54 protein-coding genes and 1 tRNA gene (1 of these 55 only partly in view) are annotated in these 56,445 nt (G+C 64.6%); 22 read left to right on the forward strand and 33 right to left on the reverse strand.

Translation table 11 applies throughout. The annotated features are described in order from the left end of the window. Nucleotides 1–293: 293 nt before the first annotated feature. The 3 genes from SO139_RS22895 to SO139_RS22905 form a co-directional block, all read right to left on the reverse strand. Nucleotides 294–1,292 carry an AraC family transcriptional regulator gene (locus tag SO139_RS22895; RefSeq protein WP_449381508.1) on the reverse strand — a complete coding sequence of 333 codons (999 nt, stop codon included), beginning with the start codon at nt 1,290–1,292 and terminating at the stop codon, nt 294–296. A gap of 225 nt (nt 1,293–1,517) precedes the next feature. Then, nucleotides 1,518–1,790 carry a BQ00720 family protein gene (locus tag SO139_RS22900; RefSeq protein ID WP_027528273.1) on the reverse strand — a complete coding sequence of 91 codons (273 nt, stop codon included), beginning with the start codon at nt 1,788–1,790 and terminating at the stop codon, nt 1,518–1,520. A 51-nt stretch (nt 1,791–1,841) separates the two neighbouring features. Next, nucleotides 1,842–2,267 (reverse strand): Hsp20 family protein, encoded by a 426-nt coding sequence (locus SO139_RS22905; protein ID WP_011083554.1) that lies wholly within the window; start codon nt 2,265–2,267, stop codon nt 1,842–1,844. A gap of 314 nt (nt 2,268–2,581) precedes the next feature. Between SO139_RS22905 and SO139_RS22910 the strand changes: the two genes are divergently transcribed. Beyond that, complete coding sequence (locus SO139_RS22910; protein ID WP_449381509.1) at nt 2,582–2,791, forward strand: hypothetical protein; 210 nt, start codon at nt 2,582–2,584, stop codon at nt 2,789–2,791. Nucleotide 2,792: 1 nt separating this feature from the next. Here the strand turns inward: SO139_RS22910 and SO139_RS22915 are convergent, their stop codons facing one another. The 6 genes from SO139_RS22915 to SO139_RS22940 form a co-directional block, all read right to left on the reverse strand. Then, entirely contained in the window at nt 2,793–3,884 is a 1,092-nt protein-coding gene (locus SO139_RS22915; RefSeq protein ID WP_449381510.1) for a sn-glycerol-3-phosphate import ATP-binding protein UgpC, read from the reverse strand. A 6-nt stretch (nt 3,885–3,890) separates the two neighbouring features. After that, nucleotides 3,891–4,739: a sn-glycerol-3-phosphate ABC transporter permease UgpE gene (gene ugpE, locus SO139_RS22920; RefSeq protein WP_449381511.1), complete on the reverse strand. Its 849-nt coding sequence runs from the start codon at nt 4,737–4,739 to the stop codon at nt 3,891–3,893. Beyond that, on the reverse strand, nt 4,739–5,620 hold the full coding sequence (gene ugpA / locus SO139_RS22925; protein ID WP_449381512.1) for a sn-glycerol-3-phosphate ABC transporter permease UgpA: 882 nt from the start codon (nt 5,618–5,620) through the stop codon (nt 4,739–4,741). Before ugpA ends, ugpE begins: the two co-directional genes overlap by 1 nt. 49 nt (nt 5,621–5,669) lie before the next feature. Continuing rightward, complete coding sequence (gene ugpB, locus SO139_RS22930; protein ID WP_449381513.1) at nt 5,670–6,989, reverse strand: sn-glycerol-3-phosphate ABC transporter substrate-binding protein UgpB; 1,320 nt, start codon at nt 6,987–6,989, stop codon at nt 5,670–5,672. Nucleotides 6,990–7,418: 429 nt separating this feature from the next. Then, on the reverse strand, nt 7,419–8,624 hold the full coding sequence (locus SO139_RS22935; RefSeq protein WP_449381514.1) for a CaiB/BaiF CoA transferase family protein: 1,206 nt from the start codon (nt 8,622–8,624) through the stop codon (nt 7,419–7,421). Between the two features lie 188 nt (nt 8,625–8,812). Continuing rightward, nucleotides 8,813–9,238: an organic hydroperoxide resistance protein gene (locus tag SO139_RS22940; RefSeq protein ID WP_449381515.1), complete on the reverse strand. Its 426-nt coding sequence runs from the start codon at nt 9,236–9,238 to the stop codon at nt 8,813–8,815. A 154-nt stretch (nt 9,239–9,392) separates the two neighbouring features. Here SO139_RS22940 and SO139_RS22945 point away from each other — a divergent pair, with 154 nt between their 5' ends. Continuing rightward, nucleotides 9,393–9,854: a MarR family winged helix-turn-helix transcriptional regulator gene (locus tag SO139_RS22945; protein WP_449381516.1), complete on the forward strand. Its 462-nt coding sequence runs from the start codon at nt 9,393–9,395 to the stop codon at nt 9,852–9,854. A gap of 11 nt (nt 9,855–9,865) precedes the next feature. Here SO139_RS22945 and SO139_RS22950 read toward each other — a convergent pair whose 3' ends face one another. From SO139_RS22950 to SO139_RS22960, 3 genes are all read right to left on the reverse strand, one after another. Then, a complete protein-coding gene (locus tag SO139_RS22950) occupies nt 9,866–10,108 on the reverse strand; it encodes a GIY-YIG nuclease family protein (RefSeq protein ID WP_449381517.1) in 243 nt (80 codons plus the stop codon). 117 nt (nt 10,109–10,225) lie between these two features. Then, nucleotides 10,226–10,301, reverse strand: a tRNA-Ala gene (locus SO139_RS22955). 66 nt (nt 10,302–10,367) lie between these two features. After that, nucleotides 10,368–10,775 carry a TIGR02300 family protein gene (locus SO139_RS22960; protein ID WP_449381518.1) on the reverse strand — a complete coding sequence of 136 codons (408 nt, stop codon included), beginning with the start codon at nt 10,773–10,775 and terminating at the stop codon, nt 10,368–10,370. A gap of 181 nt (nt 10,776–10,956) precedes the next feature. Between SO139_RS22960 and aroA the strand changes: the two genes are divergently transcribed. The 12 genes from aroA to SO139_RS23020 all read left to right on the forward strand — a co-directional run bounded on the left by aroA (nt 10,957) and on the right by SO139_RS23020 (nt 23,238). Next, nucleotides 10,957–12,294, forward strand: a complete 1,338-nt coding sequence (gene aroA / locus SO139_RS22965) for a 3-phosphoshikimate 1-carboxyvinyltransferase (protein WP_449381519.1) — start codon at nt 10,957–10,959, stop codon at nt 12,292–12,294. Beyond that, on the forward strand, nt 12,291–12,929 hold the full coding sequence (gene cmk, locus SO139_RS22970; RefSeq protein WP_449381520.1) for a (d)CMP kinase: 639 nt from the start codon (nt 12,291–12,293) through the stop codon (nt 12,927–12,929). The genes aroA and cmk overlap by 4 nt, the downstream gene beginning before the upstream one ends. A 267-nt stretch (nt 12,930–13,196) precedes the next feature. Continuing rightward, on the forward strand, nt 13,197–14,906 hold the full coding sequence (rpsA, locus tag SO139_RS22975; protein WP_449381521.1) for a 30S ribosomal protein S1: 1,710 nt from the start codon (nt 13,197–13,199) through the stop codon (nt 14,904–14,906). Between the two features lie 258 nt (nt 14,907–15,164). Further along, the gene (gene sppA / locus SO139_RS22980; protein WP_498540614.1) at nt 15,165–16,145 is read left to right on the forward strand and encodes a signal peptide peptidase SppA; all 981 of its coding nucleotides are present in this window, start codon (nt 15,165–15,167) and stop codon (nt 16,143–16,145) included. 173 nt (nt 16,146–16,318) lie between these two features. Next, on the forward strand, nt 16,319–16,624 hold the full coding sequence (locus tag SO139_RS22985; RefSeq protein WP_007598410.1) for an integration host factor subunit beta: 306 nt from the start codon (nt 16,319–16,321) through the stop codon (nt 16,622–16,624). A 71-nt stretch (nt 16,625–16,695) separates the two neighbouring features. Beyond that, nucleotides 16,696–17,091 (forward strand): lipopolysaccharide assembly protein LapA domain-containing protein, encoded by a 396-nt coding sequence (locus tag SO139_RS22990; protein WP_449381523.1) that lies wholly within the window; start codon nt 16,696–16,698, stop codon nt 17,089–17,091. Between the two features lie 66 nt (nt 17,092–17,157). Next, entirely contained in the window at nt 17,158–17,817 is a 660-nt protein-coding gene (locus SO139_RS22995) for a phosphoribosylanthranilate isomerase (RefSeq protein WP_449381524.1), read from the forward strand. Next, the gene (gene trpB / locus SO139_RS23000; protein WP_498540615.1) at nt 17,814–19,031 is read left to right on the forward strand and encodes a tryptophan synthase subunit beta; all 1,218 of its coding nucleotides are present in this window, start codon (nt 17,814–17,816) and stop codon (nt 19,029–19,031) included. Before SO139_RS22995 ends, trpB begins: the two co-directional genes overlap by 4 nt. Further along, complete coding sequence (gene trpA / locus SO139_RS23005; protein WP_449381526.1) at nt 19,028–19,864, forward strand: tryptophan synthase subunit alpha; 837 nt, start codon at nt 19,028–19,030, stop codon at nt 19,862–19,864. The genes trpB and trpA overlap by 4 nt, the downstream gene beginning before the upstream one ends. Nucleotides 19,865–20,076: 212 nt before the next feature. After that, nucleotides 20,077–21,018, forward strand: coding sequence for an acetyl-CoA carboxylase, carboxyltransferase subunit beta (gene accD, locus SO139_RS23010; protein ID WP_449381527.1), 942 nt, complete (start codon nt 20,077–20,079; stop codon nt 21,016–21,018). Further along, on the forward strand, nt 21,015–22,358 hold the full coding sequence (locus SO139_RS23015) for a bifunctional folylpolyglutamate synthase/dihydrofolate synthase (RefSeq protein ID WP_449381528.1): 1,344 nt from the start codon (nt 21,015–21,017) through the stop codon (nt 22,356–22,358). The genes accD and SO139_RS23015 overlap by 4 nt, the downstream gene beginning before the upstream one ends. 139 nt (nt 22,359–22,497) lie before the next feature. Further along, nucleotides 22,498–23,238, forward strand: coding sequence for a metallophosphoesterase family protein (locus SO139_RS23020; RefSeq protein WP_449381529.1), 741 nt, complete (start codon nt 22,498–22,500; stop codon nt 23,236–23,238). On the opposite strand, the gene SO139_RS23025 is transcribed toward SO139_RS23020, so the two are convergent. From SO139_RS23025 to ubiE, 12 genes are all read right to left on the reverse strand, one after another. After that, the gene (locus SO139_RS23025; RefSeq protein ID WP_449381560.1) at nt 23,231–24,274 is read right to left on the reverse strand and encodes an ATP-dependent DNA ligase; all 1,044 of its coding nucleotides are present in this window, start codon (nt 24,272–24,274) and stop codon (nt 23,231–23,233) included. The genes SO139_RS23020 and SO139_RS23025 overlap by 8 nt on opposite strands. A gap of 143 nt (nt 24,275–24,417) precedes the next feature. Further along, nucleotides 24,418–24,738 (reverse strand): thioredoxin, encoded by a 321-nt coding sequence (gene trxA / locus SO139_RS23030; RefSeq protein WP_027528295.1) that lies wholly within the window; start codon nt 24,736–24,738, stop codon nt 24,418–24,420. Nucleotides 24,739–24,802: 64 nt separating this feature from the next. Beyond that, nucleotides 24,803–28,312: a double-strand break repair helicase AddA gene (gene addA / locus SO139_RS23035; RefSeq protein ID WP_474802519.1), complete on the reverse strand. Its 3,510-nt coding sequence runs from the start codon at nt 28,310–28,312 to the stop codon at nt 24,803–24,805. Then, nucleotides 28,306–31,452, reverse strand: a complete 3,147-nt coding sequence (gene addB, locus SO139_RS23040; protein ID WP_449381531.1) for a double-strand break repair protein AddB — start codon at nt 31,450–31,452, stop codon at nt 28,306–28,308. The genes addA and addB overlap by 7 nt, the downstream gene beginning before the upstream one ends. 167 nt (nt 31,453–31,619) lie before the next feature. Then, on the reverse strand, nt 31,620–32,342 hold the full coding sequence (locus tag SO139_RS23045) for a nucleotidyltransferase family protein (RefSeq protein ID WP_449381532.1): 723 nt from the start codon (nt 32,340–32,342) through the stop codon (nt 31,620–31,622). Between the two features lie 113 nt (nt 32,343–32,455). Beyond that, nucleotides 32,456–32,773 carry a PilZ domain-containing protein gene (locus tag SO139_RS23050; RefSeq protein WP_473122645.1) on the reverse strand — a complete coding sequence of 106 codons (318 nt, stop codon included), beginning with the start codon at nt 32,771–32,773 and terminating at the stop codon, nt 32,456–32,458. Between the two features lie 77 nt (nt 32,774–32,850). Then, complete coding sequence (tsaE, locus tag SO139_RS23055; RefSeq protein ID WP_449381534.1) at nt 32,851–34,374, reverse strand: tRNA (adenosine(37)-N6)-threonylcarbamoyltransferase complex ATPase subunit type 1 TsaE; 1,524 nt, start codon at nt 34,372–34,374, stop codon at nt 32,851–32,853. Next, the gene (locus tag SO139_RS23060; RefSeq protein WP_498540616.1) at nt 34,371–36,875 is read right to left on the reverse strand and encodes a PAS domain-containing sensor histidine kinase; all 2,505 of its coding nucleotides are present in this window, start codon (nt 36,873–36,875) and stop codon (nt 34,371–34,373) included. The genes tsaE and SO139_RS23060 overlap by 4 nt, the downstream gene beginning before the upstream one ends. Nucleotides 36,876–37,245: 370 nt before the next feature. Beyond that, a complete protein-coding gene (gene dut / locus SO139_RS23065; protein ID WP_449381536.1) occupies nt 37,246–37,704 on the reverse strand; it encodes a dUTP diphosphatase in 459 nt (152 codons plus the stop codon). After that, the gene (gene coaBC / locus SO139_RS23070) at nt 37,701–39,155 is read right to left on the reverse strand and encodes a bifunctional phosphopantothenoylcysteine decarboxylase/phosphopantothenate--cysteine ligase CoaBC (protein WP_449381537.1); all 1,455 of its coding nucleotides are present in this window, start codon (nt 39,153–39,155) and stop codon (nt 37,701–37,703) included. The genes dut and coaBC overlap by 4 nt, the downstream gene beginning before the upstream one ends. Nucleotides 39,156–39,211: 56 nt before the next feature. Further along, the gene (ubiB, locus tag SO139_RS23075; protein WP_449381538.1) at nt 39,212–40,786 is read right to left on the reverse strand and encodes a 2-polyprenylphenol 6-hydroxylase; all 1,575 of its coding nucleotides are present in this window, start codon (nt 40,784–40,786) and stop codon (nt 39,212–39,214) included. Next, entirely contained in the window at nt 40,783–41,544 is a 762-nt protein-coding gene (gene ubiE / locus SO139_RS23080) for a bifunctional demethylmenaquinone methyltransferase/2-methoxy-6-polyprenyl-1,4-benzoquinol methylase UbiE (RefSeq protein WP_449381539.1), read from the reverse strand. Before ubiE ends, ubiB begins: the two co-directional genes overlap by 4 nt. A gap of 81 nt (nt 41,545–41,625) precedes the next feature. On the opposite strand from ubiE, the gene mutM reads away from it, so the two are divergent. Next, entirely contained in the window at nt 41,626–42,507 is an 882-nt protein-coding gene (gene mutM, locus SO139_RS23085; RefSeq protein WP_498540617.1) for a bifunctional DNA-formamidopyrimidine glycosylase/DNA-(apurinic or apyrimidinic site) lyase, read from the forward strand. 141 nt (nt 42,508–42,648) lie between these two features. On the opposite strand, the gene SO139_RS23090 is transcribed toward mutM, so the two are convergent. Then, nucleotides 42,649–43,392, reverse strand: coding sequence for a nucleotide-binding protein (locus SO139_RS23090; protein WP_449381541.1), 744 nt, complete (start codon nt 43,390–43,392; stop codon nt 42,649–42,651). A gap of 383 nt (nt 43,393–43,775) precedes the next feature. Further along, entirely contained in the window at nt 43,776–45,131 is a 1,356-nt protein-coding gene (locus SO139_RS23095) for a serine protease (protein ID WP_449381542.1), read from the reverse strand. 90 nt (nt 45,132–45,221) lie between these two features. On the opposite strand from SO139_RS23095, the gene SO139_RS23100 reads away from it, so the two are divergent. Continuing rightward, nucleotides 45,222–46,025, forward strand: coding sequence for a HesA/MoeB/ThiF family protein (locus SO139_RS23100; RefSeq protein WP_449381543.1), 804 nt, complete (start codon nt 45,222–45,224; stop codon nt 46,023–46,025). A 12-nt stretch (nt 46,026–46,037) separates the two neighbouring features. Here the strand turns inward: SO139_RS23100 and SO139_RS23105 are convergent, their stop codons facing one another. Further along, complete coding sequence (locus SO139_RS23105) at nt 46,038–47,042, reverse strand: aldo/keto reductase (RefSeq protein ID WP_498540618.1); 1,005 nt, start codon at nt 47,040–47,042, stop codon at nt 46,038–46,040. Between the two features lie 122 nt (nt 47,043–47,164). On the opposite strand from SO139_RS23105, the gene SO139_RS23110 reads away from it, so the two are divergent. After that, nucleotides 47,165–48,076: a LysR family transcriptional regulator gene (locus SO139_RS23110; RefSeq protein ID WP_449381545.1), complete on the forward strand. Its 912-nt coding sequence runs from the start codon at nt 47,165–47,167 to the stop codon at nt 48,074–48,076. A gap of 87 nt (nt 48,077–48,163) precedes the next feature. On the opposite strand, the gene SO139_RS23115 is transcribed toward SO139_RS23110, so the two are convergent. Then, complete coding sequence (locus SO139_RS23115; protein ID WP_449381546.1) at nt 48,164–49,165, reverse strand: 2-hydroxyacid dehydrogenase; 1,002 nt, start codon at nt 49,163–49,165, stop codon at nt 48,164–48,166. Between the two features lie 329 nt (nt 49,166–49,494). Here SO139_RS23115 and SO139_RS23120 point away from each other — a divergent pair, with 329 nt between their 5' ends. Further along, on the forward strand, nt 49,495–50,022 hold the full coding sequence (locus SO139_RS23120; protein ID WP_449381561.1) for an SH3 domain-containing protein: 528 nt from the start codon (nt 49,495–49,497) through the stop codon (nt 50,020–50,022). A 137-nt stretch (nt 50,023–50,159) separates the two neighbouring features. Here the strand turns inward: SO139_RS23120 and irrA are convergent, their stop codons facing one another. Continuing rightward, the gene (gene irrA / locus SO139_RS23125) at nt 50,160–50,651 is read right to left on the reverse strand and encodes an iron response transcriptional regulator IrrA (RefSeq protein ID WP_449381547.1); all 492 of its coding nucleotides are present in this window, start codon (nt 50,649–50,651) and stop codon (nt 50,160–50,162) included. Between the two features lie 352 nt (nt 50,652–51,003). Here irrA and fabA point away from each other — a divergent pair, with 352 nt between their 5' ends. The 3 genes from fabA to fabI all read left to right on the forward strand — a co-directional run bounded on the left by fabA (nt 51,004) and on the right by fabI (nt 53,790). Further along, nucleotides 51,004–51,525 (forward strand): bifunctional 3-hydroxydecanoyl-ACP dehydratase/trans-2-decenoyl-ACP isomerase, encoded by a 522-nt coding sequence (gene fabA, locus SO139_RS23130; RefSeq protein WP_449381548.1) that lies wholly within the window; start codon nt 51,004–51,006, stop codon nt 51,523–51,525. A 102-nt stretch (nt 51,526–51,627) separates the two neighbouring features. After that, entirely contained in the window at nt 51,628–52,854 is a 1,227-nt protein-coding gene (fabB, locus tag SO139_RS23135) for a beta-ketoacyl-ACP synthase I (protein ID WP_449381549.1), read from the forward strand. A gap of 135 nt (nt 52,855–52,989) precedes the next feature. Continuing rightward, nucleotides 52,990–53,790, forward strand: coding sequence for an enoyl-ACP reductase FabI (gene fabI, locus SO139_RS23140; RefSeq protein WP_449381550.1), 801 nt, complete (start codon nt 52,990–52,992; stop codon nt 53,788–53,790). Between the two features lie 115 nt (nt 53,791–53,905). On the opposite strand, the gene SO139_RS23145 is transcribed toward fabI, so the two are convergent. Continuing rightward, complete coding sequence (locus tag SO139_RS23145) at nt 53,906–54,502, reverse strand: glutathione S-transferase family protein (protein WP_449381551.1); 597 nt, start codon at nt 54,500–54,502, stop codon at nt 53,906–53,908. A gap of 182 nt (nt 54,503–54,684) precedes the next feature. Here SO139_RS23145 and SO139_RS23150 point away from each other — a divergent pair, with 182 nt between their 5' ends. Then, complete coding sequence (locus SO139_RS23150; RefSeq protein ID WP_449381552.1) at nt 54,685–54,807, forward strand: hypothetical protein; 123 nt, start codon at nt 54,685–54,687, stop codon at nt 54,805–54,807. Here the strand turns inward: SO139_RS23150 and SO139_RS23155 are convergent. The 3 genes in view from SO139_RS23155 to SO139_RS23165 are tightly spaced (at most 51 nt apart) and all read right to left on the reverse strand, a layout consistent with a single transcriptional unit that may run on beyond the window. Beyond that, a complete protein-coding gene (locus SO139_RS23155; protein WP_449381553.1) occupies nt 54,797–55,216 on the reverse strand; it encodes a Rid family hydrolase in 420 nt (139 codons plus the stop codon). The genes SO139_RS23150 and SO139_RS23155 overlap by 11 nt on opposite strands. A gap of 51 nt (nt 55,217–55,267) precedes the next feature. Beyond that, nucleotides 55,268–55,756: a GNAT family N-acetyltransferase gene (locus tag SO139_RS23160; protein ID WP_449381554.1), complete on the reverse strand. Its 489-nt coding sequence runs from the start codon at nt 55,754–55,756 to the stop codon at nt 55,268–55,270. A 21-nt stretch (nt 55,757–55,777) separates the two neighbouring features. Further along, nucleotides 55,778–56,445 carry the 3' portion of a hydrogen peroxide-inducible genes activator gene (locus SO139_RS23165; RefSeq protein ID WP_449381555.1) on the reverse strand. It continues 271 nt past the right edge of the window, so the window shows 668 of its 939 coding nt (coding positions 272–939); the start codon falls outside the window, past its right edge — the gene reads right to left on this strand; the stop codon is at nt 55,778–55,780.

The following is a 56,445-nucleotide window of genomic DNA, read 5'->3' on the forward strand; positions in this document are numbered from 1 at the left end:
CGATGCCTTCACCCCCGAGGAATGCGCCAACTACCTCAAAAATTCAGGCTATCGAACTTAATGCCATCACGCTTTAGACGATTTGCAGAGCACAGTGATCGAGCCAGGTGATCGCCAGAGGATCGAGGCGCAATTGACGTCTGCGAGGTCGCAGCTTTCGTCCAGTCTCGCAGGGGTGGCCGACCTCTCTCGTCGGCTGGGCGATGCTGCATCCAGGATTGACGGGGCGCTTGCCAGGCGCGCCGCGACCACGCCGGATCCGGCGTCAGCGTCAACGCTCCGGCAGCAACGCCCTAATCGTCCGGAAATGCGCGCTTGACGGTTTCCGATGGGTAGGCACCGAACACCGCACGGTATTGCGCGGCGAAACGGCCCATATGTGTAAAGCCCCATTTCAAGGCGACCTCGTACACGGGCAGCTCGTTTTCGGGGCTCGATAATTCCGCATGGACGGCTTCCAGCCGGATTCGTCGCAAGAAAGCCGCAGGCGTTGTATCGTGAAACCTGCGGAATCCGAGCTGCAGGGAGCGCTCGCTCACGCCAACGGCGACCGCTACGTCGACCATCGTCAGCGGTAGATGAAGATTGGCGCGCATGTGCTCGATGGCCTGCCGGACGTGCCGTGGCGTCACGTCGGGTGTCCGACGATCCAGCCGACCGCTCAGGCTGTGGGGCACATTCTCGAAGACGAGCCGCAGGGTGGCTTCCGTCAACAGAGCCATCGCTTTCGACGAGTGCTTCAGGATCTGCGGATCATGCATGCCCAGGACGATCGTGCGGGCAAGCTGATGCAGGGTCTGTCCCGTGCCCGTCGAGAGAGCGACGGTCGGAGCGAGATCCAGGTTCGTCAGCGCGGCGTTGCCGAACATTGCGCTGAGCATTTTCGCGACGATGCCAGCATCGAACTTCAGTATGACGTTCGAATGGTTTCCGTCGGCAGATGTCCTGATCTTGTGATGCTGCAGCATCGGAAGCGCGACGAGAGTGACGGTTGACGTCGTCCGTTGCACGGGTCTGGTACCCACGACCATGTCGGAGGCGCCGGCGCCGAGAAAGCCTATCGCAAGGTCTGCCTGAACGGCCTCACAGGAATAGGACCAGTCGCCGGAAACCCGAGTCCTCAAGACGCTGATTCCTGGTCCCATGACGACGTCCGAACGCCAGTGGAATGCGGTATCTATCTTGGGCGGTAAAGGTTTGATCGTGGGCGCAAATGAGGCAAACGAGGCGAGCAATGCGTCAAAGCCGGAGCCCGACAGGGCCGGAGCTACGTAGAAAGTGTCGTCGGGCAACGGGGGCTATCTCATAATCGGCTCGATGTTATAATTATATAGAATAATCATCGGGCATCGGCCCCGGGGTGGCGGAGCATTTCCATCCATTTCGCGCAAAGACTATCCAGTTTGCGCCGGAACCGCCGCCGGCAGCCTATTCCGGTTGCTCCCCTCAAAAAGAAAGCGGGCATGCCCTCGCATGAAGGCATGCCCGCTTGGAATTCATCTGCGAAACGCGTGCGCTCAGTGCACGCTCACCGCCTGCAATTCGTTGCTCCAGGCATTGGCGATCGCGGCTTCGCGGCTGTCGGTCAGCATGATCGGCGTGCCGTCGGCGGCGTGGAGCGCGAAGAGTTTCAGGCCCGGCGCAATCTTGGGCGCCTCGGGAAACAGGTCGGGCACGTCCTCCGAGCGGATCTGCTTCACATAGGCGATGTGGCCCTCGCCGAGGGTTGCCAGCGTCTCCGGTGAGACGTTGTTGGCTTCGTATTCGAACGCAACGTGACCGTTACTCATGGTCTCGACTCCTCTCTCGAAACTAAGCGGTCGAGTCCGCTACTCGTTCCATTATTCGTGCTCATTGATAGCGATTGTCTTAACGATCCTTTCCGGTTCCGGCCGGGCGAGATCGATCGACAACAGCCCGTTCTTCAGATCCGCACCCAGCACCAGCATCCCCTCCGCCAGCACGAACGTGCGCTGGAAGTGGCGCGCGGCGATGCCGCGATGGATGTATTGCCGGGTCTTGTCGTCCTGCTGACGCCCGCGGATCACGAGCTGGTTTTCCTCAATGGTTACATCGAGTTGGTCGCGGGTGAAGCCGGCGACCGCCAGCGTGATGCGTAACCGCTCGGGCTGGCCGTCCGACCGGTCACACCTCTCGATATTGTAGGGAGGGTAGCCGTCGGCGCCTTTGACGACCCGATCGAGCACGCGCTCGATCTCGTCGAAGCCCAGCAGGAACGGACTGGATAACGTGGGAACACGAGACATAGTTTACAAAGTCCTCGCGGAAAGCGACTTTGACGTTTCAGGGCCCTGAATGGCACCCCTTATGACCCAATATGGGCATATCCCCGAGCGGGTTCAAGCACCTAGCCGGGGGCTGTGGATGGGCCGTGACGCCCAGCGCGGTCATTTTGCCATCGCAGATGCTTACAGATCGTAAGGGCCGGACCTCGCCGTCGCCCTGAGACGCAAGTCTGAGCACGATGACGTTTCGGGACGAATTATGCCAATGAAAACAAGTCCCCTTCTACTGTGCATGGGGTTGTTTTAAGATATCGCACCAGTAATCGAGAATTCCCATGCCCGATTCATATGGTGTGCCGCAGCCGGGCAACGCCGAGGACTATCAGCAGTTCATGCTTGCCCTCTATGACTTGATAGAGGATGCACGCAACCTAGGCGCCTGCGGTGACGGCATCGAAACGCTCAAGACAGCTCGTTTGCTGCTTCTCGATGATTTTGAGGCGAAACACCCCGGCTACGGCAGCGGGCGGGCCGTCTGGCGCTGACTCAGGCCTCGATCCGCGTCCGCCCGTCGCCGCTGAACAGATGCAGCTTTTGGCGGACTGCCGCGACCCGGATTTTCGCGCCGATCGGCGGGGCCTCGGCTCCGGGGATCCGGACGATGACCTCGCCGGGCGGCAGCTCGCCGGGCGTCGCTGCGACCTGCTGCTCGTCCTGCCGGCGCGAGCCATAGACGAAGGTCTCGGCGCCGACCCGCTCGATCGCTTCCACGGTGAGGGCGAGCGCGACGCCGCCGGCGGGCGTCTGGTCGGTGATGACGAAGTCCTCCGGGCGGATGCCGAGGATGCCGGCTTCCGCCACGCGGCCATTGCTGCCGAGCTGCGTCTTGATCTCGTCCGGCCGCGTCGACATCAGATTCATCGGCGGGGCGCCGATGAAGGACGCGACGAACGTCGTGGCCGGCTTCTCGTAGATCGCGAGCGGATTGCCGATCTGCTCGACCTGGCCGCCATTCATCACGACGAGGATGTCGGCCAGCGTCATCGCCTCGAGCTGGTCGTGGGTGACGTAGATCGACGTGGTGTTCAGCCGGCGCTGCAATTTGCGGATCTCGACGCGCATCGCGATGCGCAGCTTGGCATCGAGATTGGACAGCGGCTCGTCGAACAGGAACACTTTTGGCTGCCGCACGATGGCGCGGCCCATGGCGACGCGCTGTCGCTGACCGCCTGAGAGCTGGCGCGGCTTGCGCTCGAGCATCGGTGCGAGCTCGAGCACGCGCGCGGCTTCCTCGACACGGGTCTTGATCTCGGCCTCCGCCATGCCGCGATTGCGCAGGCCATAGGCCATGTTGTTGTAGACGCTCATATGCGGATAGAGCGCGTAGTTCTGGAACACCATCGCGATGTCGCGGTCGGCGGGCTCGACCTGGTTGACGACGCGGCCGCCGATGTCGATCTCGCCGCCGGTGATGGTCTCGAGCCCCGCGACCATGCGGAGCAGCGTCGACTTGCCGCAGCCGGAGGGGCCGACCAGCACGCAGAACTGGCCGTCGCCCACATCGACGTCGACGCCCTTGATGGCCTCGAAGCCGCCGGGATAGGTCTTGCGGACGTTGCGCAGAGTGACGTTAGCCATGAAAACTCACTTTTCCGTCTCGACCAGGCCGCGCACGAACAATTTCTGCATCGCGACGACGACGAACACCGGCGGCAGCATCGCGAGCACGGCCGTCGCCATCACGATCGGCCATTCGGTAAGCGCATCGTTGGTGGTCATCATCTTGCGGATGCCGACCTGGATGGTCTGCATGTCGTCGCGGGTCGTGATCAACAGCGGCCAGAGATACTGATTCCAGCCGAGGATGAAGAGGATCACGAACAGTGCCGCCATGTTGGTGCGCGAGAGCGGCAGCAGCGTATCCCAGAAGAACCGCAGGGGCCCGGCGCCGTCGATACGCGAGGCTTCCAGGAGCTCGTCCGGCACCGTCATGAAGAACTGGCGGAACAGCAACGTCGCGGTGGCCGATGCGATCAGCGGCAGCGACAGGCCGGCAAAGCTGTCGAGCATGTGCAGGTCGGCGACGATCTTGTAGGTCGGATAGATGCGCACCTCGACCGGCAGCATCAACGTGATGAAGATGATCCAGAAGATCGCCATCCGGAATGGAAAGCGGAAATAGACGATCGCATAGGCCGAGATGATCGAGATCGCGATCTTGCCGACCGCGATCAGCAGCGCCATGACAAGCGAGTTGAACATCATGTTGCCAACCGGCTCGCGAGTCGAGCCGCTCGTGCCGACGAAAATCGTCTGGTAGTAGACCTCGAAGAAATGTCCGCCCGGCAAGAGCGACATCTGACCGTTGGCGATCAGCGCGTTGTCCTGGGTGGAGGCGACGATCGCGATGTAGACGGGGAAGGCGACGATCGCGATCCCGATCCACAGGATGATATGGGCGACGTAGCGGCGGATGCCCTCTTCCTCGACCATCAGTAGGTCACCTTGCGTTCGACGAAGCGGAACTGGATTGCCGTCAGCACGATGACGAGCATCATCAGGATCACCGACTGTGCCGCGGAGCTGCCGAGATTTCCGCCCAGGAGCCCCTCGGTATAGACCTTGTAGACCAGTGTTACCGTCGATGTTCCAGGACCGCCACGTGTCATCGTATCGATGATGCCGAAGGTGTCGAAGAAGGCGTAGACGATGTTGATGACCAGGAGGAAGAAGATGGTCGGTGACAGCAGCGGGAAGGTCACGGTCCAGAACCGCCGCATTGGGCGGGCGCCGTCGATCGCCGCCGCCTCCATCACGCTCTTCGGGATGGCCTGAAGCCCGGCAAGGAAGAACAGGAAATTGTAGGAGATCTGCTTCCAGGCGGCGGCGAGGATGACCAGCGTTGCTGCCTGATTGCCATTGAGCAGCGGATTCCAGTCGATTCCCATGTCGCGCAGATAGCGCGAGAGGACACCGAGCGAGGGATGCAGCATGAAGATCCAGAGCACGCCGACGACCGGCGGGGCGACCGCATAGGGCCAGATCAGCAGCGTGCGATACAGCATGCCGCCGCGCATCGGCCTGTCCGCCATCACGGCCAGCAGCAGCGCCAGGGACAGCGACGAGAGCGCGATCGCAAACGAGAAGAAGAAGGTCCGGACGATCGCCTCGAAATAGGCGGGCTCCTTGAACAGTTCGACGTAGTTGTCGAACCAGACGAAGCTCGTCGAAAGACCGAAGGCGTCCTGCAGCAGGAAGGATTGGATGACGGCCTGCAGTGCAGGCCAGTAGAAAAAGATCAGGACGATCGCGAGCTGCGGTGCAACCAGCGCGAACGGCAATAGCCTTGATTGGAAAATGGCTTGCTTTTGCATGATGTGAGGTGGGGCGGCAGGTCGCGCGATCGGCCTGCCGCCCATCGCCTTATTTCACGGCGGTCTTTTCGAACTGCCGGAGCATCGTGTTGCCGCGTTCGACGGCGGCGTCGAGCGCCTGCTTGGCGGTCTTCTTGCCGGCGAGCGCCTGCTCGATCTCTTCCGACCAGACGTCGCGGAGCTGCACCATGTTGCCGAGCCGCAGGCCGCGCGAATTCTCGGTCGGCTCCTTGTTGGTCAGCTCGATCAGCGGCGTTTCGAGATAGGGCTGATCCTTGTAGAAGCCCTCGGCCTTCGCCTTCTCGTAGGCCGCCTTGGTGATCGGCAGATAACCGGACGCCTTGTGGATGTAGACCTGACGATCGGTGTCCGACAGGAAGGTCAGGAATTTGGCGACGCCCTTGTACTCGTCGGCCGATTTGCCACCCATGATCCACAGCGAGGCGCCGCCGATGATCGAGTTCTGCGGGGCGCCCTTGACGTCCGGATAGTAGGGCATCGGCACCGCGGTGAAGTTGAACTTGGCCTGTGCCTTGACGTTGCCGAAGAAGGCCGAGGAGGTCAGGTAGATCGGGCATTCGCCGGAGGTGAAGCGACCCTCGCCGGTGTTGGTGCGGCCGGCATAGTCGTAGGTCTTGTCCTTCTGCAACTCGACGAGGTTCTCGAGATGCTTGACCTGCAGCGGACCGTTGAACTCAAGAACGGTGTCGAAGCCGTCGAGACCATTGGCCTTGGTCGAGAGCGGCACGTTGTGCCAGGCGGAGAGCTGCTCGAGGTTGACCCAGGTCACCCAGGAGCCGGAGAAGCCGCAGGTGGAATAGCCGGCGGCCTTCAGCTTCTTCGCATCGTCGAACACTTCCGGCCAGGTCTTCGGAATGTCGGCGATGTTGGCCTTCTTGAGCGCGTCGAGATTGATCCACATCACCGTGGATGACGAGTTGAAGGGGAAGGACAGCATTTCGCCCTTCGAGGTCGAATAGTAGCCGGTGATCGCGGGCAGGTAGGCCTTGGGGTCGAACTTCTCGCCGGTCTCGGCCATCAGCTTGTAGACCGGTTTGACGGCGCCGGTCGCGGCCATCATGGTCGCGGTGCCGACCTCGAAGACCTGCATGATGTGCGGCGCATTGCCAGCGCGGAAGGCCGCGATGCCGGCGTTCATCGTGTCGGCGTAGTTGCCCTTGTAGGTCGGAATCACCTTGTAGTCGCTCTGCGACGCATTGAAGTCGTTGGCGAGCTTGACGATGACGTCGTTGTTCGCGCCCGTCATCGCGTGCCACCACTGAATTTCGGTCGCGGCCAGCGCAGGCGAGGCGGCAAAGCCGAACGTGGCGGCAATGGTGGCAGCCGCAGCAAATTGTCGAAGAGCCATCAAGTAAACCTCCCTTGGGCCGTCATCAAAGTGCGCTTGCGCTAGCAGCGCCATGTGACGTTCACGTGACTGTGTAAGCGGCCGAAACGAAAGCGGCAAGCGCCGCAAAAGGGAAGCCGTCAAATAGGCGAAGAGGCCTTCGCAAGGCAGGCCGTCCGCGGCGCACTATCGTGCGTCGCGCCGCAGTGCGGCATCGTTGGGCGAAAAGCGAGTACCGTCGGCGGCGAATGGCGTACGTAGAATCGGTGCAGCTCCGGGCTCCCCTTAACCTCTCCTGCTTGCGGGAGAGGTCGGCGCGCAGCGCCGGGTGAGGGCTCCATCCTCTGGTGGATTGTCCCGTTGGGGAGACACCCTCTCCCCAACCCTCCCCCGCGAGAAGGGGGAGGGAGCGCAGCGTCGGTGCCGTGCGCTCTTTTCCCGTCACAACCCTCAGCGCTTGCGCTCGGGACCGCAGACCACGCCGTTCTCGACCAACGTCTCGATCTCGGCCCCGGAATATCCGAACTCGCCGAGCACCTCTGCGGCGTGCTGGCTGAATTTCGGCGGCACGCGGCGCAGGCTCGGCTTGCTGCGATCGAGCCGGATCGGCGAGGCGACGCCCTTGTACCAGTCCTTCTCGATGACGTCGCCGCGGTAGATCGTATGCGGATTGTTCAATGCCTGGTCGATCTTCTGCACGGGGCCCGCGGGCAGTCCGGCCGCGAGCAGGCGGTCGCACAGCGGCTCGGCCTCGTGCTGGCTGAACACCGCGGCAAGCTCGGCGCGCAGCGCCTCGCGATTGGCGATGCGGTCCTTGTTGCGCGCAAAGCGCGGGTCCGTGCCGAGCTCGGGCTTGCCGATCTCCTTGGCCAGCTTGCGGAACGTGCCGTCATTGCCGACGCCGATGAAGATGTCGTCGGTTTTGGTCGGGAAGATCGCATAGGGCACGAGATTGGGATGTTCGTTGCCGGTCAGGCCGGGGGGCTTGCCGTGCATGAAGTAGTTCGCGGTGTGCGGATGCATGATGGCGAGGCCGGTCTCGTAGAGCGTGGTCTCGAGGAATTGCCCAAGCCCTGAGCGCTGCCGCTCCGACAGCGCCATCAAAATGCCGATCGCGGCATAGAGTCCGGTGGTGATGTCGACCAGCGGCACGCCGATCCGCATCGGTCCGCTTTCCCTGGAGCCAGTCGCCGCGATCATGCCGGTCATGGCCTGGATGATGGCATCGTAGCCGGGATTGCCGCCGCGCGGGCCGTCGGCGCCGAAACCGCAGATCCGGCAATGCACGAGGCGCGGAAATCTTTCGCGCAGCACCTCGTTGCCGATGCCCCATTTCTCCAGCGTGCCGGGCTTGAAATTCTCGATCAGGACGTCGGCCGTCTCCAGCATCTTGAGCAGCACGGCGCGGCCGCCTTCGGAGGCGAGGTCGAGGCCGATCGAGCGCTTGTTGCGGTTGATGCCGACGAAGTAGGCCGCGTCCTCCTCATGGAAGGGAGGTCCCCACTCGCGCACCTCATCGCCCGCGGGCGGCTCGACCTTGATTACGTCGGCGCCGTGGTCGGCGAGAATCTGCGTGCAATAGGGGCCGCCGAGCACGCGCGTGAGATCGATGACGCGCAGTCCACTCATCGCACCGATTGCTACTTCGGAAGTCATGACGGCAACCTTCGTTTCGGCTCGTTGATCTCTGTTCGATCACAGGCCTAGCGAGGTTCGCAAGAGCCAGCAATGGCTCCCGGCGTAGAGCCGCATGCGCCGCCGCGGCCATCCCGCGACGTGGCGTAGCAAGGCGGCGAGTGGCTGGCTCGAGGGGGATCTCGGGCCAGCCAGGGTCGCCTTTGGCCTCACGCAACCTTCAGGCGGACGTCGACGTTGCCACGGGTCGCGTTGGAATACGGGCAAACCTGATGGGCCTTCTCGACCAGTGCCTCGGCCTCCGCGCGGGGAACGCCGGGCAGCGAAACCACGAGCTCGACGTCGAGGCCAAACCCGCCCGCCGAGCGCGGACCGATGCCGACCGTCGAGGTCACCGAGGTGTCGGCGGGAACCTTCGGCCCACCCTGGGAGGCCACGAACTTCATCGCGCCGATGAAGCAGGCGGCGTAGCCGGCCGCAAACAGCTGCTCGGGATTGTTGCCCGCGCCGCCTCCGCCGCCGAGCTCCTTCGGGGTGGTGAGCTTCACGTCCAGCGCGCCGTCGAGGGTCGCAGCATGGCCGTCGCGGCCTCCGGTGGCCTTGGCGCTGGTCTTGTAGAGGACATTCACGGACATCGTCGTCTCCCTGGTTTCCGGTTGGGGTGCGCCCATATTGCAGACAATTAGATTGCGCGCAATCTAAAATGGGGCAGCCTCACATTTAATTGTTCGCAATTGAATTGGCCGTCGCGGCGTCTCACAATGCGAAGCGAATCTCGAAAGGTTCTCCATGGCTCGGAAACAACTGGCCGCCGACCAGCCGCTGCGGCTCGACAACCAGATCTGCTTTGCGGTCTATTCGGCCGCGCATGCCTTCAACCGCGTCTACAAGCCGCTGCTGGACCGGCTCGGCCTGACCTATCCGCAATATCTGGTGATGCTGGTGCTGTGGGAACGCGACGGCGTGCCGCTGAAGGATATCGGCGAGCGGTTGTTTCTGGATTCCGGCACGCTCACGCCGCTCCTCAAGCGCCTCGAGGCCGCGCAACTCGTCAAGCGCACGCGCTCGACCGAGGACGAGCGCAAGGTGCTGATCGCGCTGACGCCGCAGGGACAGGCATTGAAAGACAAGGCGCGCAGCGTGCCGCAGTCGATCCTGGCCGCATCCGACTGCACGGTGCCCGAACTGGTCGCGATGAAAAACGAGATCGTCGCGTTGCGCGATCGGCTGAATGCGGTGATTGGGGAGTAGGGCGGGCGGCTCTAGCAGAGCCGTTTTTTCGAGAAGGCGCGGCCTGAGTGCGACTTGAGATATTTCTCGAACGCCAAGGCTTTCAGTTTGTCAGGGAAAGCGCAGTACCAGACCAGCTTCCACGGCTTGAACTTCGCGGTGTGAGCGGATCTGCCGGCGTTGTGCTCCGGGACCCGTCGCTTCAGATCTTCCGTGGCACCGATGTATTCCTGATCAGGAAACTCGATGCTGCGGATGATGTAGACGTACCACATTGATGGCTCACGTCGGGGCAGTCGTCTGAGGGGAAGCGGGGATAGAACGTGTGGCAGTCCGTCTTCGCCCTTCGGGCACCGCGCGGCTGCGCCACGCGTAGCCCGAAGGGCGGAGCGTGGTGGAGCCAGGCGGGATCGAACCGCCGACCTCTTGCATGCCATGCAAGCGCTCTCCCAGCTGAGCTATGGCCCCTTAACCATCCGGCACGCCTTGGGCAGCGCGTCGGGAAAGACCCAGAACCACAGTTCTGGAATTATCTCAAGTCTCTTCATCACCTCCGACATCACCAATGATGTCGGTTACGTCCTCATCACCCTCTTCGTCGTCGGCGATGAAGGTCGAATCATCGTCATCGTCGTCCTCGAGGGTCTCATCGACCTCGATGTCGTCCTCTGATTCGGGCACGGCGGCCTTGACCTTGCCGGTGTTCTCCTCGGCATCGGCCTCCTCGAGGGAGACCATCTCTTCGGTCTCGGCCGGTTCCGGCGCGGTGTCCTGGGCCACGCTGCGCGCTTCGGCGCCGCGGGTCGGGCGCGCCGGCGCCACCGGCGCAATCGGCACCACCTCGCCAGTATATGGCGAGATCACCGGATTCTTGTTGAGGTCATAGAACTTCTTGCCCGTGGTCGGGCAAATGCGTTTGGTTCCGAGTTCGGACTTGGCCACGGCAGGAATCCTGGGAATGTCTGAAAAGCGGTGCTTCACTTGGCTAGTTGGCGGCCCGCTGTCAATAGCGCATTGCGGAGGAAAGACATGCCCGTGACGGCGGACTGACCATGTGATACCTGCGCCCGCGAGCCCCCGGGGACCATTCGAGGTCCACCTGCGGGCATTCAAGGACACAATCTTGGCTCATTCCGACCAACCGAGACCACTTCAGTCCCGCGCCAGCGGCGCTCTGACCGGGAACGTACGGGTCCCCGGGGACAAGTCGATTTCGCACCGCTCGCTCATTCTGGGCGCGCTGTCGGTCGGCGAAACTCGGATCAATGGCCTCCTGGAGGGCGAGGACGTCCTCAACACCGCCAAGTCCATGCAGGCGCTCGGCGCCACGGTCGAGCGCACCGGGGATTTTGCCTGGCGCGTGCGCGGGGTCGGCGTGGCCGGCTTTGCGCAGCCCAACGCGCCCCTGGATTTCGGGAACTCGGGGACCGGCTGCCGGCTGGTGATGGGGGCCGTCGCAGGCTGCCCGATCTCGGCGGTATTCGACGGCGACGCCTCGCTGCGCAGCCGTCCCATGGGCCGGGTGCTCGATCCGCTGGAGAAAATGGGAGCCAAGGTCGTCGCCGTTGGCGAGGGCGGTCGTCTTCCGCTGACGCTCCAGGGCGCGCGCGATCCCCTGCCGATCACCTACAAGACGCCCGTGGCCTCGGCCCAGATCAAGTCGGCCGTGCTGCTGGCGGGCCTGGCCGCGCCGGGGACGACGACCGTCATCGAGAGCGAGGCGAGCCGCGACCACACCGAGCTGATGCTCAAGCATTTTGGCGCCGATATCACGTCGGTAGCGGAAGGCCGGCATGGTCGCCACATCACACTCGTCGGCCAGCCTGAGCTGCACGGCGCCGCTGTCGTGGTGCCCGCCGATCCTTCCTCGGCAGCCTTTCCGGTCGTTGCCGCGCTGATTGCCGAAGGCTCCGATGTCGTGCTGTCCGACATCATGACCAATCCGCTGCGCACCGGGCTCTTCACGACGCTCCGCGAAATGGGCGGCTCGATCGAGGAGAGCGAGGTTCGCGGCGATGCCGGCGAGCCGATGGCGAGCTTGCGCGTGCGCGCCTCGAAACTGCGCGGCGTCGAGGTGCCGCCGGAGCGCGCGCCGTCGATGATCGACGAGTATCTGGTGCTCGCGGTGGCGGCGTCCTTCGCCGAAGGCACGACCATCATGCGCGGCCTGCACGAGCTGCGAGTCAAGGAATCCGATCGGCTGGCGGCGACCGCCGACATGTTGCGCGTCAACGGCGTGAAGGTCGAGATCTCCGGCGATGATCTGATCGTCGAGGGCAGGGGCCACGTGCCCGGCGGCGGTCTCGTCGCCACCCATATGGATCACCGGATCGCAATGTCGGCGCTGGTGATGGGCTGCGCGTCCGACAGGGGCATAAAGGTCGACGACACCGCCTTCATCGCCACCAGCTTTCCCGACTTCATTCCGATGATGCGTTCGCTGGGGGCCGATTTTTCATGATCATCGCCATCGACGGCCCCGCGGCCTCCGGCAAGGGCACGCTCGGCAAGCGCCTCGCACATCATTACGGCTATCGTCACCTCGATACCGGCGTGATCTACCGCGCTGTCGCCCATGCGCTGATCCAGGCGGGCGCCGACCTGCGTGACGAGGCGGCCGCCGTTGCGGTGGCTTTGGAACTTGATCCGGAAAAATTCGGCAATCCCGTCCTCAAGACCCAGCAGATCGGCGAGGCCGCCTCCATGGTCTCCGCAATTCCCAGGGTTCGCGAGGTCCTGGTCAATTTTCAGCGGCAATTCGCCCTCGACCCGCCCGGCGCTGTCCTCGACGGCCGCGATATTGGAACCGTGATCTGCCCCGATGCGGACGTGAAGATCTTCGTCGTCGCCGACCCCAAGGTCCGTGCCCATCGCCGCACCATGGAGGCCAGGGCACGGGGCGAGGAGGCGGACGAAGCGGCCGTGCTGGCCGACATCATTGCGCGCGACGAACGCGACCAGAATCGGCCGATTGCGCCCCTGAAACCTGCCCCCGATGCTTACTTGCTAGATAACTCCCAACTGGATATAGAAGGCGGCGTCCGGGCCGCCATCGACATCATCGAGGCCGTTCGAGCGGGCCGTCCGCGGGTTTAAGCCGCGGTCGTCATTGGAGGAAGAGCCCGCTCCCGTTCTTGAAGGTCGATATTCCGATCCCCGTTTTGGGACCGGCGACGATTTGAGGCTCCGGCAACAATTCAACGTATCGAACGCGCGGGCTCTCGCCGGCCCGCTCTTGCTGCTTTCAGGGGAAGACCCGGGGCAGCGAGCGGTCGCTCGAAGGTTTTGCGGACCTTCCGACACTGCGCGCGCGATACGCCCATCAACCCAACGGCCGGCAAAACGTCCGCAACTGGAGAACAAATGGCTTCGACTTCCGCTAATACCTACAGCCCCTCGCGTGACGATTTCGCCGCGATGCTCGATGAGTCCTTTGCAGGTGGTAATCTGCAGGAGAGCTCCGTCGTCAAGGGCAAGGTTGTTGCAATCGAAAAGGACATGGCCGTCATCGACGTCGGCCTGAAGACCGAGGGCCGCGTCGCGCTGCGCGAATTTTCCGGCCCCGGCCGTGAGAGCGACCTCAAGGTCGGCGATGAGGTGGAAGTATTCCTCGATCGCATCGAAAACGCCCTCGGCGAGGCCGTGCTGTCGCGCGACAAGGCGCGCCGCGAAGAGAGCTGGGGCAAGCTCGAGAAGGCGTTCCAGAACAACGAAAAGGTCAACGGCGTCATCTTCAACCAGGTCAAGGGCGGCTTCACCGTCGACCTCGACGGCGCCGTGGCGTTCCTGCCGCGCTCGCAGGTCGACATCCGCCCGATCCGCGACGTTGCGCCGCTGATGAACAACTCGCAGCCGTTCCAGATCCTCAAGATGGATCGCCGCCGCGGCAACATCGTCGTCTCCCGCCGCACGGTGCTGGAAGAGACCCGCGCCGAGCAGCGTCAGGAGCTGGTGCAGAACCTCGAAGAGGGTCAGGTCATCGACGGCGTGGTCAAGAACATCACCGACTACGGTGCGTTCGTTGATCTCGGCGGTATCGACGGCCTCCTGCACGTCACCGATATCGCGTGGCGCCGCGTCAACCACCCGACCGAGGTGCTCTCGATCGGCCAGACCGTGAAGGTCAAGATCATCAAGATCAACCACGAGACGCACCGCATCTCGCTGGGCATGAAGCAGCTGCTGGACGATCCGTGGCAGGGCATCGAAGCCAAGTACCCGCTGGGTGCGCGCTTCACCGGCCGTGTCACCAACATCACCGACTACGGCGCGTTCGTCGAGCTCGAGCCGGGCATCGAGGGCCTGATCCACGTCTCCGAGATGTCGTGGACCAAGAAGAACATGCACCCCGGCAAGATCGTCTCGACCTCGCAGGAAGTCGAAGTGCAGGTGCTGGAAGTCGATTCCGTCAAGCGCCGTATCTCGCTCGGCCTCAAGCAGACCATGCGCAACCCGTGGGAGGTCTTCGTCGAGAAACATCCGACCGGTTCGGTGGTCGAGGGCGAAGTCAAGAACAAGACCGAGTTCGGTCTGTTCCTGGGTCTCGAGGGCGACGTCGACGGCATGGTTCACCTCTCCGACCTCGACTGGAAGCTTCCGGGCGAGCAGGTGATCGACAACTACAAGAAGGGCGACGTGGTGAAGGCCGTGGTGCTCGATGTGGACGTCGAGAAGGAGCGTATCTCGCTCGGCATCAAGCAGCTCGAAGGCGACCCATTCGCCGAGCCGGGCGATGTCAAGAAGGGCGCGGTCGTGACCTGCGAGGTGCTCGAAGTGAAGGAAGCCGGGATCGAGGTGAAGATCACCGGTACCGACTTCACCACCTTCATCAAGCGCTCCGAGCTCGCCCGTGACCGCAACGACCAGCGCGCCGAACGCTTCGCCGTCGGCGAGAAGGTCGATGCCCGCGTCATCCAGTTCGACAAGAAGGCCCGCAAGGTCCAGGTGTCGATCAAGGCGCTCGAAGTTGCCGAGGAGAAGGAAGCCATCGCGCAGTACGGCTCCTCTGATTCGGGGGCGACGCTCGGTGACATCCTCGGCACCGCGCTCAAGAACCGCGGCGAGAACAAGTAAGCGTTACGCTTGTTTCGCAAACATCAAAGCCCCGGCATTTTGCTGGGGCTTTTTTGCGCCCGTAGCCCGGATGGAGCGCAGCGAAATCCGGGTATCTTTGCGCGGCGAGCCGATCCCGGATTATGCTGCGCTCCATGCGGGCTACGCGGTTACCAGCCTTGCTTTCTTCAAATTGCGTCGCAATTGATGTATCCAGATAAGCCGATGGTCACGCTGCGACTGCAAAAGGCGTGAGCCCACATATTTGGAGATTTTTCGATGTCGCTCGATTCGGACATCATCGTCGATCGCCGCCGGATCCGCCGCAAGCTGACATTCTGGCGCGTCGCTGCCGCGCTGGTCGCGATCGCGGCGATTGCGGGCTTTGCGCTCGTCGCGACGCCGGGCGTGCGCGGTACATTCGCGTCCGCCGGCTCGATCGCGCGCGTCCAGATCGATGGTCTGATCCGCAGCGATTCCGAGCGCACCCAGGCGCTGGAGCGGCTGGAGAATTCCCGCGCGGCCGCTGTCATCGTTCACATCAATTCGCCGGGCGGCACCACCGCCGGCTCCGAGCAGCTCTATGATTCGCTGACGCGGCTGAAGGCGAAGAAGCCGCTCGTCGTGGTGGTCGAGGGGCTTGCCGCTTCCGGTGGCTACATCACCGCGATCGCAGCTGACCACATCATCGCCCAGCAAAGCTCGCTGGTCGGCTCGATCGGCGTGCTGTTCCAATATCCGAACGTCGCCGATCTCCTGAAGATCATCGGCGTGAAGGTCGAGGAGGTGAAATCCTCGCCGTTGAAGGCTGCGCCGAACGGCTTCGAACCCACCAGCCCCGAAGCGCGGGCCGCGCTCGATGCACTGGTGAAGGACTCCTACGCCTGGGTCAAGGGACTGGTGAAGGAGCGCCGCGGCATGGATGACGCGCAGCTCGAGAAAGTCGCCGATGGCCGCGTTTTCACCGGTCGGCAGGCGATCGAGCTGAAGCTGATCGACCAGCTCGGCGACGAGAAAACTGCGGTGACATGGCTCGTCGAGCAGAAGGGCGTCAAGAAGGACCTGCCGGTTCGCGACTACAAGCTCGAGCCCCGCTTCGGCGATCTGCCATTCCTCAAGTCGGCGGCCACCGTCACGCTCGAAGCCATCGGTTTGAGCTCGCTGGCGCATCAGATCGAGCGCAGCGGCGTCACGCAGGCGGTCGATCGGATCGGTTTGGACGGAATGCTCGCGCTGTGGCAGCCCGCCGCGTCAAATTGACCGGGAACCGGGCGAGGCCGAGAGGGTTTTCCCGTTCGGCTTGTGCTGTGACAGACCCCCTTTCAGACCTTTGTCACGCACTTTAGCGCTGTCCAAGCTTGATTTAGCGTCTTGACAGATCAAGGCATTTTCACGGAAATGGTCATCCGCACGCTTCCGGGTCCTATCTCTCGATGATCAAATCCGAACTTGTTCAGCGTATCGCCGAGCACAACCCGCACCTTTACCAGCGGGATGTCGAGAACATTGTGAATGCGATCCTCGAGGAGATCGTCGCAGCGCTCGCGCGCGGCGATCGGGTCGAGCTGCGCGGCTTCGGTGCTTTTTCGGTGAAGCATCGCCCCGCGCGCGCAGGGCGCAATCCGCGCACCGGCGCCCATGTGCCCGTCGACCAGAAGAGCGTCCCGTTCTTCAAAACGGGCAAGGAAATGCGCGAGCGGCTGAACCGCGACCATCCGGACCCTGGCGCGCCAGACTAGGGCCGACGCCCAGGTTTACCGGCGTGGCCGCTTGATGCGGCCACAAGCATGATTCAAGGCGAGCGATCGAGATGCGAAAATTCCTGACCGCGTTGATCGTGATTCCGTTCTTCCTGCTGCTCGTGGTCTTCGCCGTCGCCAACCACCATTTCGTCACGGTTTCCTTCGACCCCTTCAATTCGGCCGATCCGTCGCTGTCGGTCGCCCTGCCGTTGTTCCTGCTCCTGATCCTGGTGGCGTTTCTGGGAGTGCTGGCCGGTGGCTGTGCCGTCTGGTTCGGCCAGCGGCATTGGCGGCGGGCGGCGCGCCGGCACGAGGCCGATGCGCGCTCGGCGAGGTCCGAATTGGCGGACTTGAGGGCCTCCGCGGCCGCCTCGCGGCCCGATCCGCAGCGGCTGCCGGTCCTCCCCACCGGGGCCGGCCTTTACGGTCCCGTCGGGCGAGACAAGCAGCGCGCGACGTTGTAGAAGCGGCCGCATCGAAAACCCCGTTTTTCCGGCCGCGGCTTCGCGGCCTCCTTGCGCTTCGAGACCATGACCCTGCTCGTCAAAATCTGCGGCCTGTCCACGCGCGAGACGCTTGACGTCGCGCTCGACGCCGGCGCCGACATGGTGGGGTTCGTGTTCTTTCCACCCTCGCCCAGGCATCTGTCGCTGGAAACCGGGCGGGATCTCGGCCGGCAGGTCAAGAAGCGTGCGCTGAAGGTCGCGCTCACGGTGGATGCCGACGACGCGACGCTCGACAACATCATGGACGCGCTGTCGCCGGACATTCTTCAGCTCCACGGCAAGGAGAGCACCGCGCGGCTGCGCGACATCAAGCAGAGGTTCGGCCGCCCGGTGATGAAGGCGCTGCCGATCGAGACGGCGGCCGATCTCGCGGTGCTGCCCGGCTACGCCGCGGTCGCCGACCGCATCCTGTTCGATGCCCGTCCGCCGAAGGACGCAACCCGGCCTGGCGGGCTGGGCGCGCCCTTCGACTGGCACCTTTTGGAAAACCTCGATCTGAAGCTGCCCTATATGGTCTCCGGCGGGTTGCACGCCCAGAACGTCGCAGAGGCCCTGCGACTCACCGGCGCCGGCGGCGTCGATGTCTCCTCCGGGGTCGAGAGCGCCCCCGGCGTGAAGGACCCGGAGATGATCAAAGCCTTTATTCGCGCGGCGCGCGCCACCCAAGAGTTGAGCGTACGATGAACATCGCCAAACCAAACTCCTACCGCAGCGGCCCGGACGAGCGCGGCCATTTCGGCATCTTCGGCGGGCGCTTCGTCGCCGAAACCCTGATGCCGCTGATCCTCGATCTGGAGAAGGCCTACAACGCGGCCAGGGCCGATCCGGCCTTCCAGGCCGAGATGAACGGCTATCTCAAGAACTATGTCGGCCGGCCCTCGCCGCTCTATTTCGCCGAGCGCCTCACCGAGCATCTCGGCGGCGCAAAAATCTACTTCAAGCGCGAGGAGCTGAACCACACCGGCTCGCACAAGGTGAACAACGTGCTTGGCCAGATCATGCTGGCGCGGCGCATGGGCAAGAAGCGCATCATCGCCGAGACCGGCGCCGGCCAGCACGGCGTCGCCACCGCGACGCTTTGCGCGCGCTTCGGCCTGGAATGCGTGGTCTATATGGGCGCCGTCGACGTCGAGCGGCAGCAGCCCAACGTCATCCGCATGGAGATGCTGGGCGCCAAGGTGTTTCCGGTGCAATCGGGCACGCGCACGCTGAAGGACGCCATGAACGAGGCGCTGCGCGACTGGGTCACCAACGTGCACAACACCTTTTACTGCATCGGCACGGTGGCTGGTCCCCATCCCTATCCGACGCTGGTGCGTGACTTCCAGTCGGTGATCGGCAATGAGACCAAGGTGCAGATGCAGGAGGTCGAAGGCCGGCTGCCCGATTCGCTCGTCGCCTGCATCGGCGGCGGCTCCAATGCCATGGGCCTGTTCCATCCCTTCCTCGACGATCCCTCGGTCGAGATCTTTGGCGTCGAGGCTGCGGGCCACGGGCTCACGCAATTGCATGCGGCCTCGATCGCGGGCGGCCGTCCCGGCGTGCTGCACGGCAACCGCACCTATCTCCTGATGAACGAGGACGGCCAGATCCAGGACGCGCACTCGATCTCGGCCGGTCTCGACTATCCCGGCATCGGCCCCGAGCATTCCTGGCTGCACGAGATCGGCCGCGTCAACTATCTCTCCGCGACCGACGACGAGGCGCTCGCAGCATTCCAGCTATTGTCGCGGCTCGAAGGCATCATCCCGGCGCTGGAGCCCGCGCATGCCATCGCCAAGGTGATGGAGCTCGCGCCGAAGCGGCCCAGGGATCACTTGATGGTCGTCAATCTCTCCGGCCGCGGCGACAAGGACGTCCCGCAAGTCTGCGATATCCTGAGGGGCAAGACCAAGTGACCACGCGTATCGATACCCGCTTTGCCGAGCTGAAGAAGCAGGGCCGCTCGGCCTTCGTCACCTTCGTGATGGCTGGCGATCCCGATCCGGCGACGTCGCTCGAGATCATCAAGGCATTGCCGAAGGCCGGCGCCGACGTGATCGAGCTCGGCATGCCCTTCACCGATCCGATGGCCGACGGCCCGTCGATCCAGGCAGCGGGCCTGCGCGCGCTCAAGGTTGGCATGACGCTCAAGAAGACGCTCGAGCTCGTGCGCGGCTTCCGCAAGGACGACAATGCCACGCCGATCGTGCTGATGGGCTACTACAATCCGATCTACATCTACGGCGTCGACAAGTTTCTCGCCGATGCCAAGACCGCCGGCGTCGATGGCCTCATCATCGTCGATCTGCCACCGGAGGAAGACGACGAGCTCTGCCTGCCCGCGATGAAGGCCGGCCTCAACTTCATCCGCCTGGCGACACCGACGACCGACGACAAGCGCCTGCCGGCCGTGCTCGCCAACACCTCGGGCTTCGTCTACTACGTCGCCATCACTGGCATCACCGGTGCGGCTGCTGCCGATGCCACGGCCGTGAGCGAGGCGGTTGCGCGCATCAAGCGGCATACAAAATTGCCGGTCTGCGTCGGCTTCGGCATCCGGACGCCGGATGCTGCCCGCGCCATCGCATCGCACGCCAATGGCGCGGTGGTCGGCACCGCGCTGGTCGATGCCCTCAAGAACAGCCTCGATGCGGAGGGGCGCGCCACCGGCAAGACCGTTGACGCCGTCGCCGAATTGACCGCATCCCTCGCCCAGGGCGTGCGGGGCGCGCCGCAGGCGGCGGAATAGGCCATAATTCCGCTTCTAAAGCGCGATGAGGTTGAGTTGAATCGTCATCGCGCTTTAGCTCTTTGTTTGAGCATGATCTTGTCGGAAAACCACTTCACACTTTTCCGGATCATGCTCTAACGCGGGCCACATAGCGGCTTGCCGGGGAAAGTCCCGGCCGCCATATATCTCTTCAAGCCATCCCAGGGCGGGATGGCTAATCGGAGCAAACCATGAACTGGCTCACCAATGTGGTCCGGCCGAAAATCCGCAACATGCTGCGGCGGGAGACGCCGGAGAATTTGTGGATCAAATGCCCGGATTCCGGGCAGCTCGTGTTCTACAAGGACGTCGAGGCCAACCAGTTCGTCATCCCCGGCTCGAACTATCACATGCGCATGGGCGCGGTGGCGCGGCTCAAGTCGATCTTCGACAACGAGACCTGGTTCGACGTCGCTCTGCCGGAGGTCGCCCCCGATCCGCTGAAATTCCGCGACGAAAAGAAATATGCCGATCGCATCAAGGATGCGCGCGCCCGCACCAATCTGAACGATGCGATCAAGGTCGGCTACGGCAAGCTCGAAGGCGCCGCCGTCGTCATCGCCGTGCAGGACTTTGACTTCATGGGCGGCTCGCTCGGCATGGCCGCGGGCGAAGCCATCGTGCGCGGGCTCGAGCTCGCGGTCGAGAAGAAGTCGCCGTTCATCGTGTTCGCAGCCTCGGGCGGCGCCCGCATGCAGGAAGGCATCTTGTCGCTGATGCAGATGCCGCGCACGACTGTCGCCGTGCAGATGCTGCGCGAAGCCAGGCAGCCCTACATCGTGGTGCTGACCAACCCGACCACCGGCGGCGTCACCGCGTCCTATGCGATGCTCGGCGACGTGCAGATCGCCGAGCCGGGTGCGCTGATCGGCTTTGCCGGCGCCCGTGTCATCGAGCAGACCATCCGCGAGAAGCTCCCCGAAGGTTTCCAGCGCGCCGAGTACCTGAAGGAGCACGGCATGGTCGACATGGTCGTGCACCGTCACGACCTGCGCCCCACCCTGGCGCGACTCTGCCGCCTCCTGACCAGGTCGCCGGCACTCGAGGTCGTGTCGAAATCAGCGCAGCCGGTGACGAGCGCGGCGCAGATCGTATCGGCCCCCGAAGTGGCGCCGGCCGCACCGCACGCGTGAACGCCTCCGCTGACAGCGCAAAGCCGTCGCTCGGTGCTGTAGTCGAGCGGCTCTCGGCACTGCATCAAAAGCGTATCGATCTCGGGCTCGAGCGGATGCATCGCCTGCTCGAGCGGCTCGGCCATCCCGAGCGCAAGCTGCCGCCGGTAATCCACATTGCCGGCACCAACGGCAAGGGCTCGACGCTTGCCTATCTCCGCGCAACGCTCGAAGCAGCAAACCTGCGCGTTCACGCCTATACCTCGCCGTATCTGGTCCGGATCAACGAATGCTTCCGGCTCGGCCGCCTCAATGGCGGCGTGCTGGTCGGTGACGACGAGCTGCGTGCCGCGCTTGAGGAGGTCGAGCGCGTCAATGCCGGCGAGGCCGCGACCGTGTTCGAGCTCAAGACCGCCGCCGCCTTTCACTTGTTCGCGCAAAATCCGGCCGATGTGGTGCTGCTCGAAGTCGGCCTCGGCGGACGACTCGATTCGACCAACGTGATCGATACGCCCGCGGCCTCCGTGATCACGCCGATCAGCATGGACCACATGGATTTCCTCGGGGATAGCTTGAGCGCGATTGCCGGCGAGAAAGCAGGGATCATCAAGCGAGGCGTGCCCGTGATATCGGCCGAGCAGACGGGCGAGGCGACGGCGGTGATCGAAGCGCAGGCCAAGCGCATGCGTGCGCCGCTGTTTGCTGCAAACGAGGGCTGGCACGTCAATGTCGAGCACGGACGTCTCGTCTATTCCGACGATCGCGGTCTGATGGATCTTGCGGCGCCGCGCCTGTTCGGCCGTCACCAGTTCGACAATGCCGGCCTTGCGATCGCGACGCTGCGCGCGTTGAGCGCCTTCAAGATACCTCATGCGGCGTTCGAAGCCGGAATCCTCGGTGCCGAATGGCCGGCGCGGATGCAGCGGATCACCTCCGGAGCGCTGCTCGGCTGGGGACCACGGGGCTCCGAGATCTGGCTCGATGGCGGACACAACGCGGAGGGCGGCCGCGTCGCGGCCGCCGCGCTCGGCGATCTCGAGGAGCGGGTGTCGCGTCCCCTGGTCGTGATTGCCGGGATGATGGCCAACAAGGACGCGCAGGGGTTTCTGGCCAATTTCGCCGGCCTTACCCGCCACATCATCGCGGTGCCGATCCCGGAAACCGAGAACGCCATGCCGGTCGACCGGCTTGCGGATGCCGCGCGCAGCTTTGGCATGCGCGTCGAGATCGCGCCCGGCGTCGAGGCCGCGCTGCGCGCGCTGTCACGGCTCGCCCATGACGTGCCGCCGCGCATCCTGATCACCGGCTCGCTTTACCTCGCCGGTCACGTGCTCGACATCAACGGCACGCCTCCTGCATGAAACTCTCGTGTCCCGGACGCGGCGCGGCATGTCATGACGCGACGCAGAGCCGGGACCCAGTGCTTGTTTTGTGGGCCCCGGCTCTGCAGCGCATCACTACGTGCTGCGCTGCGTCCGGGGCACGAGATTGGGAACGACGATGCGTTTTGCCGCGATTGCCGACGTCCATGGAAACTATCTCGCGCTGGAGGCGGTGCTGGCCGATATCCGTGCACACGGCATCAAGGACATCGTCAATCTCGGCGACATGCTGAGCGGGCCGCTCGATGCACGACGGACGATCGATATCCTGATGTCTCTGGACGCCGTGCACGTACTCGGCAACCACGATCGCTATCTGCTCGACCGTCCTCCGGAGAAGATGGGCTCATGGGATCGTCCCGCCCATGGGCAGCTAGACGGTTCTCATCTTGACTGGCTACGCGCGCAGCCGATGACGCGCGTGTTTCGTGACCAGGTGTTCCTCTGCCACGCGACGCCGGAGGACGACGAGGTCTATTGGCTCGATACCGTTCATTCCGATGGGACCGTTGCGATGTCGCCGCTGGATCGCATCGAGCAGCTCGCGCACGGCATCGCGCAATCCCTGATCCTCTGCGCGCACACGCATCTTGCGCGCGCCGTGCGGCTACGTGACGGTCGGACGATCGTCAATCCCGGCAGCGTCGGCAGCCCCGGCTATCGCGATGAGCATCCGTATCCGCACCTCGTCGAGGCCGGCACGCCGCACGCGCGCTATGCGATCCTCGAGCTGGTGAACGGTGCGTGGCAGATGACGTTCCGCCACATCGCTTACGATCACGAGGCGATGGCCGCGCTTGCGCGGCGCAACGGTCAGGGTGAGCTCGCGAACGCGCTCGCGACGGGGTGGATCAGATAGACATCTTCGCCGTACCGGGCGGGGCCTGCTTCAGCATCTTCATGGGATCCGCCACCTTCTGCTTCAGCTGCACGAAGGTGCATTGCCGCGGTGCCTTGTCGGGTCGCCAGCGCTGGATCGAGGTGCCGTGGCGAAAGCGTTCGCCGCTGAAATGGTCGTAGCAAACCTCCACAACCAGCTTCGGCTTGAGTGGGCACCATTTCGCCGAGCGTTCGGTGGACCACCGGCTTGGACCGCCCGGCGCGTTGCCGGTGAAGCCGGGCTCGCCGATCAGCGCTTCCAGCTTCTCGGTCAGCGCCGGCTTCTCCCCCTGCTTCATCGCCGAGGTGAAGCCGACATGGTGCAGGAGGCCCTTGTCGTCATAGAGCCCGAGCAGCAGCGAGCCGACCACCTTGCGGCCGGCGATCCTGTTGGTCGCATAGCGGAAGCCGCCGACCACGCAATCCGCGCTGCGAAATCGCTTGATCTTCTGCATGCCGTCGCGCGTTCCGGCCTGATAGGGCAGGTCGACGCGCTTGGCGATGACGCCGTCCGAGCCGCCGCCGGATCGTGCCAGCCATTTTTGCGCGGTGGCAGGGCTCAACGTAACCGGTGAGAGACGGAAGTTCGCACCGTTCCGGAAACTGATTTTCGCGAAAGCTTCCAGCGCCGGCCTTCGTTCGCTCAGTGGCTTCCCTGCAAGCTGCTTGTCTTTGACGCTTTTCAGCAGATCGAACGCGAGAAAGAGCGCCGGCGTGTCCTGAGAGAGCTTCTTGACCCGGCTCGCGGCGGGATGAATTCGTTGCAGCAGCGCGTCAAAGGAAAAGCCCTTGCCCTGCAGCACGACGATCTCGCCGTCGAGCACGAAGCTGCGCGCCTTGAGCTTCAGTGCGGCGGCAACGAGCTCGGGAAAATAGCGCGCGAGATCCTCACCGGACTTGGAGCGAAGATCGACACTCTTGCCATCGCGCGAAAGCAGGCAGCGAAAGCCATCCCATTTCGGCTCGTACTGCCATTCCCGTCCGCGCGGGATAGCATCGACCGAGCGTGCCTCCATGGCAACGAGTGAGGTGGATCTGTGCGCGCGTTTTCCGGGAGGGGCAGGCAAGAGCGGGCCTCGTCAACTCAGGACATGCCTCCCAACGCAAAACGGCCGGCATTTCGCCGGCCGTTGTCGAAAATAATCGTCGCGAAAACGGATCAGACCGCAGCGGTGATCCACTGCTGCAGCTTTGCCTTCGGTGCTGCGCCGACCTGGCGCGAGGCCATCTCGCCGCCCTTGAAGATCATCAGGGTCGGGATCGACATCACGCCGTACTTCGACGCGGTCTTCGGGCTCTCGTCGACGTTGAGCTTGACGATCTTGACCTTGTCGCCCATCGCGCCGGCGATCTCGTCGAGCGCGGGGGCGATCATGCGGCAGGGGCCGCACCATTCGGCCCAGAAATCGACGACCACCGGGCCGTTCGCCTTGAGCACTTCGGCTTCGAAATCGGAATCAGAAACCTTACCAACGGCCATGGGGATACCTCGCACAATGAGAGAAGGGCGCGACGGGAATCGCGCCCGAGATCATGGCGTCAACCTATGAACGGCGCCTTGCCGGGTCAAGGATGCTCACGCCGACATGAAGGGATGCCAGCGCCGCGTCCAGCGCGGGAGCGGAAATCTCCATATATTCAAGGGTCTCGGTCCAGAGCAGGACCGCTCTGACCGGCGTTTGGGGATAAAGGGAGGAGAGCACGGCCCGGTACAGCGCGAGTTGGCGGACATAAGCCGCCGGCGCCTCCGCGGCGCTCTTCGGCGCCACCTGATTGGTCTTGAAATCGACGATCAGGACCTCCCTGGGGGTTACCACCAGCCGGTCGATCTGGCCCGACACCAGCGCTGGCGGCCGGCCGGATCGGTCCAGCCGGCCGACGATGGCGACCTCGGCGCGGCTGCCGGCGGCAAACACGGCGGCAAAACGCGGTGCGGCGATCAAGGCGAGCACCTTGTCGGCCAGCGCCACGCGGTCGGCCTCCGGCCAGTCCGCGGCGTTGCGCGCCATGAAGCCGAGCGCGGCCTCGCGCCGGCGGTCGGTGGCGATGTCGGGCAGGGATTGCAGCAGCCGGTGCACCAGCGTACCGCGCTGCAATGCAAGGGCCCGGGACTGGACCGATTCGCCTGTCCGGACAGCGCGGCCTCCCTCGGCGGCTTGGCCCGAGGGGCGCAGCGGATCGTCATCGAGGATTTCTTTCGGCGCTGGGGTACGCAGCCAGTCCGGCAGCGCGATTGTCTCGTCAACGGAGGTCGCAGGCGTGCCCAGCGGCGCGACGTCCTCCCGACGGGCAAAGCGGGTCACCTTTCCAAGCGGCGTCTCCATCGTCTGCTTCTCAAGGCCGGAACCGGCGAGGCCCTTGTCGACGAGGTCGTACCAGCAGAGCTTGCGCACCGTGTTCATGTTACCGGGCATGCAGCCGCCGACGATCAGCCGGTCGGCCGCGCGCGTCATTGCGACATAGAGCAGGCGGCGATATTCGTCCTCGGTCTCCTCGAGCATCGCCTTGCGCGCGTCGATGACGGGTTTCGGATCGTCCGCCTTCCGCCCGGCCCAGACCACGACCTCACTGCCATTGCCGCGCGGCACATGGATCAGGCGCAGGCGCTGCGTGTCCGCGGGCGAGGACGTGGTGTCGACCATGAACACCACGGAGGCTTCCAGACCCTTGGCGCCGTGCACGGTCATGACGCGGACCTCGTCGCGCGAGATCTCCATGTCGCGCTTCACCTCGGTGTCGGCCGAGCGCAGCCAGGCCATGAAACCTTGCAGCGAGGCCGGCGCCTTGCGCTCGTAGTTGAGCGCGAGCTCCAAGAATTCGTCGAGCGCATCGTTGGCTTCAAAGCCGAGCCGGCGCAGGATGCGCGCGCGGCCTTCGTCGCCGCCAAGCAGCCAGGCATAGAATGCGAACGGCGTCTCATTGCGCGCGTGGACGTCGCAGGCTTCCAGCCGGCGCTGCACGGCTGTGAATTTCTCGCTTGTCCGCGCGTGCTCGGCCAGCGCACGGCGCAGCGATCCCTTACGGTCCCAGGCGAGTGCAAACAGGTCGTCATCGTCGAGGCCGAACAGCGGGCTCTTCAGCGCCACCGCGAGCGCAAGATCATCCTGTGGCAGGAGCAGCGCATCGGCGAGGTTCATCAAATCGATGATCGCGATGTGCTCGGTCAGCTTCAACCGGTCGGCGCCGGCGACGGGGATGCCGGCGTGCTTCAGCGCCTGGATCACCGCGTCGAACGCGTTGCCGCGCCGCCGCACCAGGATCAGCATGTCGCCATAGCGCAGCGGCCGCCGCTCACCTTCGTGACCCGTCAGCGTGCCACTCTCCACCAGACGCTTGATCTCGGCCTGGATGCGGCGGGCGAGCTTCACCTCGGGGCTGGTGACGGAAACGCCGTCGAATGGCGCGCGCCAGCCTTCGATGTCCTGCCTGTCGTCGGCTTCCGCAAGGTCCCAAAGCTCGATCAGGCTCGGGCCGGCATCGCTGAGCGCATTGTGCAGGGGATGGCCGATCTCGATCGCGTGGATGCTCTTGTAGATGTCCGGCTCGCGGAACACGCGGTCGACCGAGTGCAGGATCGTGGCGCCCGAGCGAAATGAATAGGTGAACGCGACGGGATCGAATTTCAGCCCGGCTGCGGTGAATTTGCGGTGCAGCTCGCGCCGGCGCGCGTCGAATTCGTGCGGCGCGGCGCCCTGGAACGAGAAGATCGACTGCTTCTCGTCGCCGACGGCGAAGATGGTCCGGTTGAGGCCCTCACGCGCGCCCTCGCCGGCGGTGAACTCGGAGATGATGTGCGCGACGATGTCCCATTGCCGCGGGCTCGTGTCCTGCGCCTCGTCGATCAGCACATGATCGACGCCGCGGTCGAGCTTGTAGTGCACCCAGCCCGAGCTGATGCGGTTCAGCATCGTCAGCGTCTTGTCGATGAGGTCGTCGTAGTCGAGCAGCCCGCGCTCCTGCTTTTCGCGGCGGTAGTTCGCCGCCGCGGCGGTCGCAATGTGCAGGAGAGCCTCGGTGCGGTCGCGCACGGTGACCGCGCGGCGCTTCTCGATCAATGCGCCGAGGCGCAGCGCCTCGGCCTCGAACAGGCGCGCGACGGAGGGGTTGTGATCGCCGAACTTCCTGGTCAGCACGGCCTTGCGTGGCAGCTTCTCGTCGGTAAGGAAGACGCTGAGATAGGCATCGACCTGCGCGCTGCCGGAAAACACTTTTGCCGCACGCAGCCGCTCTGCCTGGTCGTTATCGGACTTGCTGCCGTCCTCCAGCGCAAAGGCGATGTCGTCCCAGCGCGATCGCGGCAGGAAGGGGCCATCGAGAATTTCAAGCTCGAGGTCTTCCATGCGGTCAGCGGCATCGACGCCCAGCACCGCCGCCATCTCCGCGGCAGCTGCCTCGGCGCTGCCGGCCGCATCGGTCCAGGCCATGAAGTGATCGCGGCTGAGGCAGGCTTCACGCACAACCTCCTTGAACGTGACGTCCGCGGCGTGCGCCATCGCCGTGAGCAAGGCGCGGCCGGTGACGCTATCAGGATCGCGCGCGGCCTCCAGCAGCACCTTCAGATTGGCGCGCTCCATCATGTCGGTCTGGTCGCGCTCGTCGATCACGGCGAAGCGTGCCGGCACGTTGGCCTCGAACGGGAACTGCTGGAGCAGTCGGGTGCACAGCGCGTGGATGGTCTGCACCTTCAAGCCGCCCGGCGTCTCCAGTGCACAGGCGAACAGCTTTCGCGCCTCACGACGCAGCTTTGCGGTGGGATAGGGGATCCCGGCGGCGCGGATCGCATCGTCAAGCGCTGTGTCATCCAGCGTCACCCAATGGCCGAGCGTCGTGAACACGCGCTCGGCCATGTTGGCGGCTGCCGCCTTGGTGAAGGTGATGCAGAGGATCTTTTCCGGAGGCACGCCCGACAGCAACAGGCGGATGACCCGCTGCACCAGCACATGCGTCTTGCCCGAGCCGGCATTGGCCGACACGAAGGCCGATGCGTTCGGGTCGGTGGCGCGCGCCTGCGTCGCGCGCACGGCATCAGGGATGGGGCGCGGCGCCTTCACCATTCCTCGATCCCTAAGCCGCCGGCGGCGGACCATTCCTTGATACGTGCGAGATCGTCATAGCTGCCGTAGCGGTTGGTCCACATCGGCAGGTTCAACGAGGTGTAGGCCTGGTTCTCGTCCTCGAAGGCGCGGATCAGCGCTTCCAGCTTGTTTCGCGCTTCCGTGGCTGCGGTGTCCGGCGGCTGCGGTGTGTCACTCGGCTTGATCTTGAGCTCCAGGATGCGCTCCTCGCCCGGCGGATTGTTGCCGCTCAGCCGAACGTAAACGAGCTGGCTGACGGATGAGCCGGCGTCGATGTCGGGAAAACCGCCCTCGCGCAGGATCGCCGCTTCCAGCGTGAGCTGCGGCGACAATCCCATGCGCACCTGCTTGCCGGTCGGCGGCTGGCCGGTCTTGTAGTCGAGGATCGCGTAACCGCCGCCCTGGCGCTGCTCGATGCGATCGGCGCGCGCGGAGAGATAAAACGTGCGCTCATTGTCGAGCGGGATTGATATCTCGCCGCGGGTCTCGGCGGCGATCGCCTCGATCGCGTCGCGCCGCGCCTGCTCCCATTCGCCAAACCAGCGTGCGATACGCTGGAAACGCGGCCACCACAACGCCCGCGCTTCCGGGCGCTCCATCAGCGGCGCAAAATGCTTTTCGCCGATCGCACGCAGGACACGCACCGGATCCTGCGGCAAGCGGGCGGCATAGACTTCCGTGAACTCGCCCAGGGCATCGTGGATGGCAGAGCCGCGGTCGGCAGCGGAGAGCGGCATGTCGACGGGATCGAGCGCGTCGAGCCGCAAAATGTATTTTGCGTAGATCGTGTAGGGATCGCGCAGCCAATCCTCGATCGCGGTGACCGACAGCTTCAGCGGCCGCGTTGCGCGCGGCGGCCGCGGCTCGGGCTGCTTGATCGGCTTGACCTCGTCGGGCTGATCCAGCGCGCTCGCGAACAGGACATATTTTTCACCTGCGCGTTTTGCCGCCTTCCAATGCTCGTCGCCCGCGACCGCTTCCAGCCGGTGCAGGAAGCGCGAGGCCACCGCCGGCGCGCCGCCGGCCTTGGCGGAATGGGTCAGGATCACCTCGTCGGCGCCGAGCAGCTGCGCGAAGTCATGCGCGGAGAGGCCGATGCGGCGCTCCGGCAGATCGAGACCGAGCTCGTGCCGCATCGGGCGGCTGAGCCAGGGATCGATGCGCGGCGAGGGTGGCCACACGCCTTCGATAAGCCCGCCGACGATGATGCGGTCGGCCTGCATCAGGCGCGATTCCAGAGGACCATAGATCTGGAGCCGCGCGCCGGGCTTGTCCGGCCGCCGCACCGCGCGGTCGCCGAACGCGGTCTGGAACACGTCGGCATAGTCTGGCAGCGGAACCACCAGCCCGCTCGTCGTGCCGCCGCGCAGGAGATCGTCGAAGGCGGCGGCGAGCGCCAACCCTTCGCGATCCTCGAACGCAAGCGCGATGCCCTGCTCGTCGCGCGACAGCGCGATCAGGATCTCGCGATGGCGATGCGCGAGCTCGGCGAAATCGTGAGGTTTTGACGATGCCAGACTCTCGATCGGCGCCAGCGCCGCCTGCAACGCCGCGATCAGTGCCTGGATACGATCGAGGTTTTCGGCCTTCAGCCGTGCGCGGGGCTCATTTCGATGCAGAGCGGAGACCTCGCTCCGCCAGAGTTTTCCAAGCTCATCGCGGAAGCGGGTGAACTCGCGCGAGAGCCCCGCCGTGCCGGGCGGCGGGCGGGTGCCGCGCAACACCGCGAGCTCCAAGCCCTCGATTGCGGCCGTCCACGCACCGGGCACCGCGCCGAGCCGGCACAGCGGATGCTTCAGCAGCGCAAGCAAGGTCGGCGGCTCCAGGCCCTTGGTCGCAACTTCCGCCGCAAGGCGCGCAAACGTGCCGGCGGAGGTTTCCATCAGCACGTCGCCGCCGGAATCGTCGAAGGCGAGATCCCAGCGCGCGAGCGCCGCCATCACCCGCCGCGCGAGCGCGCGATCCGGTGTCACCAGCGCGGCGGATTTGTCGAGATGCCGCGCCTCGCGCATCGCAATCGCAATCGCGAGCGCTTCCATCTCGGGATTGGGCGCCTCGACGACGGCGAGCCCTTTCATGCCGGCGGCGATCTTGCCGGCGACATCGCGCTGCTTCAGCCGGTCGTGCCACCTCTCGGTCGCGCTTGACGGCCGCATCACTTCGGAAGCGAGGAGATCGCGTCCGCCTTCCGCCGGCGGTTGGAGGATATCGACGTCGCTGCGCTTGATGCCGAAGCGCTGCAGCAGCGCGTGCATGGCATATTGCGGATGATTGGAGGCGGGATGTTCCGCGAACTGGCCCAGCGCATCGCGCACGCCGCCGATGGTTCTCCAGGCGTCCTCGTCGAGATCGGTGTCGAGTCCCGGCAGCACCACTGCGCCATGCGGGAGCGAAGCAACCGCGTGCAGGAATTTGGCGGTGGCCGGCATCGAACCGGTCGAGCCCGCTGCGATCACGGGTCCTGTGCGATGCGCGGTCAGCCGCTTTGCCTCTGCGGCGATCAGTTGATCGCGCCGCGCCGCGGGTTCGATCCGGTTGATCTCGGCGAGATGGCTCGGCCAGGCCTCGCGCGCGATGCGCAGGAACTGAAGCGAATGTTGCCAGTATTGATCGAGCTGGTCGGGAATGAGTCCGTCGAGCGCGCTCCAGTCGACGCCGCGCGTCACCATGTCGTCGATGAGGCGCGCAAGATCCGAGGCGAGCGCCAGCGTCGAGGCGGGGCCGCCGACCACCAGCGGCGCCAACACCTCGCCTTTGGCCCAGGCCGCCACCAGCCGGGCCAGCGTCAGCCTGCGTTCGAGCTCGCCAAGGCGCGGCGGAATGTCGAGCGGTGTTGTGCCGGAAAACTGCTCGGCCTCGTCGGCAAAAGCGAGTTCGTCCTCGTCGATATCGCCGAGGGCGACGATGCGCGGCAACACCACCGCGTCCGCCTTCATTTCCTCCAGGAAGATCTCGCGCACAACGCGCATCGCGCGCCGCGTCGGCAGATAGAGCGTGGCGTCCGCCAGCCGCGCCGGTTCGCTGCGCGCCTCAAAGCCATCGACCAGCCGGCCGTCGAGCAGCGCGGCGACGACCGTACGCAGGAAGGGAACCGAAACTGGAACGGTGAAGACGCGCATGAGCTGCCTGATTCGCCGACGCAGGATGCATCATGGTCCGCTGTTAGCACCACTTGGTAGGGTGGGCAAAGGCGCGCTTGCGCCGTGCCCACCACTTCCGAGTCCGATCGTTTGATGGAAGAGGTGGGCACGCTGCGCTTTGCCTCCTACGAAGTCGACCGTGGGCCTTAAGCCACGCTCTCCAGAAACGCCTCTTCGGCGGCGTGCACGGCATCGGGGGTGCCGACGTGCATCCACAGGCCGTCGAGGCGGAGGCCGAACAGCCGCTCCTGCTCGCCGGCGCGATCGAACATTTTCGTCAGCGAGAACCCGCCCTTGGGTGCGCCGGCGAAGATCGTCGGCGAGATGATGGCCGCACCCGCATAGACGAACGGCACCACCTGGTTCTCGCGGCGGGCCCGCAAGGTACCGTCCGGCAGCATCGAGTAGTCGCCGCGGCCGCTATAGCCGATGCTGCTCGCGGTCGGCGCCATCAACAACAGGATGTCCATCCGCGCCGGGTCGAAATTCTCCGCAAGCCGCTCCAGGTTGGAGCGCACGCCGTCGATCCAGAGCGTGTCGGAGTTGACGTGGAAGAAGGGGGCATCGCCCAGCAGCGGCAGCGCCTTGACCACGCCGCCGCCGGTGCCGAGCACCTGGTCGCGCTCGTCCGAGATGATCACGCGCGGCTGCTTGCGGCCGGCGACGTGGTCGATGATCTGGTCCGGCAAATAGTGCACGTTGACCACGGCTTCGTCGACGCCGGCCTGGCCGAGCTTGTCGAGCACGTGGTCGAGCAGCGGCTGGCCTGCGACGCTCACCAGCGGTTTCGGCATCTTCTCCGTCAGGGGGCGCATGCGCAGGCCGAGGCCGGCTGCGAGCACCATGGCTTTGGTCGGTTTGACGGGCATGCCTGACTTTCTCGAAAACCTCAATTTCGCGGCCCCAGCAATCCTAGCACGCGGATCAGCCGGCCAAACCGCCATAATCACCTGGGATGACGTTTGTACGACGGGTGTTGCAATCAAGCTCCCGCGGATGTGGACCGCGCCTTTTTCCTCTTGTCGCCCTGCTTGAGGAAGTTGACGCCGATCTGGTCGCCATTGACCCAGGCAAGCTCGCAGCGCCGGTAGGCCAATCCGGTCGACGACAACAGTAGAAAAAATTCCTTGAGGTGCAGGCCCTCGACCGAGCCCTCGATGGTGAGCTTGGCGCCGGTCTCGGAGACGTCTTCCATGGTGCAGTCGCGCCGCCAGGTTCCGTCGATCCCCATCATATGGGCAGGTATCCCGCGCTCGAAGACGACGCGGTCGCCTTTGCGTCGTTCGGTGCTCGCTGCCATGCGTCCTCGCTTCCGACCTGTGTCTTTGCGGCCTCCAGCAGGCGAGATTACGGCTGCGATGGCTAACACCCGGTAAATCAGCCTCTCGGCGGCGGAACGTTGGCAACGTACCAGTCGCGCAGATGGGCCAGTGAGGGATGGGCCAGCGAGCGCTGAAGATAGGTCCAGATCCGCGGCTGATGGCGCAGATAATGCGGCTTGCCGTCGCGGCGGTTGAGGCGCGCGAAGGTGCCGAGCAGGCGCGTATTCCGCTGCGCCGACATGATGGCGTAGAGCTCGGCAAAGCCCGCCGGATCGAAGCCGGCATCGCCAGCGCGGCGCGCCTTGATGTAGCGCGACAGCAGCGTCAGCTCGAGACTCTCGGGCACGTCGATGCGGGCGTCCTGGAGCAGCGACACGACGTCGTAGGATCGCGGCCCGAGGACGGTGTCCTGGAAGTCGATCACGCCGAGACGCGCGATGCCCGTGCGGTCCGCAAGCCAGATCAGGTTGGGCGAATGATAGTCGCGCAGCACCCAGGTCCTCGGCGCCGCCAATGGCTTTGCGAGCAGCTCGCGCCACATCGCGAAGAATTCCGCGCGTCTCTCCTCGGTCAGCGGGGCATCGCGATCGGGGAGGTACCATTCCGGCATCAGTCCGATCTCGATCAGGAGTGCCTCTGTGTCGAAGACGGGAATGGCGTAGTCGCCGTGACCGGACAGCGGCAATATCTCCGGCAGCGCCCTGCCGTGCAGTGCTGCCAGTGCGTCGGCCGCGACCTCGTAGCGTTCGGCAATGGGGCGCGGCGGGTCGCCTTCGATCACGCCCTCGCTGCCAAAGTCCTCCGTGATCAGGAAGCCATTGTCGAGATCGGAATGGTGGATGAAAGGCGCGGAGATGCCCTGCGCGCGCAAGCCTTCGTCGATCGCGACGAAGGGTTTTACGTTCTCGGCGAGATGCACCGCGGCGCTGTAGGATTTTCCGCTGTAGATCGCGGCGCCGTCGGGGCGCTGCGGAAAGTTCATCAGGATGACGATGCCGTCGTCGCGGAGCAACCGCGCATAGGAGCGGGTCGAGGCATCGCCATTCATGCGCCGCCGCGTCGACTCCATGAAGCCGGACCTGTCGAGGAATTCACGCAGCGCCTTCAGCCGCGCGACCGTCGCTGCAGCCTTGCCGTAGCCGGTGATGTCGGCCGCGCGCGCGGTCGACCCGAGTGCCGGCCGATGCGTGAGCGCGATATCGATGCGATCAGCAGGCAAGGCGGACGGCGCGCGCTCCGGCCATTCGACGAGAACGAGCGTGGCTTCGGGCAGCGGCGACAGGCCGATCTCCTCGAGCTCGCCTTCGTCCTCGACGCGATAGAGATCGGCATGCAGCACCGGATAAGGCGGCAGCTCATAACCCTGCACCAGCGTGAAGGTCGGGCTCGGCACCTCCAACATCGTGTCGTCGGCGAGATAGCGGATCATGGCCCGCGCGGCCGCGGTCTTGCCGGCGCCGAGATCACCAGAGAGTGTGATGACGTCGCCGGATCCGACCAGCAGCGCGAGATCGGCCATGAGCTGCGCAGTCGCCGTCTCGTTGAAAAGCGCGACGGAGAATGTCGTTGATGCGGTCATTCGGCGGCGTCGCGATGCGCCGCCTGGTCGGTCGGGAAGTCGCAGGTCACGGTCGTGCCCCTGCCGACGATCGAATCCACCCGCACCTTGCCGCCATGCAGCTCGACGAAGGAGCGCACCAGCGACAGGCCGAGACCGGCGCCGCGATGGCGCGAGCCTTGCGAGCGGCTTTCGAACCAGTTGAACACCTTGTCCTTCATGTCGGCAGGTATTCCAGGCCCGGAATCTGTCACGGTGAAGACCACGCTGCGCTCGGTGCGGCGCGCACTGATGCCGACGATCGAATCCTGCGACGAGAAGCCGACCGCGTTGGCGAGCAGGTTATAGAGTACCTGCACTACGCGCTTCTCGTCGCCGACGAAGCTGCCGACGTTGGGCGCGATCTCGACCTTGAGGCGGATGCGGTCCGTGGCGAGCCGGTCCTGGATACCTTCGGCGGCAAGCTCGATCGCCTTGGAGACGTCGACCGGGCCGAGCTCGAGTTTCATCGCGCCAGCGTCGATGGTCGCAAGATCGAGGATGTTGTTGGTCAGCGCCAGCAGCGCGTTGGTCGATTTGGTGACGTAGTCGAGATATTCGGCCTGCTTCGGCGTCAGCGGACCGGTCGAGGGATCGCTGAGGAAGTGCGCAAAGCCGATGATGGTGGTGAGCGGGGCGCGCAGCTCGTAGGAGACGTGGTGGACGAAATCCACCTTCATCTGATCGGCGGCTTCCAGCGCCTCGTTACGCTCGCGCAGCGCACGCTCGACGTTCTCCGTGTCGGTGATGTCCTGGAAGGTCAGCATGGTGGCGCCGTCGGGCAGCGGCCGGATCATGCCGTTCACGACGCTGCCGTCCTTGCGCTCCAGCTTCAGCGGCACATCGGCGCGATTCTCAATCGAGGTGATGGCCTCGCGGATCTGTCGCCAGACGTTCGCTTCGTCGAACAGCGGCTGGCACCAGCCCTCAACGGTCTGGATATGCGGCTGCTCGCGCAACGCCTCGTTCGACAGCTTCCACATCCGCGCGAAGGCCGGATTCGACAACTGGACCTTGCCATTGCTGCCGAACACCGCGACGCCTTCGGCGAGACTGTCCAGCGTCTCGCGCTGCACGCGGATTAGGCCGTCGAAGCGGCGCGCAAGATCAAGACTCTCGGTGACGTCGTCGAACAGGTAGGTGACGCCGCCTTCGGGGCTGGGCGTGGTGACCACCGAGAGCGCGCGACCGTCGGGTAGGAACCAGGTGTCATGGGCGGTCTCGACCGCGCGATAGGCCTCGTGCAGCTTGGCCTTCCAGGCGCGGAAGTCCGGCTGTTCCGGCAGTTTTCGCGCGGCGCGGAGCTGGTCCAGCACGCTGGAATCATCGGGATTGGCATCGAGGAAGGTGCGGTCGAGATCCCAGAGCCGGCGATAGGAGTCGTTGTAGAAGGCAAGTCGCCGCTGTCCGTCGAACACGGCAACGCCAGAGGAGAGCTGATCGAGGGTACGGCGATGCGCCTCCGCCATCCGTACCAGCGCCGAGCTCAGCGCATCCGCTTCGCTGGCGTCGATCGCGACGCCGACGCTGCCATCGCCGACATTGACGGCACGCACGTCATAGATGCGGCGCTCGCCGCCGATCACGATTGGCAGGCGAGAGGTGAAGTTGGTGGCGTCCTTCAGCCCGCGCTCCATGTCGGCGCGGTCGGCGCTGTCCAAAAGCTCGAGCTTGCGCTCTTGGGCGTCGGTGACGCTCAAAGCTTCGGTTGCCCGCACATAGGCCGGGTTGGCGTAGGCGAGCGCGCCGTTCGCGCTCTTGGCCCAGATCGGCCAGGGGCTAGACGCGGCAAAGCCGCGCAGCATCTCGGTCTCGTCGAGCAGCGCCTTGTGGCGCAGATTGGTTTCGGCGAGCTCGCGCCGTAGCCCCGAGAGTTCGCGAATCCTGACGATGGCCTGACCGCCGATGGCGCGGCCGATGGCTTCGAGGGTGCGGCCGCTCGCTGTGGTCAGGTTGAGCTGGAACCCGTCGCCATGCTCGCGCAGCGCATCGACGGCATGATCCATCTGGAGCGCCGGCTCCGGCGGCAGCCAGGTTCCAAACGCCAGCACGCGCTGCGGCGAGGAATCGCGGGGCATCACCATGGAGATGTCGCCTGAGATCTGGGCGCGATTATCGCCTGCGGGCCAGGAGATGAGGATCTGCGGCTCGGCGAACAGCAGCGCGCCGAAGCGGTCGGCCTGCAGTTGCAGTTCCCCGATCCGGGTCTGCAACCGCTCCTCGTTCTTCGCCGTGCGGACGCGGATTCGCATCAACAGGATCGCGGCGACCACCGAGAAGCCCAGCAAAGCGAGCGCGGTCGCCAGCACCGCGATCTCCTGCCGGTTGAAGTCCAGCAATGTGGAAAGTGTGTCGATGAGCTCGGCGGCATTCGCCGGCGCAGCCGGAAGCAACGCCGCGAGAGCGCCGCCGATCAGGCCGTTGCGCGCCAATGACGTGCACGATAGCAGCGTCCGACGCATCGACACGATCACGCCTGACATAATTGCCCCAAGACCGCACGAATTTACGCTCGGCGATCTCCCCCGCCGCGCGCGAATCAAAAGACAATATCCCCTTCGTGACTCGACCGGTAAGAGTCCAGATCGTGAACGCAAAGGTGGCCCCAAAAAAATGCGGGCCAAGCGGTTCCAGGTTCATGTAGCTCTGCGGGTGATTCGGCTGGAGTTGCCGTGCCTTAGTGCGCCGTGTGGATTGCTCGCCACGATGAAGGTGCGCTCCCTCTCCCGCTTGCGGGGGAGGGCTGGGGAGGGGGTGTCTCCGCAACGGGGCGCTCCCGGTGTGGAGAGAGCCCTCACCCGCCACGCTCTGCGAGCGCGTCGACCTCTCCCGCAAGCGGGAGAGGTGAAGAAACTAGCGTCCGGTCGAGCCGAAGCCGCCGGCGCCGCGATCCGTCGCCGACAGCGTGGCGACGGGAACCAGGGCGGCCTGAACCACCGGCGCGATCACCATCTGCGCGATGCGCTCGCCGCGCTTGACCACGAACGGCGTATCGCCGTGATTGATCAGGATCACCTTGATCTCGCCGCGATAGTCCGCATCGATCGTTCCGGGCGAGTTCAGCACGGTGACACCGTGCTTGGCGGCGAGACCCGAACGTGGCCGCACCTGCGCCTCGTACCCGGCCGGCAATGCGATCGCGAGCCCCGTCGGTACCAGCGCATGCTTGCCGCAGGCGAGCGTCAGAGGTTCGCTCTCGAGAACGGCGGCCATCAGGTCGAGACCGGCGGCCTCGGCCGTCTGGTAGGCCGGCAGCGGCAGGCCTTCGGCATGACCCAGGCGTTGCAGTTCGACGGTGACCTTCGTGCTCAAGATGCGGGCTCCAGGAATTTGTCGGCCACGCTTTTCACGACATGCGCGATCAGCTCGGTGGCGACCTGTTCCTTGGTCATCACCGGCCAGGAATCAACTGCAATCTCGCCGTCCTCCCCACCGCTTTTGCGGCTGAGCAGGTGCACGGTGTTGCGGTCGCCGCCCATCACGCCGGTTGCTGGCGAGACGTCGTTGGCGACGATCCAGTCGCAGCCCTTGCGCGCGAGCTTGGCCTTGGCGTTGTCGATGAGGTGCTCGGTCTCGGCGGCAAAGCCGATCACCAGCGGCGGGCGCCTGTCCGTCAGCTTCGAGATCGTGGCGAGGATGTCGGGATTTTCGACGAGCTGCAGCGGCGGCATGCCGGCCGACGTCTTCTTCAGCTTCTGCTCGCCCTCATTGGCGACGCGCCAGTCGGCAACCGCGGCGGCGAAGATGGCGATGTCGACCGGAAGTGAGGCCTGCACATGCTCCAGCATCTGTCGGGCTGATTCGACGTGCTTGACCGTGACGCCATCGGGATCGTCGAGGTCGACCGGGCCGCTCACCAAAATGACCTCGGCGCCTGCGGCCTGCGCAGCGGCGGCAATGGCAAAGCCCTGCTTGCCGGAGGAACGGTTCGCGATATAGCGCACCGGATCGATCGGCTCATGCGTCGGGCCTGCAGTGATCAGCACGCGCCTGCCCGCGAGTGGCCGCGGCACCGGCGGCCGCAGCAGGCGCTCGGCGGCCGCAGCGATCTCGACGGCCTCCGACATCCGGCCGACGCCGGCCTCGCCTGCTTCGGCCATCTCGCCGGCATTGGGGCCGATCATCACCACGCCGTCGCGCTGGAGCAAGCCTACGTTGCGGCGTGTCGCGGCGTTATTCCACATCAGCGGATTCATCGCCGGCGCCAGCAGGATTTTTCGGTTGGTGGCGAGCAGGATGGCGCTGGCAAGATCGTCGGCATGGCCGCATGCCATCTTGGCCATCAGGTCGGCGGTCGCCGGCGCCACCACGATCAGGTCGCAGTCGCGCGCGAGGCGAATGTGGCCGGCGTCGAACTCGCTCTGGGGGTCGAACAGGTCGGTATAGACGCGCTCATGGGACAGCGCGCTTGCCGCCAGCGGCGTGACGAATTGCTGCGCGGCCTTGGTTAGCACGCAGCGGACCTCGACGCGCCGCTCCTTGAGCCGACGGATCAGGTCGAGCGACTTGTAGGCTGCGATCCCGCCGCCGATGATCAGGGTGACGCTGGCCTCGGGCAGGGCGCCGGCGCGCGGTGATGTGGAGGCGGGGAAGGCTGCCACGGGCGGCACCGCGAATGGTGTCAGCGGCTCCTCGCGGCCCTCGATCAGCTCCCGCAGGATGACCCGGACCTCTTCTTCGACCGACCTATGGTTCTTGGCCGAGCGCAGGCGCAAGTAGGTTTTGATGCCTTCGTCGAGCTTGCGGATGGTCAGGCTGGCCATGGGGCGGACCTCCGATGATGTGATAGCGATGCTATCACATCATGAATGCATTGCAATCAATGTCCGCGGATGGCGAGCAGGATTCCGACCAGGGCAAGGGCAATGACCCAAAGGCCAACTGTCTGCCACCGGGCTTTGCGCCCCTCCGCTCGGGCCATTTCCTCGATCGTGTCCGACGACAGCATGTGGCCTTCGCGGGTCATGGTTTCCAACTGCTCAAGCACTGTCACGGCGCGGCTGGCGATTGCTGGCAGTCCCGCCAGCACCCGGCCGAGCTCGCCGGCACCGGACATCGCGCCCTGGATGCGACCGACCGGGCCGAGATTGTGCGCGATCCACTCGCGCACCACGGGGTCGGCGGTCTTCCAGATGTCGAGCTTGGGATCGAAGCCGCGCGCGACGCCCTCGACCACCACCATGGTCTTCTGGAGCAGGATCAGCTCGGGTCTGGTCTGCATGTCGAACAGGCCGGTGACCTCGAGCAGCAGCGTGAGCAGTCGCGCCATCGAGATCTCCTCGGCGGTGCGATTGTGAATCGGCTCGCCGATGGCGCGGATTGCCTGTGCAAAGTTCTCGACCGAATGGTGCGAGGGCACATAGCCCGCCTCGAAATGTACCTCCGCGACGCGGCGATAGTCGCGGGTGATGAAGCCGAGCAGGATTTCGGCGAGGAAGCGCCGCTCCTTCAGGCCGAGCCGGCCCATGATGCCGAAATCGACCGCGACGAGATGCCCGGCATCGTCCAGGAACATGTTTCCCGGATGCATGTCGGCGTGGAAGAAGCCGTCGCGCAGCGCGTGGCGCAGAAAGCTCTGGATGATCTTTCGGCCGAGGTCGGGCAGGTCGACATTGGCTTCCTTCAGGCGCGCGTGGTCATTCAGCGCGATGCCGTCGATCCACTCCATTGTCAGCACGTTGTGCGTGGTGCGATCCCAATCGACCGTGGGCACGCGGAAATCCGGATCGTCCTGCGTGTTCTCCGCCATCTCCGACAGCGCCGCTGCTTCCAGCCGCAGGTCCATCTCCATCGCGACAGAGCGCGACATGGTGTTGATGACCTCGACGAGGCGCAGGCGGCGCGCTTCGGCCGAATAGGTCTCGGCCTTGTGCGCGACGAAGAAGAAATCGGAGAGGTCGCGCCGGAAGCGCGCGGCGACGTTGGGTCGCAGCACCTTGATCGCGACCGCCTTGCGCACGCCGTTGCGCATCACTTCGCCGCGATGCACCTGCGCGATCGAGGCCGCGGCAACGGGCGGGCCAAAGCTCGCGAACGCCTCCGTCAGAGGACGCTCCAGCGATGTCGCGATTTGGGTTTCCGCTTCGGCCTGCGAAAACGGCGGCAGGCGATCCTGGAGGCTTTCGAGGTCGCGCGCCATGACGACGCCGACGACGTCCGGGCGTGTTGCCAGGAACTGGCCGAGCTTGAGATAGGCCGGGCCCATCCGGGTCAGCGCGCGCGACAGTCGCGGTCCGTGCTTTGGGCCGCGCCGTTCGACGAGGCGGGCAAGCTTCAGGGCGAGTTGTCCGGGCGGCGGCACCAGGCTCGGATCGACGGCGCCGAACACGCCCTCGCGCGCGAACACGATCGCGGCGCGGGCAAGACGCGCAATGTGGGTAATGGCAGAGATCACAAACGCCAGCCTGAATGCAATGCGACGATGCCGCCGGACAGGGTCTGCCAGCTCACGCGGGAGAAGCCGGCCGCGCGGAGCATGTCGGCGAAGGCGTTCGGCTTGGGGAATTTGCGGATGGATTCGACGAGATACTGATACGATTCGGCATCGCCCGTGACCATGCGGCCGAGCGGCGGAATCACCTTGAACGAGAACAGGTCATAGAGACGATCGAGCCCGGGCATCTCGACCGTGGAGAACTCCAGGCACAGGAAGCGGCTGCCCGGCTTCAGCACCCGATAGGCCTCGCCGAGTGCGAGATCGATCCGCGGCACGTTGCGGATTCCGAAAGCGATCGTATATGCGTCGAAGCTGCGATCGGCAAAGGCGAGTGCTTCGGCATTGCCCTCGACGAAGTCGACCTGGGAGGCAAGATGCCGCTTCTCGGCACGCTCGCGTCCCACGGCCAGCATGTTGGCGTTGATGTCGCAGACCGTGGCATGAAAGCCGGGGCCCGCGGCCTTGGCGGCGCGGAACGAGATATCGCCGGTGCCGCCGGCGACGTCGAGCAGCGCGAAAGGCCGCTCGCCCTTGGGCGGATCGAGCGCATTGATCATGATGTCCTTCCAGACCCGGTGCAGGCCACCGGACATCAGGTCGTTCATCAGGTCATAGCGCGAGGCAACACTGTGAAACACATCGTTCACCAGCGTCTGCTTGTCGCTCAGGGGGACGTCCCTGTAGCCAAAATGCGTGGTTTCGCCCGGCCGATCCATTACTCTACTCCACGAGGCGGACCATAGCGCGGCCGCCGCAATGGCGCTATCACACCGCCTTCATAAGGTGAATGCCTGACCATGCCTGAATTGCCCGAAGTCGAGACCGTCCGCCGCGGCCTCCAGCCCGTCATGGAAGGTGCAAAAATCGTCAAGGCGGAGGCCCGCAGGGCCGATTTGCGCTTTCCCTTTCAGCCGGATTTCGTGGCGCGGCTGCAGGGGCAGGTGGTCACCGGGCTCGGCCGGCGCGCAAAATATCTCATGGCCGATCTTGCCTCCGGCGACGTGCTGCTGATGCATCTCGGCATGTCCGGCTCGTTCCGTGTGATCAAGCCGGATGATGAAAAATTGCCGGGAGAATTTCACTATCCCAGGGGCAAGGACTCAACGCACGACCACGTGCTGTTTCGCATGTCCTCAGGGGCCGACATCGTGTTCAACGATCCGCGCCGCTTCGGTTACATGAAAGTGATCGCGCGCAACGCGCTCGAGGACGAGCCGCTATTGCGCGGGCTCGGCCCCGAGCCCCTCGGCAACGAATTCGATGCCGCGATGCTGGCTCAGTCCTGCGCCGGCAAGAAGACCAGCCTGAAGGCCGCGCTGCTCGACCAGCGCGTGGTGGCAGGGCTTGGCAACATCTATGTCTGCGAGGCGCTGCATCGCTCGCATCTGTCGCCGCGACGGATCGCCGCCACGCTCGCCACGCGAAAGGAGGAGCCGACCGATCATGCCAGGCGGCTGGTCGGCGCGATCCATGCCGTGCTCAACGATGCGATCAAGGCGGGCGGCTCGAGCTTGCGCGATCATCGCCAGACCTCTGGCGAGCTCGGCTACTTCCAACATTCCTTCAAGGTCTATGATCGCCAAGGAGAGACCTGCAAGACGTCGGGCTGTGGCGGCATCGTGAAGCGCTTCACCCAGAACGGACGATCGACGTTCTGGTGCCCGAAATGTCAGAAGTAGCGGATCAAGCTCGCGGCCGAGAAGCCGTGATGCTTTCAAGAGGCTAAGCGAAGCAATCCGGCCGGGCTGGTGACCGGATTGCTTCGCGGCTTGCGCTCCCTGCTACCGGAGAACAGGGAGCTCGTCTGAGCGATGCCCCGCTCAGGACACCAGCGTCGCGGTCTCGTTCGACGAGAGCTCGGCGGCCGCGTGCACCATCCCGTTCGCGGCCGAGATGACCTGATCGATCAAGAGATTGGTCGTTGTCGCGAGGTCGAGCCGGGTCTCGATCCACTGCCAGAGCCCGCGGATCTCGGTGGCCGACTTGCTGTCGGGGGCGAATTCGCTGACGGCGAGGCCGGCGGCAAGTGAGTCCTGGTGATCGTTGCGCATCACGATCAGCGGGCGTGCGAGCACGTCGGCGAGCTCGAGCGCGGCTTCCTCGCCGAGCGTATTGGCTGCATTGTCGATGCGCTGGCCGCGGATCGGCGTCTGGTTCAGCACGAAGCCGAAGGGCCGTTTCCAGGCGCGGGCGACGCTCAGCGTCGAGGTGGTTGCCTCGATGTCGGCGACCGTCGGCCGGGACGGGATCAGGCACAGATCGGAATGGCGAATCGCGGCGGTGGTCGCGGCGCTGAGGCCGGCTGCGGTGTCGACGATCGCGAGCTGCAGGCCGCTCTTCGCCAGCATCTTCAGGCGCGGCTCGATGTTGGCGGCCTGGTAGATCGGTTCGACCACGGGCTCAACCTCGGTGCGGCGGCGCTGCCAGTTCGACAGCGTGCCCTGCGGGTCGGTCTCGATCAGTCGAACGCTGAATCCTGCCTGCCGGGCGGCCAGCGCGAGGCCGATGGCAAGGGTGCTCTTGCCACTGCCACCCTTTTGGGTGGCCAGTACGATGGTATGCATAGATGATGAATCCTTTGGAGTGCCTGGGTCCTGGGTAACGCCACACGAACGTGCATCTGATGATGCTGAGCTCTTCTCGCTCAGGACGTGCCCGGCCCGATCCAAAGGGGATCGCGGATGTCCGAATCAACGGTACCATGATGGCGGAATCTGGGATTCCGGCGAATCCGTAGCAATACTGAAACTGAACCCGTAGTCGTACGTACCGATTTAAACTGCGCCGATTCCCGTGCTTCGGACGCCGCGCAGCTCGTCAGTGATGCGCTGCTGAGCCGGGGCTCAGAAACTGCGTGCTCGGAATTTGGCTGCGTGGGCCCGGCACTGCGCCGCGGCATTTCGTGCCGCGCCTTGTCCGGGGCAAGAGATGTCCGTCGTCGCCTGACTTACTTCCGCACGCAGATCACGCGCACCACGGCTGCGTTTGCATCCGTCGAGTTGCCATTCGCGGTGACGTCGTTCATCTTCAGGAAAGCGCGTACGGCATCGGCGGACACCATCACGGCCTGCGCGGCAGGCGTCGCGTTGGCGGGGCCGGCGACGACCGCCGATTTCAGCAGCGCGATGCCGGCAAACTTGCCGTCACCATCGATCCCGGCACTGCCGGAAAATCCAACCGCAGGCGCTGGCGAGAGCGCGGCATCGCCGCCGGTGACCGGAGCCAGCGCCGTCTTGAGGCTCGAGACGGCGGCGGCGCCGCCTTGATTCTGCGGATCGGCGATGCCGACGACATCGATAGCCGCCTTGGCGGCGCCGCTCGCCAGATTCAGCGGCTTCAAGCCGCGCGCGCCGTAGATGTGCAGCAGCGCGAGATCGTGCTCCTTGTCTTCCGCGAGCCGATCGGCATTGCCGTAGCCGCCGATGGTGAGCGCAAGGCAGCCGTCGGAGACGAGACGGTCGGTGACGATCGCGCCGTCATCGGTGACGACGATGCCGGTACCATATTCGACGGTTTTCCGCGGTGGTGGCCCTGCCTGCGGGACCGAGGGAAACGCATTGAAGGCGCTCGACATCGCGATCACGACCGGCTCGACGGTGTTTTCCATGGCCTGGTCGTAGAGGATCGTCATGATCCGCACCTCGTCACCCCTGAAGGTGCCGCGTACGTAAAACTTCTTCAGGCCCTGCAACCCCGACAGAACGAAGAAGTCCGGCTTCACCACGGTGTAATCGACCTTGCGCCCCGCGGGCTCCTTCTTCTCGACTTCGGCCAGCTTTGCGGTGGTCGGGTTCGCCTCCTTGCGGCGGCTGAGCAGCACCTGCACCGTGCCGGTCGGCGAGGTCCATTTCGAACCGTTGGCATCGGTCGCCTGCTGCGGCACGAGCTTGCCGGGGATGCCGAGCCGCGCGCCGCTGGTCGGCTCCATCACGATCTTCCAGCCGACGCTCTCCTGCTTCTTGCGCGCCGTCTCGGCGAGCGCCGCCCGCTCCTGCGGGTTCAGCACGCCGGTCGGCTTGCCGCCATTCGCCTTCTGGTATTCCTTGATGGCGCCGACCATGCGCTCGCTGACGTCGCCGGTGATGGCGCCGTTATACTGTCCGACCCAGGCGAGGTCGGATTGCAGCAGAAGGCGCTCCGCCTGCGCCATGGCGTCCGCGGTCTCCGACGGCGTTTGCAATGCGGGGCGGATTGGGACGGTCTGGACCGTCTTCGGCTTGGTGCCGGCAAGCGGCGGCGTCATTTGCGCGTGCGCGGTCGCTGCGGTCACCAACACAAATGTTGCCGCGAGCATCGATCTCATGACAAATCCAACCCGGCCATTGAACGTGGGCTCATTGAAGCACATCTCGTTGGTCGCAAACAATCTCGGGGTGGTTCAGGAGCGAAGAGGGTGCTGAGTCCCGACGAACTCGAACGCTATGCCCGCCATATCGTGCTGCGCGATGTCGGCGGACCGGGGCAGGCCGCCCTGAAGCAGGCTTCTGTGCTGGTGATCGGCGCCGGCGGTCTCGGCGCGCCGGCCCTGATGTATCTTGCCGCCGCCGGGATCGGCACGCTCGGCGTGGTCGATGACGACATCGTCTCGCTCTCCAACCTTCAGCGCCAGGTCATCCATACGACACCCGATATCGGACGGCACAAGGTCGAGAGCGCCGCGGAGCGGATTGCTGCGCTCAATCCGCATGTGCGGTTCGTCGGTCACGCCACCTGGCTCAATGCCGACAACGCGCTCGGCCTGATCGGCGATTACGACCTCGTGCTCGATGGCTCCGACAATTTTTCCACCCGCTATCTGGTTTCCGACGCCTGCTTCTTCGCGAAAAGACCGCTGATCACGGCCGCGCTCGGCACCTTCGACGGTTCGCTGACGACCATCCGCGCGCATGAGAAGAACGAGCAGGGCGAATTCAATCCGACCTATCGCTGCCTGTTCCCGGAGGCGCCGCCGCCCGGCACCGTGCCGGCCTGCTCCGAAGCCGGTGTGATGGGTGCGCTCGCCGGCGTGCTCGGTTCGATGATGGCGCTGGAAGCGATCCGCGAGATCGTCGGCTTTGGCGAGGGCCTGATCGGCCGTCTGCTGATGCTGGATGCGCGCGCGATGCGTTTCGAGACGCTGCGCTACGCGCGCGATCCGGCCAATCCGCTCAACGGCGATGGACCCGTGTTCGACGATCTGAGCATCCACCGCGAGTAGCGGTGGCGCTACTCAGCGCGCGAGCGGCCGCTCGCTGTCCATGTGCACGAGCTGCGATTCAGGATAGCGCTCACCTGCGGCGATGCCTGGCGGGAAGGCCTTTGCCAGCGTCGCGAGATGCTCCGGCGTCAGCTTCACCGTCAGCGCGCCGAGCGCTTCGGTCAGTCGCTCTCGCCGCCTTGCTCCGACCAGCGGCACGATGTCGGCGCCTTGCGCTGCCACCCAGGCGATCGCAACCTGCGCAGGCGTGGCACCGATCTGTTCGGCAACCCCGCGCAACATGTCCACCAGTGCGAGATTGGAGTCGAGATTTTCCGCCTGGAAGCGCGGGCTCATGCGCCGAAAGTCTTTGTCGTTTGCGCGGTCCTTCGACCAATGGCCGCTGATCAGGCCGCGCGACAGCACGCCATAGGCGGTGACGGCAATGCCGAGCTCACGGCACGTCTTCAGGATGTCGCTCTCGATACCACGTGACACCAGCGAATATTCGATCTGGAGGTCGACGATCGGGTGTATAGCGTGCGCGCGGCGGATGGTGTCGGAGCCGACCTCGGACAGGCCGATATGGCGGATCCAGCCGGCCTTGATCATGTCGGCCATCGCGCCAATCGTCTCCTCGATCGGCACGGACGGATCGAGCCGCGCCGGCCGGTAGATGTCGATGTGGTCGACGCGCAGACGCTGGAGCGAATAGGCGACGAAGTTCTTGATCGCCGCGGGCCGGCTGTCATAGCCAAGAAAACCCTTGTTCGGATCGCGCAGCGCACCGAACTTGACGCTGATCTGCAGCCGGTCGCGATTGCGCCCCTGGAGCGCCTCGCCAACGAGCATCTCATTGTGTCCCATGCCGTAGAAGTCGCCGGTGTCGAGCAGTGTGATGCCGGCATCGAGTGCGGCGTGGATCGTGGCGATGCTCTCGCCGCGGTCGGCGGGACCGTAAAAGTCCGACATGCCCATGCAGCCGAGACCGATGGCAGAGACGGTGGGGCCGGTTGAACCGAGTTTGCGCTGTTCCATGATGGCTCTCTCCTCGCGGGTGCCGCGGCCGATTGTGCCGCTTGCGATGCGGCAGATATGCGCCGGTTCGATTGCGCCGATAAGCTGGACAATATGGAAAAGCTTGTTCACTATATCGAACAATGAGCGAGCCTGACCTGCGCGATCTCGACGCCTTCGTGGCGGTGGCCCGCACCCGCAATTTTCGGCGGGCGGCGGTGGAGCAGCATGTCTCGGTCTCGAGCCTCAGCCAGCGCCTGCGCGACCTCGAGGAGCGCCTCGGCGTTCGCCTGATGAACCGCACCACCCGCAGCGTTGCCTTGACCGAGGCGGGCGAGCTCTTGCTGTCACGCGTCGCGCCGGCGCTGCGCGACGTCGGCGATGCCCTGGATCAGGTGCGCAGCCTCCGCGAAGTCGCGTCGGGCCGCCTGCGCATCAATGCGCCGCCGCCGGCGATCGATCTCGTGCTCGCCGAAATGGTCGGGCCGTTCCTGCGGGCGTATCCGCAGGTCGAGCTCGACATTGTCGCCGAAAGCTCGTTCGTCGATATCGTCAGCGGAGGCTTTGATGCCGGTGTGCGCTATGGCGAGCACCTGGCGCAGGACATGGTTGCGGTCCAACTTGGCAGGCCGCAGCGCTACGCGGTCGTCGCTTCAGCCGACTATGTCGCGCGCCGCGGCCGGCCAAAGCATCCCAAGGATCTGCTCGACCATGACTGCATCCGCACGCGCTTCGGCAGTGGCGCGATGCTCGATTTGGAGTTCGAGAAGAACGGTCATGTGGTGAAGGTCGATCCTCCCGCCAAGCTGATTGCGACCTATCTGGGACTTGCGATGCGCGCCGCACGCGACGGCGTGGGTTTTTGGGCGACGTTCGATGGGTATGTCCGTGAGCACGTCGAATCTGGGGCGCTGGTGAGCGTGCTGGAGGATTGGTGCGAGCCGTTTCCCGGACCGTTCCTGTACTATCCAAGCCGGCGGCAAGTTCCGCCGGCGTTGCGTGCCTTCATCGACTTCGCTGCAGAGTGGCGCAAACGAGAAAAGCGGCGCGGGTGAAGCATGATCCGGAAAAGTGTGCAGCGGTTTTCCCTCGCGACAAACGCGGAACGCGTTTGCGCGGAGATCATGCTTAAACAATAAGCCTCAGAGCATGCTCGGCAGCACGCGATCCGGAGGCTTGTGGGCGTCGAGGAAGGTGCGGATGTTGATGATCACCTTCTCGCCCATCTCGACGCGGCCTTCGATCGTGGCCGAGCCCATATGCGGCAGCAGCGTCACCTTGCCGGCCTTGGCGAGCCGCACCAGCTTCGGGTTGACCGCGGGCTCATGCTCGTAGACGTCGAGGCCGGCGCCGCCGATCTCGCCGGCTTCGATCAGCTTGATCAGCGTGTCCTCGTCGGTCACCTCGCCGCGCGCGGTGTTGACGATGTAGGCCTCTTTTCGGATCAGCTTCAGCCGCCGCGCCGAGAGCAGATGATAAGTGGCCGGCGTGTGCGGACAGTTCACCGAGATGATGTCCATCCGCGCCAGCATCTGGTCGAGGCTTTCCCAATAGGTCGCGCCCAGCTCGTCGGCGATCTTCGGCGCGACGGGCCGGCGGTTGTGATAGTGGATCTGCAGGCCGAAGGCGCGGGCACGGCGTGCCACGGCCTGGCCGATGCGGCCCATGCCGATGATGCCGAGCCGCTTGCCGCCAATGCGGTGGCCGAGCATCCAGGTCGGCGACCAGCCCGCCCAAGGTTTTCCTTCGGTGAGCACCGAGGCGCCCTCGATCAGCCGACGCGGCACCGCGAGGATCAGCGCCATGGTCATGTCGGCGGTGTCCTCGGTCAAAACCTTCGGCGTGTTGGTGACGGTGATGCCGCGCGCATGCGCCGCCTCGACGTCGATATTGTCGACACCGTTGCCGAAATTCGCGATCAAACGAAGCTTGCAGTCGGGCTGGTTGATGATGTCGGCGTTGATATGATCGGTCACGGTCGGAACCAGCACGTCGGCCGTGCGCGCGGCTTCCGCGATCTGCTCCCGCGACATCGGGGTGTCGTCAAGATTGATCCGGGCGTCGAACAATTCGCGCATGCGCGTCTCGATGGAGTCCGGCAGCTTGCGTGTCACGACGACGAGGGGTTTTTTCTTGACCGACATGTCCTGCTCTCATGAGGCTTCGCTGGCCGCCTCTGTCGTCAAAGGCTTACCGTTCAGACCTCATTAACCCGGTTGTTCGACACTGGCGCTGCCGCATCGTCCCCGGCGTTTCCTTCAAGCTCTCCCGACATTTCCGGCCGGAAAATCGGGCCAAACTGGTTTGTTAGACGTTCGTCCTCTCTAGCAGATGGCCGGGCCAAGACAAGAACCACGGCAGCGGAAGGAAGGACCCGCGTGGGGCGGGGAGAGGGGCATGCGGCGTGGGTTTGGAAGTGATTTCTCGGAATTCGGCTCGCTTGCGGCGGGGTTCCGGCAGGAGACGGGTCGTGATGGCGTTGGGGCGTTTTTGGTCGCTGGTGGTGCTCGTCTTGGGTTGGCTGAGCGCTTCGGTCAGCCCCGGACATTCGGCCAAGGACGCGGTTCAGACCGCGAGCGGCCTTCCTGTGCCCCGCTATGTCAGCCTCAAATCCGACCATGTGAATGTCCGCGCCGGCCCGACCAAGGACAACGATGTGGCCTGGGTTTACACCCGCGCGGGTCTCCCGGTCGAAATCACCGCCGAATTCGAGAACTGGCGCCGGGTTCGCGATTCCGAAGGTGCCGAGGGCTGGGTCTATCATTCATTGCTGTCGGGCCGACGCACCGCCGTCGTCACCATGAAGCACAAGGACGATCTCGCGCCGATCTATGATCGCGCCGACACCGAGAGCGCGATCGCCGCAAAGCTCCAGGCCGGCGTTGTTGCCCAGGTCAAGAAATGCACCACGGGTTGGTGCCACGTCATGGGCAACGGTTTTGACGGCTGGATCCAGCAGGAACGGCTCTGGGGCGTCTACGCCGACGAGCTGGTGAACTGACGCGAGAGGACAACCTGTTGCCCCAACGTCATGCCCGGGCCTGTCCCCGGCATCCACGCACTTTCTTGCTTAGCCTAGAACGTGGATGGCCGGGACGAGCCCGGCCATGACGATCAAACTGAACACCTAGGAAAGCCTCAGCGCTTCTTGCGCAGACGCACGACCATGTCGATGCGCGCGATCTCGTAGCCCTCGGGCACGTCGGGCATCTTCGACAGCGCCAGATGTGGGTCGGGAATGTCGACGAGCTCGTGGCTGTTCTCGAGATAATAGTGGTGGTGCGTGGTGACGTTGGTGTCGAAATAGGTCTTGGTGCCATCGACGCTGACCTGGCGCAGCAGACCGGCATCGGTGAGCTGGTTCAGGGTGTTGTAGACGGTGGCCAGCGACACCGGAACCTTGGCCAGCGTCGCTTCCTCGTAGAGCATTTCGGCGGTCAGGTGCCGGGCACCCTTGCCGAACAGCAGCCAGCCCAGCGCCATGCGCTGGCGCGTTGGGCGAAGCCCGGCAGCCTGGAGCATTTCGTTGACGTCGTGCCACGGGCAGCCGGTCAAGGCCGGCTGGCGTCCGGAGTGGAGGGACGCGGAATGGGCGGTTTCGTCGTGGTGGTTCGGGGCGTTATCGCTCATTTCCGATTTCAGGGCACGCGAGGAAGAACACTATTGTCCTCGAATATATGGACGGATAGATGCAGATGCAAGTTTCTCGCAACTAGAGCGGTTCTAAGTCGGCCCGGAACCGGGACGAGATGCGATCATTCTACCCTGTAATGGGCGCTTTGACGCCAGGAGGGCCTATGATAGAGAGCGCGCGGTCCCGCTTAGCCAGTTTTGGCGCAGCCGGGCCCAATGAGGCTTGGCCCGCGGTCGATTCGGCCGCGCGGTTTTTGTGCCTGACAATGGTCAATGGCGCTCCTTTCATCGAGAAACGGGGCCATTTTCGCCAAAACTGCCCCTTCGGGATTTGAACAGAGGCTCCGGGATGCTGAACAGGCGCAACGGTTACGAATACGAGGATTTGCTGGCTTGTGCCCGCGGCGAGATGTTCGGCCCAGGCAACGCCCAATTGCCGCTGCCGCCGATGCTGATGTTCGACCGCATCACGGACATTTCCGATACCGGTGGTGAATACGGCAAGGGACTGGTGCGGGCCGAGCTCGACGTCAAGTCGGACCTCTGGTTCTTCGGCTGCCATTTCAAGAACGACCCGGTGATGCCGGGCTGCCTTGGCCTCGACGCGCTCTGGCAGATGGTCGGATTCTACCTCGGCTGGGTCGGCGGCGAGGGCCGCGGCCGCGCACTGGGCCTCAGCGAGTTGAAGTTCGGCGGCCAGGTGCTGCCCGAAGCCCGCAAGGTCGTGTACCAGGTCGATATCAAGCGTGTGATGCGCTCAAAGCTGGTGCTGGGCATTGCCGATGGGTGGCTTTCGGTCGACGACACGATTATCTATCGCGCAAAGGATCTGAAGGTCGGCCTGTTCAAGCAGGGCACGAACCTTGGTTGAACCAAGAGCTTTGGTTGAAGCGAGAGTCTTGGTTGAACCAAGAGTCTTGGCTGAAGCAAAGCGTATCACTTTAAAGACGACAACGATTAGGGCGAGGCTGTCATGAGGCGGGTTGTGGTCACCGGGATGGGCATTGTCTCGTCCATCGGAAACAACACCCAGGAAGTGCTTGCGAGCCTTCACGAGGCGAAGTCAGGCATCTCGCGGGCAGAAAAATATGCCGAGCTCGGCTTCCGTTCGCAGGTGCAGGGTGAGCCGACGCTCGATCCCGCGACGGTAATCGACCGGCGCGCGATGCGCTTCCTTGGCCAGGGTGCGGCATGGAATCACATCGCGATGGAGCAGGCGATCCAGGATTCCGGTCTCGGGCCTGACGAAGTCTCCAACATCCGCACCGGCATCATCATGGGTTCCGGCGGTCCGTCGGCCCGCACCATCGTCGAATCCGCCGACGTCACCCGCTCCAAGGGACCGAAGCGCGTCGGACCGTTCGCTGTGCCGAAGGCGATGTCGTCCACAGCCTCTGCGACGCTCGCGACCTGGTTCAAGATCAAGGGCGTGAACTATTCGATCTCGTCGGCCTGCGCGACGTCGAACCATTGCGTCGGCAATGCCTATGAGACGATCCAGATCGGCAAGCAGGACATCATCTTCGCCGGCGGTTGCGAGGAACTGGACTGGTCGCTGTCGGTGCTGTTCGACGCCATGGGCGCGATGTCCTCGAAATACAACGACACGCCTGCCACCGCCTCGCGTCCCTATGACGTCAATCGCGACGGCTTCGTCATCGCAGGCGGCGCCGGTGTGCTGGTGCTGGAAGAGCTCGAGCACGCCAAGGCGCGCGGCGCGCGCATCTATGGCGAGATCGTCGGCTATGGCGCGACATCGGATGGTTACGACATGGTCGCGCCGTCGGGTGAAGGCGCCGAGCGCTGCATGCGCATGGCAATGTCGACCGTGAAGACCAAGGTCGACTACATCAATCCGCACGCTACCTCGACGCCGGCGGGCGACCCGCCGGAGATCGAGGCGATCCGGAAAGTGTTCGGCGTCGGCGAGAAGTGCCCGCCGATCTCCGCCACCAAGGCACTCACCGGCCATTCGCTGGGTGCGACCGGCGTGCAGGAAGCGATCTATTCGCTTCTCATGATGAACAACGGCTTCATCTGCGAGAGCGCACACATCCAGGAGCTCGACCCGGTGTTCGCCGACATGCCGATCGTGCGCAAGCGCATCGACAACGCCAAGATCGGCACCGTGCTGTCGAACTCGTTCGGCTTCGGCGGCACCAATGCCACGCTGGTGTTCAGCCGGCTCGATGCGCAATGATTTGAGTCGGTCATGCCCCGCGGAGGCGGGGCATCCAGTACGCCGCGGCCTCTCTATTTATCACGACCGTCTCTGGAATACTGGATCGCCCGCCTGCGCGGGCGATGACGTCGAAAAATGGGAGCGACGGCTGCAATGCAGGGACTAATGAAAGGCAAGCGCGGTCTGATCATGGGCATCGCCAATGATCACTCGATCGCCTGGGGCATGGCCAAGACGCTGCGCGCCCACGGCGCCGAGCTCGCCTTCACCTTCCAGGGCGACGCGCAGGGCAAGCGGGTCAGGCCGCTGGCGGAGTCGCTCGGTGTCGACACCGTGCTGCCTTGCGACGTCGAGGACATCGCCAGTGTCGATGCGCTGTTCGCGGCGTTGCGCGCGAAATGGGGGCAGCTCGATTTCGTGATCCACGCGATCGGCTTTGCCGACAAGAACGAGTTGAAGGGCCGCTACGCCGACACCAGCCGCGAGAACTTTTCGCGTACCATGGTGATTTCCTGCTTCTCTTTCACGGAAATCGCCAAGCGCGCCGCCGACATGATGCCGGCGGGGGGCTCGATGATCACGCTGACCTTCGGCGCCTCGATGCGCGCGATGCCGAACTACAACGTCATGGGTGTCGCCAAGGCGGCGCTGGAAGCCTCGGTACGTTATCTCGCCGCCGATTTTGGCCCGCGCGGCATCCGCGTCAACGCGATCTCGGCAGGGCCGGTGCGCACGCTCGCCGGCTCCGGCATTGGTGAGGCCCGCGCGATGTTCGCATTCCAGCAAAAGCATTCGCCGCTCGGCCGCGGCGTGACGCTCGATGAGCTCGGCGGCTCGGCGCTGTATCTGCTGTCGGAGCTGTCAGGCGGCGTCACCGGCGAGGTGCACTATGTCGATTCCGGCTACAACATTATCCTGATGCCGAAGCCGGAAGATTTGAAGACGCTGGAATAAGCGAAGGCTCTGTAGGGTGGGCAAAGGAGCGCAAGCGACGTGCCCACCACTTCTGTCACCATCGCGGAAACGTGATGGGCACGGCGCGAATGTGCCTTTGCCCACCCTTGATCTCTCAACCCGCCGCGATCTTCTCGGCGCGCTGGAACGCCGGCCGGGCCACGCAGCGGGCGATGTAGGCGTCGAAACTGGGGCGCGGCGGCACCATCTTGAACATCCGCACCGCAAAGTTCAGCCCCGAGCCGATCACGATGTCGGCGGCCGTGAACTCGTCGCCGAGGATCCATGGTCCCTTGGCCAGCGCGGCGTCGAGGACGTCGAATACCTGCGTCGCGCTGCCCCAGGCGGCCGTGAAGGTGGGTACCTCGAGCTTGGTGAAGATCTGGATCAACCCGGGCTCGATGCAGCCTGGCCCGAAGAACAGCCATTGCAGATATCGCGCGCGACGCGGATCGGTTGGCGCAGGCGCGAGCTTCGTCTCCGGGTAGCGATCGGCGACATAGGCGCAGATCGCGGCCGCCTCGCCGAGCGCAGCGTCGCCGTCGACCAGGGCCGGCACCTTGCCCATCGGATTGATCTTCAAATACTCCGGCGCCTTCTGCGCGCCCGTCGTGATGTCGGTCAGCACGCGCTCATAGGGCAGGCCGGTTTCCTCCATCAGCCAGAGCGCGGAGAAGGAGCGCGAGCGGGGCGACCAATAGAGCTTGATCATGGGAGCGGACCTTTCATCGGGACGCGATTTTCCTCGTGCATCGCGCGTCTTGTGCTGCTTGGCAAGTCGCTACGGCTCGGGTGACGATGCATGTTTCACGCAAGGTGTTGGTCAATTCTCCCTTTCCAAACAGTTTGATGCAACGTCATCGAAATGCACAAGGCGCTGAAAATGAGCCCGCGATGGCCGCGCGCATGTCGCAGACGCTTCGGTCGATGGTCGATCTCTGCGAGAAGATGGACGCTCTTGCGCTGAAGCCTGGAAAGCGCGGCCCCTACCAAAAGCGCGTTGCCGTCACTCTCTAAAGGCCGTGACGCGGATTTCGACGTGCATCTTAGGGTCGCCAAGCACCGCGACGCCTAGGCACGTCCAGATCGGCTTATGATTGGGCATGCGAAGGCGAAACTGCCGCGCCATCTCCGCTGTAGCTGCAAGGATCGTCCCGTCCGGTTCCGGCGTATGGTATGAGTTGACGTGAGCGACGTTTGCCCAATCAAGCCCGACCTCATTCAGCATGAAGGCCACATTATCGAAGGCTCGATTGATCTCTGCCTCAATCGGAACGTCGACCGGGAAATCGAGCGTATCAGGATGCCAGCCGCCCTGGCCGGATAACTCGACCCGGCCATCGGTCTCCAGCACCATCGAATAGCTGTAGTCTCTGGCGTTCTTTTCACCCCAAGCGCCCGGAGAATGAAGCTTGAACCTCGGCACGTTGCTCTCCCGTCGCGAGCATCGCGAGGCTATCGCAGGCAGGCCTTGATTTCAAACTGAGACACTACCTGGCAATCGATCGACGCCCTTCTTTCTGCGCCACCGATAGCACTTCATCATGAAGCCCGTTGCCGTCGCGACCTCCTCCTTCTCGAACACAAAGCCCTCGCGCTCGTACCAGCGCCAGGCCTTTTCGTTCTCGCGCACGCAACGCAGGACGATTTCGTCCGGCAACTGCGTTCGCGTGAACGCGAGCAACTGATGGCCGAGCGAGCGTCCCTGATAGCGCGGTGCGACGAAGAGCTGGTCGAGATAGAGGTTCGGCAGATGCAGCGCCAGCATGGCGGCGATCGCACCGTCATCATCGGCGACAAAGAGGCTCCAGCCACCCTCGATCTCGCGTCGCACCCGCGCGCGCAGGTTCGCGAGCAGGAAATTGCTCGCCTCCGCCAGGCCGGTCGAGACCCAGCTCTCCATCCAGACACGGGCGATCTCGTCGTATTCGTGCGGCTCGGCGGGACGGATGACCGGAGTGGACATGGGGATGATCTGCCGCGTCGATCAGGCCCTGGCACTGCGCGGTATGGTGCTCGCCGCATGCCGTGCGCGCACCTTGCCGGCCGACAGGCACACCACTTCGGAGATTTGCAGGAGCTGCCGCGCCAGGGGGCTGGTCCTGCGCCAGACCATGCCGATGGTGCGCGAGGGCTGCGGATCGGCGAAGCGCGCGACCGACACGGAGGCCGACCGCGTCTCGACCGGCAGGGCCATTTCCGGGATCAAGGTCACGCCGATGCCGGCGCTGACCATCTGAACCAGCGTCGACAGCGAATTCGCATCCAGCATCTCGCGCGGCGGGGCCGATTGCATGTTGCAGAACGACAGCGCCTGGTCGCGGAAACAATGCCCCTCCTCCAGCAGCAGCAGGCGCATCTCACGCATCATCTCGCGTGAGGGCACCGGAGTTCCCTCATCCGTGCCCGGCCGCACCAGCAGAAACTTTTCCTCGAACAGCGCGACTTCCGTCAGCGAGGCTTCCGAGACCGGCAGGGCGACGATCGCCGTGTCGAGCCGGCCTTCGGTCAGCTCCTGGATCAGCTTGGGTGTCATCGTCTCGCGGACGCGGATGTCGAGCTCCGGATGCAGGCGCGTGAGGTTCTTGGTGATCGTCGGCAGCAGATAGGGCGCGATCGTCGGGATCATGCCGATGCGCAGGCGGCCGGCGAAGC

This window comes from Bradyrhizobium sp. UFLA05-89, from assembly GCF_059803475.1.

Excerpts from the sequence above, each read along its gene's own strand:
- SO139_RS22900 (WP_027528273.1), bottom strand. The coding sequence starts at position 1,790 with ATGAGTAACGGTCACGTTGCGTTCGAATACGAAGCCAACAACGTCTCA.
- SO139_RS22905 (WP_011083554.1), bottom strand. The coding sequence starts at position 2,267 with ATGTCTCGTGTTCCCACGTTATCCAGTCCGTTCCTGCTGGGCTTCGAC.
- SO139_RS22910 (WP_449381509.1), top strand. The coding sequence starts at position 2,582 with ATGCCCGATTCATATGGTGTGCCGCAGCCGGGCAACGCCGAGGACTAT.
- SO139_RS22915 (WP_449381510.1), bottom strand. The coding sequence starts at position 3,884 with ATGGCTAACGTCACTCTGCGCAACGTCCGCAAGACCTATCCCGGCGGC.
- ugpE (WP_449381511.1), bottom strand. The coding sequence starts at position 4,739 with ATGGTCGAGGAAGAGGGCATCCGCCGCTACGTCGCCCATATCATCCTG.
- ugpA (WP_449381512.1), bottom strand. The coding sequence starts at position 5,620 with ATGCAAAAGCAAGCCATTTTCCAATCAAGGCTATTGCCGTTCGCGCTG.
- ugpB (WP_449381513.1), bottom strand. The coding sequence starts at position 6,989 with ATGGCTCTTCGACAATTTGCTGCGGCTGCCACCATTGCCGCCACGTTC.
- SO139_RS22935 (WP_449381514.1), bottom strand. The coding sequence starts at position 8,624 with ATGACTTCCGAAGTAGCAATCGGTGCGATGAGTGGACTGCGCGTCATC.
- SO139_RS22940 (WP_449381515.1), bottom strand. The coding sequence starts at position 9,238 with ATGTCCGTGAATGTCCTCTACAAGACCAGCGCCAAGGCCACCGGAGGC.
- SO139_RS22945 (WP_449381516.1), top strand. The coding sequence starts at position 9,393 with ATGGCTCGGAAACAACTGGCCGCCGACCAGCCGCTGCGGCTCGACAAC.
- SO139_RS22950 (WP_449381517.1), bottom strand. The coding sequence starts at position 10,108 with ATGTGGTACGTCTACATCATCCGCAGCATCGAGTTTCCTGATCAGGAA.
- cmk (WP_449381520.1), top strand. The coding sequence starts at position 12,291 with ATGATCATCGCCATCGACGGCCCCGCGGCCTCCGGCAAGGGCACGCTC.
- rpsA (WP_449381521.1), top strand. The coding sequence starts at position 13,197 with ATGGCTTCGACTTCCGCTAATACCTACAGCCCCTCGCGTGACGATTTC.
- sppA (WP_498540614.1), top strand. The coding sequence starts at position 15,165 with ATGTCGCTCGATTCGGACATCATCGTCGATCGCCGCCGGATCCGCCGC.
- SO139_RS22985 (WP_007598410.1), top strand. The coding sequence starts at position 16,319 with ATGATCAAATCCGAACTTGTTCAGCGTATCGCCGAGCACAACCCGCAC.
- SO139_RS22990 (WP_449381523.1), top strand. The coding sequence starts at position 16,696 with ATGCGAAAATTCCTGACCGCGTTGATCGTGATTCCGTTCTTCCTGCTG.
- SO139_RS22995 (WP_449381524.1), top strand. The coding sequence starts at position 17,158 with ATGACCCTGCTCGTCAAAATCTGCGGCCTGTCCACGCGCGAGACGCTT.
- trpB (WP_498540615.1), top strand. The coding sequence starts at position 17,814 with ATGAACATCGCCAAACCAAACTCCTACCGCAGCGGCCCGGACGAGCGC.
- accD (WP_449381527.1), top strand. The coding sequence starts at position 20,077 with ATGAACTGGCTCACCAATGTGGTCCGGCCGAAAATCCGCAACATGCTG.
- SO139_RS23020 (WP_449381529.1), top strand. The coding sequence starts at position 22,498 with ATGCGTTTTGCCGCGATTGCCGACGTCCATGGAAACTATCTCGCGCTG.
- SO139_RS23025 (WP_449381560.1), bottom strand. The coding sequence starts at position 24,274 with ATGGAGGCACGCTCGGTCGATGCTATCCCGCGCGGACGGGAATGGCAG.
- trxA (WP_027528295.1), bottom strand. The coding sequence starts at position 24,738 with ATGGCCGTTGGTAAGGTTTCTGATTCCGATTTCGAAGCCGAAGTGCTC.
- addA (WP_474802519.1), bottom strand. The coding sequence starts at position 28,312 with ATGGTGAAGGCGCCGCGCCCCATCCCTGATGCCGTGCGCGCGACGCAG.
- addB (WP_449381531.1), bottom strand. The coding sequence starts at position 31,452 with ATGCGCGTCTTCACCGTTCCAGTTTCGGTTCCCTTCCTGCGTACGGTC.
- SO139_RS23045 (WP_449381532.1), bottom strand. The coding sequence starts at position 32,342 with ATGCCCGTCAAACCGACCAAAGCCATGGTGCTCGCAGCCGGCCTCGGC.
- SO139_RS23050 (WP_473122645.1), bottom strand. The coding sequence starts at position 32,773 with ATGGCAGCGAGCACCGAACGACGCAAAGGCGACCGCGTCGTCTTCGAG.
- tsaE (WP_449381534.1), bottom strand. The coding sequence starts at position 34,374 with ATGACCGCATCAACGACATTCTCCGTCGCGCTTTTCAACGAGACGGCG.
- SO139_RS23060 (WP_498540616.1), bottom strand. The coding sequence starts at position 36,875 with ATGTCAGGCGTGATCGTGTCGATGCGTCGGACGCTGCTATCGTGCACG.
- coaBC (WP_449381537.1), bottom strand. The coding sequence starts at position 39,155 with ATGGCCAGCCTGACCATCCGCAAGCTCGACGAAGGCATCAAAACCTAC.
- ubiE (WP_449381539.1), bottom strand. The coding sequence starts at position 41,544 with ATGGATCGGCCGGGCGAAACCACGCATTTTGGCTACAGGGACGTCCCC.
- mutM (WP_498540617.1), top strand. The coding sequence starts at position 41,626 with ATGCCTGAATTGCCCGAAGTCGAGACCGTCCGCCGCGGCCTCCAGCCC.
- SO139_RS23090 (WP_449381541.1), bottom strand. The coding sequence starts at position 43,392 with ATGCATACCATCGTACTGGCCACCCAAAAGGGTGGCAGTGGCAAGAGC.
- SO139_RS23095 (WP_449381542.1), bottom strand. The coding sequence starts at position 45,131 with ATGAGATCGATGCTCGCGGCAACATTTGTGTTGGTGACCGCAGCGACC.
- SO139_RS23105 (WP_498540618.1), bottom strand. The coding sequence starts at position 47,042 with ATGGAACAGCGCAAACTCGGTTCAACCGGCCCCACCGTCTCTGCCATC.
- SO139_RS23110 (WP_449381545.1), top strand. The coding sequence starts at position 47,165 with ATGAGCGAGCCTGACCTGCGCGATCTCGACGCCTTCGTGGCGGTGGCC.
- SO139_RS23115 (WP_449381546.1), bottom strand. The coding sequence starts at position 49,165 with ATGTCGGTCAAGAAAAAACCCCTCGTCGTCGTGACACGCAAGCTGCCG.
- SO139_RS23120 (WP_449381561.1), top strand. The coding sequence starts at position 49,495 with ATGGCGTTGGGGCGTTTTTGGTCGCTGGTGGTGCTCGTCTTGGGTTGG.
- irrA (WP_449381547.1), bottom strand. The coding sequence starts at position 50,651 with ATGAGCGATAACGCCCCGAACCACCACGACGAAACCGCCCATTCCGCG.
- fabA (WP_449381548.1), top strand. The coding sequence starts at position 51,004 with ATGCTGAACAGGCGCAACGGTTACGAATACGAGGATTTGCTGGCTTGT.
- fabB (WP_449381549.1), top strand. The coding sequence starts at position 51,628 with ATGAGGCGGGTTGTGGTCACCGGGATGGGCATTGTCTCGTCCATCGGA.
- fabI (WP_449381550.1), top strand. The coding sequence starts at position 52,990 with ATGCAGGGACTAATGAAAGGCAAGCGCGGTCTGATCATGGGCATCGCC.
- SO139_RS23145 (WP_449381551.1), bottom strand. The coding sequence starts at position 54,502 with ATGATCAAGCTCTATTGGTCGCCCCGCTCGCGCTCCTTCTCCGCGCTC.
- SO139_RS23150 (WP_449381552.1), top strand. The coding sequence starts at position 54,685 with ATGGCCGCGCGCATGTCGCAGACGCTTCGGTCGATGGTCGATCTCTGC.
- SO139_RS23160 (WP_449381554.1), bottom strand. The coding sequence starts at position 55,756 with ATGTCCACTCCGGTCATCCGTCCCGCCGAGCCGCACGAATACGACGAG.